The sequence below is a fragment of the Endothiovibrio diazotrophicus genome (assembly GCF_054657215.1).
On record NZ_BAAHXB010000022.1, the window covers coordinates 1 to 57,671 of the forward strand.

Below are 57,671 nucleotides of genomic sequence, written 5' to 3' on the forward strand. Positions count from 1 at the left end.
GTACGCTCAGGCGAAGGAAAGGAATCCAGCGCGCTGGTCAGGGCAGACGCGGAACTGGGCGCCCATCGACTCGGTCGCCCTGAATCCGGAGCGAGCCAACGACGAACGCGCCGATGCGGCGTGATCGAGAAAACGCGACAACTATCTTGAAAAACACCGCGTCTTCGGCGTTGCGGCAAGGGTTACATAGCCGGGCTATGCGCCCCTTGCCGCGCCTTGAAGACAATCCGCGATCCGGCGCGATTTTGGGATAATCTATTTTTTCCGCGTCCTTAACAGTCCAAATCACGCCATTCCAGTGAAATTTTACCGCTCCAGGAATATTCTCGCGGCCGTCACGCCTTGACTGTCTCCCTGCAAGGCGCGATCCTTCAGCGAACGCTCCTGAATCCCCTATCCAACTGAATTTCCGCCTTTTTTGAATCCGCCCACCGCCACCTTCCGCGAGCGCTCCACGGTGCAGGCCACGGCCCCGTGCCAGAAAGCCCGCCCGCCCGCGGCCTCCATGCCGTGCCGGGCTGGGGAGGCTGGAGGGCCGTGAGACCGCTGGAAGATCTCCTGGCCGACCTAGCGCGCCGCGACATCCGCCTCACGGCCAACGGCGCCAATCTGCGCTTCGACGCCCCGCCGGGCGCCATGGACGACGCCGTGCGCGAGGAGATCAAGGCGCGCAAGGGGGAGATCCTCGCCTTTCTGGCGGCCGGGGAGGGCGTCATCCCGCCGGCGCCGCCGGCGGCGCGCTACCCGCTCTCGTTCGCCCAGCGCCGCCTCTGGTATCTGTGGCGCCTCGCCCCCGCCAACCCCTTCTACAACGCCCCCACGGTGCTGGAGCTGCGCGGTGCGCTGGACGAGGCGGCGCTACGCGGGGCGCTCGATGCCCTGGTGGCGCGCCATGAGGTGTTGCGCAGCGTCTACGCCGATGGCGGCGAGGGGGAGCCGATGCAGGAGGTGCGCCCGGCGTTGCCGCTGGCGATGGCGCTCCACGACCTGCGTGAGCTGTCGCCGGAGGCGCGGGCGGAGCGTCTTACCGCGCTGGCCGAGGCGGAGGCGCGGGCGCCCTTCGATCTCGCCGCCGATCCGATGCTGCGCGCCCTGCTGGCGCGCACCGCCGCCGATACCTGGGTGCTGATGCTCACCCTGCATCACATCGTTTCCGATGGCTGGTCCATCGGCATCCTGGTGCGCGAGCTGCAGGCGCTCTACGGTGGGGAGGCGCTGGCGCCGCCGGCGATCCAGTACCGGGACTTCGCGGTGTGGCAGCGCGCCACCCTCAGCGGGCCGCGCCTGGAGGCGCTGGTGGAGCACTGGCGGCGGCGTCTGGAGGGGGCGCCCACCCGGCTCCCGCTGGTCGCCGACCGCGCCCCCGGTGAGGGGGCCGCGGCGGTCGGGGGTGCCGCGGCGTTCCGGCTTGCGGGCGGCGTTCAGGAGGCGTTGCACGCCCTCGCCCGGGGGGAGCGGGCGACGCTCTTCATGCTCCTCGCCACCGCCTACGCCGCGCTCCTCGGGCGCTACACCGGCAGCGAGGAGCTGCTGGTCGGGGCGGCCATCGCCAACCGCACGCGCCAGGAGCTGGAGGGGCTGATCGGGCTGTTCGTCAACACCGTGCCGCTGCGCGCCGATCTCTCCGGCGACCCCTCCTTCCGCACCCTGCTGCGGCGCCTGCGCGGGGTCGCCCTGGAGGCCTTCGAGCGGCAGGAGCTGCCCTTCGACGTGATGGTGAGCGAGTTGCAGCCGGAGCGGGAGGCGCTGCGCACGCCGCTGGTGCAGGCGGTGCTGGTGGTGCAGAACGCGCCGGCCGAGGCGTGGAGCCTGCCGGGGGTGACGGTGCGCCCGCTGCCGCTGGCGGTGCACACCGCGCGCAACGACCTGGAGCTGCATATGTGGGAGGACGCCGCCGGGCTCGCCGGGATCCTCTACTACGACGCGGGTCGTTTCGAGGAGGCCACCGTGCGGCACATGGCGGGGCATCTGGAACGGATCATCGAGGCGATGGCCGTGGCCCCAGACGGGCCGGCCCTGGGGACGCCTTTGATTTCCCCGGAGGAGCAGCGGCGGCTCCTCGCGGTCGATGCCCCGCCGCCGCCCGCCGAGCCGGTCACCGCGCTGATCGCCGCCGCGGTCGCCGCCCGGCCGCGGGCGGTGGCGCTGGAGCGGGGGGCGGAGCGGGTCACCTATGGCGAGTTGGCGTCCCGTTCCGCTCAAGTGGCGCGCGCCCTGGCTGCGCGTGGCCTCGCCCGCGGGGCGGTGGTGGGGTTGTGGATGGAGGCCTCACCTGAGGCGATCGTTGCCATCCTCGGCTGCTGGCGGGCGGGGGTGGCCTATCTGCCCCTCTCGCTCGGCGATCCGCTGGGGCGGATCGCCGAATTGGTGGAGGATGGCGGCGTGCGGCTGCTCGTCACCGGTGCCGAGGTGCCGGACGGGGCACCAAAGGGGGTACCCATGGCCACCCTCGCGGAGCTGCTTGCCGCCCCCGCGGATTCGTCGGCCGAGCCGGCGCCGCCGGCCGCCGAGACCCTCGCCTATCTGCTCTATACCTCCGGCTCCAGCGGGCGCCCCAAGGGGGTGGAGGTGACCCACCGCGGCCTCGCCAACCTGGCGCGGGAGCTGGCCTCGGCCTACCGCATCGGGCCGCGGAGCCGGGTGCTGCTGTTCGCCCCGCTCACCTTCGACGCCTCCGTCGGCGACATCGTCGCCGCCCTCGGCTGCGGCGCCACCCTCTGTGTGGAGCCGCGCGCGGCGATGGCGCCGGGCGAGCCGCTGGCGGCGCTGCTGCGCGATAAAGCGATCACGGTGGCTGTCTTGCCCCCATCGATTCTTGGCGTACTGCCGGAGACGGAGCTGCCGGCGCTGGCCACGCTGGTGACGGTGGGCGAGGCGTGCCCGCCGGCGTTGGCGCGCGCCTGGGGGCGCGGGCGTCACTTCGTCAACGGTTACGGCCCCACCGAGAACAGCGTCTGCTCCACCGTCCACGTCGGTGGCCACCGCGCCCCGCCCGACGCGCTGCGCATCCCCATCGGCCGTCCCATCGGCAACGTCGAGGCGTGGCTGCTCGACGCCCGCGGCCGTCCGGTGCCTCCCGGCATGCCGGGGGAGCTCCATCTCGGCGGGGTGGGGCTGGCGCGCGGTTACCTCGGGCGCCCCGAGGAGAGCGCCGCCCGCTTCCGTCCCCACCCCTTCGCCGCCGAACCCGGCGCCCGTCTCTACGCCAGCGGCGACCTTGCGCGCTACGACGAGGAGGGGGTGATCGAGTTCCTCGGGCGGGTCGATCAGCAGGTGAAGCTGCGCGGCATGCGGGTGGAGCTGGGGGAGATCGAGGGGCGTCTATGGGCCCTGCCCGAGGTGCGCGAGGCCGCGGTGGTGGTGGCCGGGGACACGCCTGAGCAGCGGCGCCTGGCCGCCTTCGTGGTGCCGGCGGCGGAGGTCGAGACGGGCGCCGCAGCGGCGCTGGTCAGGGAGTGGCACGACCTCTTCGAGGCACTCTTGGAGCGGGAGAACGAGGAGGGCGAGGGGGACGCTCTTTTCAACCACCAGGGGTGGATTCGCAGCGACGGCGGCGACCCCTTCAGCGAGGCGGAGATGCGCGCCTGGTGCCGCGACGTGAGCGAGGAGATCGTCGCGCGGCGCCCCGCGGCGGTGCTGGAGATCGGCTGCGGCACCGGCATGCTGCTGTTCGCCATCGCGCCCCACTGCGCCCGCTACCGCGGCATCGACCTCTCCGCGCGGGCGGTGGACTACGTGCGCCGCCAGGTGGCCGCCTGTGCGCCGCGTTTCGATCACGTGGAGTGCGCGGTGGGCAGCGCCCTCGATCCGCCGGGGGTGGAGGAGGGCGGGTTCGACGTGGTGCTGCTCCACTCGGTGATCCAGTACTTCCCGGATCCGGACTACCTGCGCGCGGTGATCGAGCGGGCGTTGCGTGCACTGCGTCCCGGCGGGGCGCTGGTGCTCGGTGATGTGCGTAACCTTGCCCTGCATCGGGTCCTGGAGAGCGCCCTGGTCCGCGCCGGCGGCGAGGGGGAGCCGGCGCTGCTGCGCGAGCGGGTGCGGGCGCGCATGGCGCGGGAGCAGGAGCTGCTGGTGGATCCGGGGTTCTTCCTCGCCCTGGCCGCCGACCACCCGCGCCTCGGTGGCTGCCGCTTCCGCTTGCAGGGCGGCGCCGTGGCCAACGAACTCAACCGCTACCGCTACACCGCCATCCTTGAGAGCGCGCCGCTTCCCCCGCCGGTGACCCCGCTCGACGGGCGCGGCCTGGGGATCGCGGAGTTGGCCGCGCACCTGCGCGCCGCGGCGCCGGAGACGGTGGCCTGGAGCGGGCTCGCCAACGCCCTGTTGGCCCCCGAGCTGGCGGCGGATGCCGCGCTCTTCGGCGAGGAGTGGGAGGGCGGGGCGGAGGGGGTCACCCCCGAGGCGCTCTACGCCCTCGCCGGCGAGCTGGGCTACCGGGCCGAGGTGAGCTGGGCGCGCGACCCCGGCGACGGTCGCCTGGATGTCCTCTTCCACCGCGGGCAGGGCGCGCCGCCGACGCTGCCGCTCTCCGCTCTCGGGAGGACGGGGGAGCCCGGCGCGCTGGTCAACGAACCGGTCGCCCCGCGCCGCGCCGTCGATCTGGCCAAGGCGTGCCGCCACCACCTCCGCGAGCATTTGCCGGCGCACATGGTGCCGCCGCTGATCGAGGTGCGCGACGCCCTGCCGCTCAACGCCCACGGCAAGGTGGACCGGCGGCGCCTGGCCGCGGAGGCGGCGCGCCGCGCCGCCCCGGCGCGCGCCGCGGGCGAGGGGTTGCAGGGGGCGGTGGCGGCGCTCTTCGCCGAGGTCCTGGGGCTGCCGGAGGTGGCGGCGGAGGAGGACTTCTTCCGCCTCGGCGGCCACTCGCTGCTGGCGGTCACCCTGGCCGAGCGCATCTCCCGACACTTCGGCACCTCGCTCTCCATCGCCGCGCTGATCGCCGCCCCGACCCCGGCGGCGGTGGCGGCGCGGCTGGTGGAGGCGGGGGTCGGGACGGGGGCGGCGCCGACGGGCGGAAGCGACCCCGCCTCGCCGTGGCTGCTCCACCTCGGCGGCGGCGGCGCGGGCGCGCCGCTGTTCCTGCTGCCGCCGGTGGCGGGCAGCCCGCTGTGCTATCTCGATTTCGCCACCGCGCTGGCATGGGCGGGGCCGGTGTGGGGGTTGCAGTGCCCCGGCCTGCGCGCCGGCGAGGTGCCGCTGGCGAGCGTCGAGGCGCTCGGCGAGCGGTTCGTCGCCGCCATGCGCTCGGTCCAGCCGCGCGGCCCCTACCGCGTCGCCGGCTGGTCCTACGGCGGGCTGCTGGCGGTGGAGGTGGCGACGCGGCTGGCGGGCGAGGGGGAGGCGGTCGCCTTCGTCGGGCTGCTCGACAGCGCCACCTGCATGCCGCCGACGCCGCCGGCGCGCGGCCTCGCGGCGCTGCGGCGGGTGGCGCGGCGGGCGTTCGAGCTGGTGGTGGGCTTTCCGCTGCTCATCGCCCAGGTGGGGCCGCTGCGCGGCTATCAGGATCTGCGCCGCCTGGCGCAGGCCGCCGGCATCGTGCTGCCCGGTTCGGCGAAGGCGATGCTGCGCGCGACGGCGTGGCGCGATACCCTGCGCCAGGGCGCGCGCGGTCTGGTGCTGTTCCGGCGCAATCTCGCGGCGGCGACCGCCTACGTGCCGCGCTCCTACGGTGGTCCGCTGACCCTGTTGCGGGCCGCGGTACCGCAGGCGGGGGACCCGATCGTCGATGACGTCAACGCGCGCAGCGGCGGGCGGGCGAGGGTTCGTTACGTCTCCGGCAGTCACATGTCGATGATGCTCGATCCGCGCGGTGCCGCGCGGATTGCGGCGATCGTTGCGGACGAGCTGGCGGAGTCGGGTCGGACGGTTGCGGCGGGTGGTGCCCGCGATTCCCTGTAGGAGCGGCCCCTAGGCCGCGATCATGACGGAGTGAGGCGCTTCGATTTGGCAGGTGGTGGGAACGGACGTGGCGCCATCGCGGCCTAGGGGCCGCTCCTACGTGAGGGGGATGTCGCAACCGCTTGCATCCCAAATTCTCCAACAATAGACGGGCTACCAGGAGCCTCCCGATGTCCAAACGCAAACCCTCGCCTCCGCCCGCGGAGGAGCCCCGCGCCGCCTCGCCCGGCATCCCGCAGCGGGTCCTGGCCATGGATGGCGGCGGCCTGCGCTCGCTGGCGACGCTGACCGTCCTGGGTCGCCTGGAGGAGGCGGCCCCCGGCTTCCTCAACGCGGTGGAGCTCTTCGCCGGTACCTCGGCGGGGGGGATCAACGCCCTGTTGCTGGCCGCCGGGGAGGCGCCGGCGGAGGCCCTGGATGCCTGTCTCGCGCTGTGGGACGGGCGGGTCGAGCTGTGGCACACCTCGCCCCTGCGCTCCCTGCGCGCCTTCCGCGGCGACCAGTGCATCTACGACAACGACCGCCTGCGCGAGGCGCTGGAGGAGCGCCTCGGTTCGCGCACCCTGGGCGAGCTGGCCCGCGGGGTGAGCGTGATGACCTTCGACCTGACCGGGCGGGAGGGCGGTAGTTGGTCGCCGGTGATCCTCAGCAACGTCGGCGTCGGCAAGATCCACGGCGAGATCCTGCGCGCGGTCGATGCGGGGCTGGCCACCGGCGCGCTGCCGATGACCCTGCCGATCGCGGGCGGTTACGTGGACGGCGGCCTCTACGCCGGCAACCCGAGCATGGCCGCCCTCAGTGAAATCCTCTGCGCCCTGCGCGGCGGAGAGCAGGAACAGCCGATGGGACACGCCCCCGCCCTGGGGCAGCGCTTCGCGGCGCTGGCCGAGAGCAGTGATCCCGGCTACCAGGGGCCGCTCTCCGGAGAGCAGCTCGCCGGGCTGCGCCTGCTCTCCGTCGGCTGCGGCACCTTCCCCGCCTACCTGGAGGTGCTGGACGCCCATTGGGGTTGGCAGCAGTGGCTGGCCGATGCGCAGGACCCCGCGCGCCTGGTCCAGGTCGCCCATGCCGGGGCGGAGCAGTCGGCGGATCTCTACTGTCAGTTGATCCTCGGCAGCCGCGGTTACCACCGTCTCCAGCCGCGGCTCTCCGAGGCGGTCCACCCCTCCCACGATTTCGGCGCCGCCGGCTATGCGCCGCTCATCGACAAGGTGCGCGAGATCGCGCTGGCGGCGGGTCGGGCGGTCGATCTGGAGCCGACCCTGCGCTGGCTCGACGCCGGGGGGTGGGGGTGAGTCTCCACCATCGGGCGCCGCGCGCCACGGCAGTGCGAGGCGGCGAGGATCCCTGGCTCTACCGTTTCGGCGCCGCCCCCGAGGCGGCGCGCTGCACCCTGGTGTGCCTGCCGTGCGCCGGTTGCAGCTCCGCCATGTACGCCTCGTGGGCGGCGGAGCTGCCCGCCGACGTGGGCATCGCCGCCGCCCGCCTCCCCGGCCGCGAGGCGCGCTTGGCGGAGCCCCCCTTCAAGCGCATGGAGGCCTTCGTCGAGGCCTTCCTGCCGACCCTGCGCCAACTCGCCCGCCGCCCCTATGCGCTGTTCGGCCACTCCATGGGGGCGTTGATGGCCTACGCGCTGGTCACCGCCCTGCCCGAGGCGGTGCCGCCGCCGCGTCACCTGTTCCTCTCCGCGCACCGCCCGCCGCAGCTCGACCTGGGGCGGGAGCCGATCGCGGAGAAGCCGCAGGAGGCCTTCCTCGCGGCGGTGCAGGCGATGGGCGGGCTGCCCGAGGAGGTGAGCCGCCACCCGGAGCTGCTGGAGCTGATCGTTCCGCCGATGCGCGCCGACTTCCGGCTCTGCGAGACCTATCCGCGCGGGCCCGACAGCGGACCGTCGCCGCTCCGTGTGCCGGTCACGGTGTTCGGCGGGCGGGAGGACGGCAACGCCACCCCGGCGGCGATGGAGCGCTGGGGCGAGCTGTGCGACGACCTGCGCGGGGTACACATCCTGCCGGGCGACCACTTCTATCTGCGTGACCACCGGCCGGCCCTGCTTGCGGCCATCGCCGCCGTGTTGCGCGAGGTTGCCGGTCCATGACCCGATCCGGCGACGACGGGCGGCGCGCCATCGACGGCTATTCGCGTATCGCCGAGCGCTATGAAGAGGAGGGGAACCTCCGCTCCGTGTGGGGCCTCCTCGCCGAGGAGCGGATCGCCGCCCTGGAACCGTCGCCCGCGTGGAAGGTGGTGGCCGACATCGGCTGCGGTACGGGCGCCAGCAGCCGCGCCCTGGCCGCCCGCCTGGCGCCGGATGCGCGCCTGATCGGGGTCGAGCCCGCCGACGGCATGCGCGCGGTGGCCGAGCGCGCCTGTGCCGGCGATCCGCGCATCGAGCTGCGTGCCGGCGCCTTCGAGGCGCTGCCGCTGGAGACGGCGTCGGTGGACGCCCTGTTCAGCATGTGGGCCTTCCACTGGAGCGTGGACCCCGCGGCGGCGGTGGCGGAGATGGCGCGGGTGCTCAGGCCCGACGGCGACATCGAACTCTTCTTTGTCGGGCGCCATACCGGCGGTCGTTTCTCGGAGGTGACCAGCGAGGTGCTCGGGCGCCACCTCGACTGGGAGGAGCGGCTCGGCTCGGCGCGGGTGATGCAGTCCTTCGACCGGGCCGCGGTGGAGGCGCTGTTCGCCCGCTTCGGTCCGGCGCTGACCGTCGAGGAGAGCTTCCCCGAGGTGGTCGCCCCGCTGGAGGCGCAGCTCGCCTGGCTGATCCGCATGGAGGGGCAGTTCGCCCTGCTGGAGGGGGAGCGGCGCGCCGCCTTCGACCGCGACCTGCGCGCGGCCCTCGCCGAGCTGGAGCGCGACGGCGGGGTGCCCTACACCGCCCATGTGCTGCATGTGCGGGTCGACGGGGCGCGGCGCGGCGGCCACGAGGAGGTTGCGCCAAGCCGCGAGAGTTGGGGTGAACTGCTTGCCGCCCTGCCGGCGGCGTCACGCCCGGCTCGGGCGCGCAGTCTGGTGCGCGAGCTGGTGGCCGAGGTGCTGGGGCGCCCGCTGGCGGAGGGGGAGGAGGGGCGCGGGCTGCGCGATCTCGGCCTCGACTCGCTGGACGCGGTGACCCTGGCGCGCCGCCTCGCCGAACAGCTCGGTCGTCCGGTGCCCAACACGGTGCTCTTCAGCCACCCCTCGGTGGCCGCCCTGGCGGAGCTGGTCCTCGCCCCGGCGGGCGACGGTCGTCCGGTGGCCGCGTCCGAGGCGCCCCGTCGCGCCGCCCCCGAGGCCTCGGCCGCCGCCCCCATCGCCATCATCGGCATGGCCTGCCGCTTCCCCGGCGGGGTCGCCGATCCCGACGCCTTCTGGGAGCTGCTCGCCGTCGGTCGCGACGCGATCACCCCGCTGCCCGTCGAGCGCTGGGACGGCGCGCGCCTGCCCGCGGGGGTGCCCCCCTTCGCCGGCCTGCTCGACGATCTCGAATCCTTTGACGCCCCGCTCTTCCACATCGCCCCCACCGAGGCGCGCAGCATGGACCCGCAGCAGCGGCTGCTGCTGGAGTGCGCCCGGGAGGCCTTCGAGGGGGCGGCCATCGCCCCCGACCGGGTGGCCGGCAGCCGCACCGGGGTGTGGGTCGGCATCTCCTCCCACGACCAGATGTTGCGCCTCCAGCGCCGCCCGCTGGAGCAGGGGGACCTCTACTCGGTGCTCGGCAGCATGCCGTCGGTGGCCGCCGGGCGGGTCGCCTACACGCTCGGGCTGGCCGGGCCGGCGGTGGCGGTGGATACCGCCTGCTCCTCGTCGCTGGTGGCGCTCCACCAGGCGTGCCAGGCGCTGCGCGCGGGGGAGGTGGCGATGGCCCTGGCGGGCGGCGTCAACTGTCTGCTCTCGCCCGAGTACAGCGTCGGCTTCAGCAACGGCCGGATGCTCTCTCACAGCGGGCGCTGCCGCAGCTTCGACGCCGCCGCCGACGGCTACGTGCGCGCCGAGGGGTGCGGGCTGCTGCTGCTCAAGCGCCTCGACCACGCCCTCGCCGACGGCGACCGGGTGGTGGCGGTGGTGCGCGGCTCGGCGGTGAACCAGGACGGCGCCTCTTCGGGCCTCACCGCCCCCCGCCAGCCGGCCCAGGAGGCGGTGATGCGCGACGCGCTGGCCGCCGCCGGGCTGGCCCCGGAGGCGGTGGACGCGGTGGAGGCCCACGGCACCGGCACGGTGCTCGGCGACGCGGTGGAGCTGCACGCCCTCGACGCGGTGTTCAGCGCCCGCGAGCGGCCGCTGATGCTCTCCTCGGTGAAGAGCGTGATCGGCCACGCCGAGGCGGCCGCGGGGGTGGCGGGGGTGATGCGGGTGATCCTGGAACTGCACCACCAGCGCTACACCCCGCACCTGCACCTCGATACCCTCAACCCCTCCCTCGACTGGCAGCGCTCCGCGCTCAACGTTCCCGTGGCGGGGGCGGCATGGCCGCGCGGCGAGCGGCCGCGGGTGGCGGGGGTGAGCAGCTTCGGGGTGGGCGGCACCAACGCCTTCGTGCTCCTCTCCGAACCCCCCGAAGAGCGGGGACGCGACGGCGTGGTGAGCACCGCCGCCGGGCGGCTGCTGATGCTCTCGGCGGCGGACGACCGCGCCCTGGCCGAGCTGGCGCGGCGCTGGCGGGATCGGCTGCGCGCCGAGCCGCAGCTCGCCGCCGCCGAGGTGTGCCACACCGCCGCGGTGGGCCGCGCCCGTCTGGCGGCGCGCCTGGCGGTGACCGGTGGCGACACTCCCGCCCTGGCCGCGGCCTTGGAACGCTGGCTCGCGGCACCGGCGGCAGTGCCCGGCGAGGGCGCGCCGCGCATCGTCTTCGCCTTCCCCGGCCAGGGGTGCCAGTACCCCGGGATGGGGCGTGAGCTCTATCAAAGTCAGCCCGCCTTCGCCCGCGCCCTGGAGGCCGCGGCCGAGGCGCTGCGCCCGCACATGGACCTCGATCCGCTGGCGCTGCTCTTTGATCCCGCCCACGCCGAACGGCTCGGCGACACCCGCTATATCCAGCCGGCGGTGTTCCTCATCGAGTACGCCCTGGCCGCCCTGTGGCGCGCCTGGGGGGTGGTGCCCGACGCGGTGATCGGCCACAGTTTCGGCGAGTACGCCGCCGCCTGCGTGGCCGGGGTGATGACGCTGGAGACGGCGGCGGAGCTGGTGGCGGTACGCGCGCGCCTCGCCGCGGAGATCCCCGCCGACGGCGGCATGGCGGCGGTGGCCCTCGGTATCGACGAATTGGCTGAGGAGCTGGCGGGCGGGGAGGTGGTGGTCGCCGCGGACAACGGTCCCGCCGCGGCGACCCTCGCCGGTCCCGCGGGGCCCCTCGACGCCCTGGTGGCGCGCCTCAAGGGGCGCAGCGTCAAGGCGACCCGCCTCGACATCTCGCACCCCTTCCACTCCCCGCGGATGGCGCCGATGACCGCCCCCTTCGGAGAAGCCGTGGGGCGCGCCGCGCTGCACCCCGCGCAGCTCCCCTACGCCTCCAGCGTCACCGGCGCGCTGGAGCGCGAGGCGCCGGCCGACCCCGACTACTGGGTGCGCCAGGTGGTGGAGCCGGTGCGCTTCCGCGCCGCCCTGGAGGCGCTGGCGCAGCAGCAAGACGAGACCCTGTTCATCGAGTGCGGCCCGCGCCCGGTGCTGATGGCGCTGGCGCGTCCGCAGCTCTCGCAGCCGTGGCTGCCGACCCTGGTGCCCGGCCCGGAGGGGGCGGAGGTGACCGCGCAGACCCTGGCGGCGCTGTTCACCGCCGGGGTGAGGCTGGACGCCGCGGCGCTGTTCGGTGCCCACCGCCCGCGCCGGTTGTCGATGCCCACCTACCCCTTCCAGCGCACCCGTCTGTGGACCGAGGTGCCCCCGCCGGGGACGGCGGCGCTGCCCAGCGGCGGGGAGGGGCTGCTGGCGCCGGCCCGGCGACTCGCCGACGGCACCCTGCTGGCCGAGGGGACGGTGCGCGCCGAGCGCCCCGGCTGGGTGGCGGACCATCAGGTGGAGGGGCGCATCCTGCTCCCCGCCACCGGACTGATCGATGCCCTGCTGGACGCCGCAGGGGCAGGCGGCCTCGACCACCTCTCGATCGCCCGTCCGGCGGTGGTCCCGGCGCAGGGGGCGCTGCATCTCCAGTTGTTGGGCGGGGCGGACGGCACCCTCCGGCTCCACGGTCGCGATGGCGATGAAGAGGAGTGGCAACTGCTCGCCACCGCGACCCTCGCCGCCGATGGCGTGCCGCCTCCCGCCGGTCCTTCCCTCGATGAAGCAAGGGCGGCCTGCACCGTGGAGCGCGACGGCGCGGCGGTGCGGACTCTCGCCGCGGCGCGCGGCATCGACTTCGGCCCCGCCTTCCGCACCGTGACCGCCCACTGGGCGGGCGACGATCTAGCCCTGGTGCGGCTGCACGACGGCGGCGCCCGTCGCGCCCTGCTGCTCGACGGCTGCCTACAGGCCCTGCTGCCGCTGATCGAGGAGCCGGGGAGCTGGCTGCCGTTCGCGCTCGACGCCGTGCGGCTGGCGGCGGAGCTGCCGGCCACCCTGTGGTGTGTGGCCCGTCGCCGCCCGCGCGCGGCGCAGGCGGTGGCGGCCGATCTGTGGCTGTACGACGAGGCGGGCGAGGCGCTCGGTACGCTCACCGGCCTGACCCTCCGCCGCCTCGCCGGTGAGTCGGGGGCGCACCTCACCGAACTCGCCTGGCGCCGCCGCGGGCGGGCGCGGATGCCGCCGCCCGCGGCTTTCCTGCCGCGCCCCGAGGCGGTGGCGGCGGCCGTCGTGCGGCGCCCGGCCGAGCCGGATGCGGTGGAACTCAACCGCGGGCTGGAGGCGGCTGCCGCCGCGGTCGCCTGGGAGGCGCTGGAGGCGGTGAGCGGGCCCTTGGAGGCGGGGCGGCTGGTGACCCGGCCCGCGGGCATCGCCGCCGGCCACTACGCGCTTTTTGCCCGCTGCCTGAGCACCCTGGTGGAGGCGGGCTTGGCGGAAGCGGGGGAGGGGGCGGCGGTGCGCATCGTCGCGCCGGAGCCGCCGCCGCCGGCCGCGGGGCAGTTGGCGGCGCTTGCCGCGCGCTTCCCCGAGGCCGGTACCGAGATCGACATCGTGCGCCGTTCCGCCGAGGGGCTGGCCGAGGTGCTGAGCGGGCGGCGCGGCGGGCTCGAGGTGCTCTTCCCCGGCGGCGACCTGAGCCTGCTCGCCGCCCTCTACGGCCCCTCGGTGAGCATGAGTGAGACCAACGCCACCGCCGCGGCGGTGGTCGAGCGGCTGGTCGCGGCCGCCCCGCCGGGACGCGCGCTGCGCATCCTGGAGATCGGCGGCGGCACCGGCGGCACCACCGCCGCGCTGTTGCCGGTGCTGGAGCTGGCGGAGGTGGTCTACACCTTCACCGACGTCGGGCCGCGCTTCGTGCAGCAGGCGGGCGATCGGCTCGGGCGCCTGTCGCGCAGCCGCCGCCAGGTGCTCGACGTGGAGCGTCCCGCCGCCGAGCAGGGGATCGCCGAGGGCAGCCAGGACCTCGTCATCGCGGTCAACGTGCTGCACGCCACCGCCGACGTGCGCGCCACCCTGGAGCGGGTGCGCGCCGTGCTCGCCCCGGGCGGCCTGCTGCTGGCGGTGGAGCTGACCGAGCGGCGCGCCTGGGTCGATCTCCACTTCGGTATGACCGACCAGTGGGCGCAGCACACCGACGGCGAGCTGCGCCCCGATCCCGACCACCCGCTGCTCGACGTCCCCCGCTGGCGCCGGGTGCTGCCTGCGGCGGGCTTCACCGAGGTGGCCGTGTTGGAGGCCGATCCGGCCGCGCCGACGCCGGCGAGCGTGATCCTCGCCCGAGCGCCCGAGGAGGCAGTGGCTGCCGCCGGGGAGGTGTTGGTGGTGGGCATGGCCGATGGTTTGGGCGGCCATCTGGCGCGACGCCTTGAGGGAATGGGCGCCCGTGTGCGACTCGCCCACGCCGCGGAGGCCGTTGCGGTGTGGGAGGCGTTGGCTCGGGAGGGGCGTGCCCCGCGGCGGATCGTTCATCTGCCGGCGGCCGAGCAGGGGGCGCTGCCCGAGGCGATCGGCCCCGCCTGCCGTAGCCTGCTGGAGCTGGTGCGAACGGCCGGCGAGGCGTGCCCCGAGGTGGTGACCGCCACCCGCGGCGCAGTGGCGGTGGACCCCGACGAGCCGCTGCCGGGGCCGGTGGGGGGCGCCCTGTGGGGGATGGCGCGGGCCCTCGACCTGGAGTCTCCTGAACTGGCGTTCCGGCGCATCGACCTGGATCCCGCCGTTACCGAACTGGAGGCCGCCCGCACGCTGGCCGACGAGGTCCTCGGCGCGGAGGGGAGCGACGAAGATCCGCCGGAGCGCGAGGTGGCGCTGCGCGGCGCGGGGCGCTATGTGTGCCGCATCGCGCCGCTGCCCGCGGCCCCGCCGGACGGGCAACTGGCCCTGGCGGTGGACGAAGCGCGGGTGCCGGCCTTCCGCCCGGCGCCGCGCCGCGCGCCCGGCGAGGGGGAGGTGGAGATCGCCGTGGAGGCGGCGGGGATCGCCTTCCCGGACGTGCTCCAGGCGGCGGGGCTGACCCCCCTGGAGCGCACCGCCTACGGCTACGACGTGGCCGGGGTGGTGAGCCGGGTCGGTCCCGGTGTCACCCGGCTGGCCCCCGGCGACGCGGTGCTCGGTCTGGCCGACGGCGCCCTGGCGCAGTACGTGGTCACCGACGCCCGGCTGGTGGTGGCGCGTCCGGCCGGGCTCGCCGCCGAGGCGGCGGCGGTGGCGCCCAGCGCCTGGCTCACCGCGCGCCTCACCCTCGACGCCCTGGCCAAGGTGCGCCCCGGCGAGCGGGTGCTGATCCACTCCGCGGCGGGGGCGGTGGGGACGATGGCGCTGCAACTGGCCCGCGCGCGGGGCTGCGAGGTGTTCGCCACCGCCCATCCGGGCAAGGCGGCGGTGCTGCGCGCGCGCGGGGTGGACCACCCCTTGAGTTCGCGCGACACCGGTTTCGGCCGCCGTCTGCTGGAACTCACCGGGGGGCGCGGCGTGGATGTCATTCTCAACGCCCTCACCAGCGACGAGGCGATGGAGGCCAATCTCACCGCCCTGGCCGTGGGGGGGCGCTTCGTCGAGATCGGCAAGCGCGGGGCGTGGAGCGCCGAGCGCATGGCCGGGCGCCGCCCGGACGTCGTCTTCCAGCCCTTCGATCTCTACGGCCTCGCGGCGCGCGAGCCCAAGCGGGTCACGCCGCTGCTGCGCGAGCTGGCCGCGGCCCTCGCCAAGGGGGCGTTGCAGGCGCCGCTCGGCCCGCGCTTCGAGGCGGCGCGGGTGGCCGAGGGCTTCGCCCTGATGCGGCGCGGCTTCAACGTCGGCAAGCCGGTGGTACGGCCACCGCCGACCGCGCCGCATCGTCTCGCGCTCCCCGCGGGGGCGGGGGTGCTGATCACCGGGGGGCTCGGCGGGCTCGGGCTCGCCATGGCCGCGCGGCTGGTGGAGCGGGGGGCACGGCGGTTGATCCTGGCGGCGCGCCGCGAGCCCGACGCCGGGCAGGCCGCGGCGCTGGAGGGGCTGCGCCGGGACGACGCCGAGGTCTCGGTGGTCCTCGCCGACCTCTCCTCTGCCGACGGTGTGCAGACGGCGCTGGCGACGGCCCGCACCGGCGGGCCGCTGGGCGGGATCGTCCACGCCGCCGGCATCCTGCGCGACGGTCACCACCGCCGGCTGCCGTGGGCGGATTTCGCCGCGGTGCTGGCGCCGAAGCTGGACGCAGCGTGGCAGCTGCACCGGCTGACCCGCGACGATCCCCTGTGCTTCTTCGTCGTCTTCGGCTCGCTGGCCGGCATCGCGGGCAACGCGGGGCAGACCGCCCACGCCGCGGCGAGCGCCGGCCTCGACGCCCTGATGCGCCACCGCCACGGGCTCGGCCTGCCGGGGCTGGCGCTGGACCTGGGCCGGGTGACCGGGGTGGGGGCGGCGGCGGACGAGGCGCTGGGGGCGCTGCTGGCCGCGCGCGGGATCGACGGCGTCGGCGTCGGGGAGGTGCTCGACGGCGTCGAGCGGCTGCTCGCCGAGGGGCGGCCCCAGGCGGCCCTGGCCGCGGTGCGTTGGCCGCTGCTGGCGGCCCAGCCGGGCCTCGACGGCCAGGGGCGGTTCGCCGAGGTGGTGGGAGACGCCGCGCCCGCCGCGGCGCGGCGGGCGCCGGTTGAGAGCACTGCCGCCGCGCCGACGGGGGACGGTGAACTGGAGGCGCTGCGGACGATGGTCGCCGCGGTCCTCGGCGGCGCCGCGGAGACGGTTCCCCTCGACACCCCGCTGATCCTGCTGGGCCTCGATTCGCTGATGGCCGTCGACCTGCGCGACCGCCTGCAGAAGGAGTTGGGTCGGACGGTGGCGATGACCCGCCTGATCGGCGGCGTCACCGTGCGCGGCCTGGCGGAGGCCGGCTCGTCGCAATGACTTTGCGTAACTACTAGCCCTATTAAAGAGAATCAACCGCAGATTAACGCAGATTTGCGCAGATGAAGGCTCGGTTCAATCTGCGGAAATCTGCGTTAATCTGCGGTTCATTCAGAAAGGCGTGTCGTTACGACTTTTCTTGTTTAACGCTAGGAGGCTACATGCCACGCATCATCATCATGTCGGGCAAGGGCGGGGTCGGCAAGACCACCGTCGCCGCCGCCACCGGGCTGTCGCTGGCGCGCCGCGGCCACCGCACCGTGGTGCTGTCGTTCGACCTGGCCCACAGCCTGTCGGACTCCTTCGACGTGGGCGAGGCGCTCTTCTCCTCGGCCAAGGGACAGCCGATCAACGTCGCCGAGAACCTGGACATCCAGGAGATCGACGTCCAGGAGGAGCTGGAGCGCCACTGGGGCGACGTCTACCGCTACATGGCGATGCTGCTCGCCGGCAACGGCATCGACGACGTGGTGGCCGAGGAGGCGGCGATCATGCCGGGGATGGAGGACGTCGTCGCGCTGCTCTACATCAACGAGTACTTCGCCGCCGGGCAGTACGATGTGATCGTGGTGGACAGCCCGCCGACCAGCGACAGCCTGCGCTTCGTCAGCATCACCGGCTCCATCGACTGGTATGTGCGCAAGCGGATCAAGATGGACCGCCGCTTCGCCAAGCTGGTGCGCCCGATCCTCAACAAGCTCACCTCCGCCGACGCCTTCATGCTCCCGGACGACAGCTACTTCGGCGCCCTGCAGAAGCTCTTCGAGCGCCTCAACGGGGTCGACGCGCTGATCCACGACCCGGAGATCACCACCGTGCGCCTGGTGACCACCCCCGACCGCATGGTGATCCGCGAGACCAAGCGCGCCTTCATGTACTTCTGCCTCTACGGCATGGCCATCGACCAGTTGGTGGTGAACCGCATGCTGCCGCTGGACAACGACTACTTCGGCGAGTGGGCGACCCTCCAGCAGAAGGCCATCGAGGACATGTCGGCGTGGTTCGACCCGGTGCCGATCGACCGCCTGCCGTTCATGGCCCACGAGGTGGTGGGGCGGGCGTCGCTGGAGCAACTGGCCGATCTGCTGCACCCCGACAGGGACCCGAAGGAGGTGTTCGTGAAGAACCGGCCCTACGCCTTCGAGAAGCTCGACGAGGCGGCCTATCGGCTGACCGTGAACCTGCCCTTCGCCTCAAAGGAGATGGTCGACATCTCGCGCAACGGCGAGGATTTCACGGTGCGCATCGGTTCCTTTAAACGTATGATTGTTCTGCCGCGGGCGGTGGTGCCGCTGCCCACCGCCGGCGCGAGAATCGACAACAATCGCCTGTTCGTCACATTCCAGAAGGAGGGTAGGGCATGACGTCGTTCAACGAGACTGCTCAGGAGCAGATCCGCGCCGCCCAAGGCATGGCCCGGGACGCCCTCAGCCACGGCCAGCGCATGGCCGCGATATTCCACTCCCACCTCCTCAAGGCGCAGATGGAGATGGTCGACGGGGTGCGCGAGGTGTTGGCGCACGAGATCGAGCGCGCCGACCGGGCGGTGGCGAGCCAAGCCCCGGCGGCGGACGCCTCCGCCGACGAGCCGCAGCGCTGAGGGGGGACGGATCGTGCAGAACCTACCTGGCGGGACGGGGATGGAGCTGGTCAACCTGCTGCTCGGGATGCTCAAGGGCAACGGCATGGGCGGGCTGCAGAGCCTGCTGATCGCCCAGCAGGAGGGCTCGCTGATCATGCGCCGCCACATGCTGCGCGCCGAGGCCGAGGTGCTGCAGGGGCTGCTGGCGGTGATCGACGAAGAGCTCAAGAAGGTCGAGCGGGAGATGGAGGAGAAGGCGGCCGAGGAGCCTCCGGTCGGGCGGGAGACGGTCACCGTCGACTGATTGAACCGCAGATTAACGCAGATTAACGCAGATGAATCCTCGGCCTGATCTGCGGTTCAATCGGAAGGGCGAGTAGACGTAGGGTGTGCCGAGGTACGAGGCGCACCGCTCTCCGACCGGTGCGCCTCCTATCGTCGGCACACCCTACCCAACTTTCATCATTCGGGGTGGCCAAACTGTCGCATGGTCATTAACAGCAGATCGGCGGAAATTCAGACGAGAAAAATCTGCGTACATCTGCGTTAATCTGCGGTTGGTTCTCTTGGTTGGGGCGAGTAGTTAGCGAATCACTTCCTATGAGCACAGCGCCCTCCACCCGTCTCGTCGCCTTCGCCAGCATCCTGATGCTGGTGTCGCAACTGGCCAACTACGTGTTGGCGCCGGCCTTTCCGCAACTGCCCGCCGAGTTCGGGGTGAGCACCGCGCAGGTGCAGCGCCTGATCGGCGTGTTCCTCGCCGGTTACGCCCTCGTCCAACTGGTGATGGGGCCGCTCTCCGACCGCTTTGGGCGCAAACCCGCGGTGCTCCTGGCACTGGTGCTGTTCCTCGTCGGCACCGGCGTATGCGCCGCCGCGCCGACCCTGGACGTCCTGGCGCTCGGACTGCTGATCCAGGCCATGGGGGCGGGCAGCCTGCCGACCCTGGCACAGGCGCTGTTGCGCGATACCCATGACTTCCGCCAGGTGATCGGCGTGATGTCGATCCTCTCGGCGGTGATGGCCGTCACCGTGGCGGCGACACCGCTGATCGCCAGTTACATCCTCTCCGGCATGAGCTGGCGGGTGATGTTCGTCGGCCTCGTCGTGCTCGGGCTGCCGCTGTTCGCGTTCATCGCCGTCGGCCTGCGCGAGACCCTCGACGAGGCCAAGCGGGCGCCGCTCAACCCCGCGGCGGTGGCCCACGCCTACGCCACCACCCTGCGCAACCGTCCGTTCATGGCCTTCGCCCTGTCGCTGGGGCTGATGACCGGCGCCATGGCGGCGTTCTTCGCCGGCTCGCCGTTCGTCTTCATGGACGAGTTCGGCTGGAGCTACCAGCAGTTCGGCTGGTGGTTCCTGCTCGCCTTCTCCGGCTTCGTCATCGGTTCCCTCTCCGGCGGCCGGCTGGTTGCCGGGCTGGCGTGGGGGATGCGCTTCACCGCGCTGCTCGGTGTCGGCCTGGCCACCGCGGGCTCGGCCCTCGGCTGGGTGCTGAGCCAGGCGATGCCCGACAGCGCCGCGGCGGTGCTGGCCGGCGCCTTCCTCTTCTCCCTCGGCCTGGGTATTGCGCTGGGCGTCGGGCGCGGCGCGGCGATGCTGCGGGTCGAGCGCAACGTCGGTGCCGCCAGCGCCACCATCAACTTCCTCATCGGCGCCATCGCCGCGGTGGTGGCCTCGCTGGCCCCCTCCTTCGAGACCCACAACCACGCCGGCCTGTTCGCGGTCACCGCGTTGGTGGCGGCGCTGGCCGTGATCGCCGTGGCGCTGGCCGGCCCCGATCCCCTGCCGCCGGCGGCCGCCGAGGGAACGACGCCGTAATGGATGCGGAAGGAGTCGATTGTCCCGATAGCCACCCCGGACGATGAGACTCGGGTAGGGTGTGCCGACGATAGGAGGCGCACCGGTCGGAGAGGGCAGTGCGCCTCGTACCTCGGCACACTCTACGGTCGCCTCCGCATCTTCGCGCAATTTCACGGTAACATCGGTGTTGACAACGATGGCGACGACTGTAGAATACGCGGCCTCAACGACAGGCGCGTAGCTCAGTTGGTTAGAGCACCACCTTGACATGGTGGGGGTCGTTGGTTCGAATCCAATCGCGCCTACCAAACCCAAGTCCCCGGCTGCCGGGGCAGAAAAGGCCCCTCTTCGGAGGGGCCTTTTTCGTTTTCAACGTTCCGAAATCGGATCGGGAGGGTGCCGTGTTGAATCTTGATCGGGCGGTCAAGCCGCTGCTTATCGTCGTCGTGTTCCTCTTCCTGGCGGGCGGCGGCGTGACCTTCTACCGGATGGTGGATCAAATGGCGCGCATGACCGAGTTGATGGCGCAGATGAGCGGCGACATCCAGGTGGTCAGCCGGGAGATGACGGCGATGCGCGTCTCCATGGAGCGCATGGAGGGGCACGTGGGCAAGATGGGCCAGGGGGTGAAGGAGATCGAGCGGGTCAATCCGATGCGGATGTTCCCGGGGAGTCCTTAGCGGCTACGCTGCCTTTCTGTCCGGTTACGACGCTCCGCGTCGTAACCGGCTTCCTTGGACACTCCGCGTTCTGCTTTAAGGCACGGTGGTATCGGTTGTGCGGCGGCCGACGCGGAGCGTCCAGGGGTGAACTCCTCTGCCGGCGTGGAGGCCTGGTTACCACGCAGAGCGTGGTAACCAGGGGTGGTTTCGATTGGGGTTTCCCCAACCTATGCCCGCTACTTGTCCTTCATTTCGGTAACGCGAAGACCAGTACCGCGCGCCGGTTGCGGGCGCGCTGTTCGTCCAGCGGCGTACCCTCCGGGTGGATCAGCGGGCGGGTGTCGGCGTAGCCGGAGGCGCTGAGACGGTCGGAGCCGATGCCGCGCTCGATCAGTTCGCGCACCACCCGCGCGGCGCGGGCGGCGGAGAGTTCCCAGTTGGAGGGGTAGCGCGCGGAGTGGATCGGCAGGTCGTCGGTATGCCCCTCGACGATCAGCGTCAGCGGGAAGCGTTCCATGGTCTTCACCGCCAGATCGATCAGCGGCTTCGCCCCGGGACTCAGTTGGGCGCTGGCCGAGGGGAAGAGCAGGGAGCCGGCGGCGGTCATCTCGACGCCGCGGGCGGTGGGGCGAACGGTGACCTGCGATTGCAGCCGTTGCCGGTCGATGCTGCGGTGCAGCAGATCGAGGATCAGCGCGTAGTCGTCCTCGCGGGAGCGGCCGTTGCCCATGCCGGTGGACGCGGGGTTCGCCATGGCGGTCTGCGGCAGCGGCGGGCGGATCGGGCTGGGGCGGCCGACGGCCGGCGGCGGGGGCTTCGGCCGGCCCGCGATCACCTTCTGCAGGGATTGGGTGATCGCCTCGAACTTCGCCTCGCTGATCGCCGAGGCGGCATACAGCACGACGAAGAAGCCGAGCAGCAGCGCCATCAGGTCGGATAGGGAGAGCAGCCAGTACTCCTCGCCCTCGTCCTGGCGACGCGGGTGGAGTCGCTCTAGGATGTGGCGGCGCTCTCTCATCCGCCCGCCTTGCGCACGGTGATGTCCTGCCAGCGTCCCGGCGGCAGGTAGGCCTTCAGTTCATCCATCACCAGGTCGGGCGGGGTCTTCTTGGAGACCAGCACCAGCCCCTCCATGATCACCGTCATCAGCACCACCCGCTCCTCGATCCGCCGTTCCAGCTTGACCGCGATGGGCAGGAACAGCAGGTAGGCGAGGAGCAGGCCGTAGAAGGTGGTCATCATCGCGGTGGCCATGCCGGGCCCCACCGCCTCCAGGCCGCCGGACATCCCCTTGAACATGACGATCAGGCCGATCAGGGTGCCGACCATGCCGAAGGCGGGGGAGAGCTTGGCCATGGTGCGCAGGATGTCGGCCTCGGCCTGCTCGCGGTTGCGCGCGTTGAGGATGGAGGTCTCCATGATCGAACGCAGCTTCTCCTCGGGATAGCGGTCCACCAGCATGCGCAGGCCGTCCTTGAGGAAGTAGTTCTCCACCCCCTGGAGCTCCTTCTCCAGCTTGATCGCGCCGCCGGCCACCGCCTGCTGGGCGAGGTAGTGGATCTCGCCGATGTAGCTGGCCACCGGCAGGTCCTCCCGGCCGAGCACCTTGGCGAAGGTGTTGAAGACGCCGAGTACTTGGCGCAGCGGGTAGCAGATGAAGGTGGCGGCGATGACGCCGCCGAGGACGATGGCGATGCCCTGGGGGTAGAGGAAGATGCCGGCCTCGCCGGTGGCGCTGAAGATCGCCCAGGCGAGGATGGCGACGCCGCTGATCATGCCGAGGAGGGTGGCGATGTTCATTGTGCTCTCTCGTTGGTGGCGGGGTGCGCGTGATGCCTCGAAGAGACGGTTCCCTCTCTCTATCGCCCGATCCGCATCGACCTCGTTCGCCATTCTTCGGCGATATGAAGTTTTAGTTTACGCGCTGAAAACGGCCGCTTTCCTCGAAGAATAACGTTGTTTTCGAGTGTCGCTACCAAAACTTCACATTGTCGGCTCGATATTATGCATTTTTGATCTGTTTGATTCGATCGATTAATTCCTGTTCGAGCTGGGCGACGCGCACCTCGTCGACCAGTTCGATCGCCTCCATGGTGTTGCGGATCACCTGGCCCATGCGTTGCGAGAGGGAGCCGAGGGCGCGGTCGAGGATCGTCGGCGGCTGGCCCTTGAGCAGCAGGGCGGTGTTGTAGGCCTCCATCGCGGTGAGCGCGGTGCCGAGGGTCTCCAGGTCGACGAATTCGAGGTCGGCCATCCCCTCCAGCTCGCTGATCTTCTTGATCCTGCGCTGCTCGAAGAAGGTGCGCCCTTTTTCGTGGAGCAGTTCCAGCGCCTCGGACTTCTTGAACAGGAAGAGCTCCTTGGGCAGTTCGCCGTCGGCCAGCTTGCGGTAGATCCGTTCCGCGTCCACCCCCACCAGCCGCGCCAGCTCCTCGATCTCCATCAGTTCGATGTCGGCGTGGAGCCGGTCGGTGATCAGAGTGTTCATGTTGAGCATGATGTTGGTGGCGTTGCCTACGATGGTGTCGGGGTCGTAGCGCACCCGGCTGTGTTCGTCGCTGCCTTCGACGATGATCAGGTTGAGGTCGTTCATCCGGCGCAGGATCGAGCGCACGCGGAAGATCGGCAGCGAGGTGGTGATGCTCAGGGTATCGACCATCTCCAGCAGCGACATCGAGATGGTGTCGGTGGCCTTGCTCTTACGCGGCGCGTTGGCGGCGCGGGCGGCCAGTTCGAGGATCTTGGCGAAGGAGACCAGCACGCCGCTGGGGGCGGCCTGGGGGGCGACCGTTTCGGTGAGCGACTTGACCCGGTTGATCAGGGCATAGGTGATGGTGCGCAGCAGTGGGTTGGAGTCGGCGACCAGCCGTTCGACCACCGCCTTGTCGAGCAGGTAGACCTCGGTGTAATCGCGGGCCACTGCGGTGGCGTGGCGCTTCTCGCCGAGGATCGGCGCCATCTCGCCGAAGCAGCGGCCGGCCCCGACCCGCTCCAGCACCAGCCGCTGGCCGTCGCGGATGGTGGAGATCTCCACCGAGCCCTTCTTGATGAAGTAGGCGTGGGTACTGGAACTGCCTTCCTTGAAGATCGTTTCGCCCTTGGCGAAGGTCGCGGTGTTCATTGCCATCGGGTGTGTCCGTCAGTGGCTCTCCGCCGGGGGGCGGGGCGGGAGCCGGTGTATCGATTGGCTACATGGTAACTGCACGGTGGCTTTCCCCACTACCCCTTAAGGTTCCGTTTTTACCGCCGTTATAAAGGATGCACCGGTGCACGTCCGCGCCGGAACGAGAGCGACGAGAGATGCCGCAGATCCTGGCCACCAATGTGTTGTCGATGACCGCCCGGCGCGATATCCGGGGGGCGGATTTTTCCGTCCAGCGTTCGGTGGCACGTCTCTCCTCGGGGTTGCGCATCAACGCGGCGAAGGACGACGCGGCAGGGCTGGCGGTCTCCACCCGCTTTACCGCACAGATCAAGGGGCTCAACCAGGCGGTGCGCAACGCCAACGACGGCATCTCCCTCACCCAGACCGGCGACAACGCCCTGGAGGAGGTCCACACCAACCTCAACCGGATCCGCGAACTGCTGGTGCAGTCGGCCAACGGTACCAACTCCGCCAGCGACCGCAGCGCCATCTCCTCCGAGGTGTCGGCGTTGCAGAGCGAGATCACCCGGATGGTCGACTCCGTCGAGGTCAACGGGGTGAAGGTGGTCAACTCGAGCGCGCGGGTGGACTTCTATGTCGCCGCCACCAACCTGGGCAGCGCCGCAGTGGTCTCCGTCAACACGGTCCAGGTCACCGCCTCGGCCACGGGTATCGGCAGCGCCCTGGGCGGGGCGATCGATGCCAACAGCGCCAACGGCGCCCGCAACTCGCTGGCGATCATCGACAAGGCGCTGGAGAAGATCAGCAGCATGCGCGGCGAGTTCGGCAACGCCATGGGGCGCTTCGAATCGGTGGTCAACAGCCTGGTCAACGTCTCCGACAACCTCAGCCAGTCGCGCAGCCGGGTGCTGGATACCGATTTCGCCCAGGAAACCGCGGACCTGACCCGCTCCACGATCCTCAAGCAGACCGGCATGGCGATGCTCTCCCAGGCCAATGCCTCGCCGGAAATCACCCTTCAGTTGCTGGCCTGATCCAGGCCCTCACCCCGGTCCGTGCGGCCGCGGCGTTGTTTCCTGTTCGATACCCTGCCAGAATTCACCTCAGGAAGTGCCCACAACTATCGATGGGAAAAGGCCGATCGCTCGATCGGCGAGACGTTGATCTGCGGTTGCGAACCCGGTAGCGACCCAAAGACGATTACGACAGACGGCGCCCGGAGCGCACTCCGGCACCCGCCAACGGACTGACGACATGGATCGATCTCCTTTCGCGGGATCCCCCTCTACACTGACTGCGGCGGCCGATCCGCGGCAACGCATCCTGGTGGTCGACGACCGTGCCGAGAACCGCGTCGCCCTCGGTGCGCTGCTCGCCGAGTTCGGCAGCGGGCTGGAGGTGGTCGAAGCCGCTTCCGGCCAGGAGGCGTTGCGCCTCGCCTTCGAGAACGACTTCTCGGTGATCCTCCTCGACGTGCAGATGCCGGAGATGGACGGCTTCGAGGTGGCCGAGTTGATGCGCGGCATCAAACGCTGCCGCAACGTGCCGATCCTCTTCGTCACCGCCATCAACAAGGAGCTCAATCACGTCTTCCGCGGCTATCAGGTGGGCGCCGTGGACTACCTGTTCAAGCCGCTGCAACCGGAGATCCTCCTCGCCAAGCTGCGCGTCTTCCTGGAGATGGATCGCCAGACCCGGGAGCTGCGCCGCCTCAACCGCGAACTCCAGGAGACGGTCAACGAACTGGCCGCGGCCAAGGCGGTCATCGAGAGCCAGAATGCCCTGTTGCGCGAGCAGGCGATCCACGACAGCCTCACCGGTGCCTACAACCGCGGTCACCTGGATAACGCCCTGCTGCTCGAACGGCGCATCGCCGACGAGAGCGGCCACCCGCTCAGCCTGCTGCTGATGGACCTCGACCACTTCAAACGGATTAACGACAACCACGGCCACCTGTTCGGCGACCGGGTGCTGGAGGGCTTCGCCGCCCTGGTGCGCCAGCTGATCCGCGGCAACGACATCTTCGCCCGCTATGGCGGCGAGGAGTTCCTGCTGGTGATGGGCGGGGCCGACCTCGACAGCGCCGCGGTGGTGGCCGAGCGGATCCGCGCCGGGGCCGAGGCGCTCCTGTTCGAACATGAGGGGGAGCGGGTGCCGCTCACCGTCAGCATCGGTGTCGCCACCTGCGCGGGTGACGATCCGGCGTGCCTCGAAGGGCAGCTGAGGCGCGCCGACGAGGCGCTCTACACCGCCAAGGGGGCGGGGCGCAACCGGATCGAGATCGCTTCGTAAGATACGCCCGGGTGCGCGGAATTCAGACAACATCGGAGCCGAACCCGCTGATGAACGCGCCTTCCATTAAGGATGATCCGGCCTGGCGGAAGTGGCGGGACGAGTGGCCGATCCGCACCGATACCATCTACTTGAACCACGGCTCCTTCGGTCCGCCGCCGCGGCGCGTGATCGCCGCCCAAGAGGAGTGGCAGCAGCGGCTCCGTAGCCAGCCAATGGACTTCTACGCCCGTCAGTTTGAACCGGCCTGGCTGGCCGCCCGTGACCGCCTCGCGCGCTTCGTCGATGCGGCGCCCGACTGCATCGCCTTCGTGGAGAACGCCACCGACGGGATGAACGTCGTGGCCAACTCGTTCCCGCTGCAAGCGAACGACGAGGTCCTGCTCACCGACCACGAGTACGGCGCGGTGGTGCGGATCTGGCAACGGGCGTGCGATGCGGCGGGGGCGATACTCAGGACGGCGGCGCTGCCCGAGAGGTTTCACGACGAGCAGGAGATCGTCGACGCCCTCTTCTCCGCCGCAACCGATCGCACCCGGCTGCTGGTGGTCAGTCACATTACCTCGCCGAGCGCGGTGATCCTCCCCGTCCGGCAGATCTGCGAGGAGGCCCGCCGCCGCGGCATCGCCGTTGTGGTCGACGGGCCCCACGCCCCCGCGCAGACCGCGCTGTCACTGCGTTCCCTGCCGTGCGACTTCTACTGCGTGAGCCTGCACAAGTGGGTCAGCGCACCGTTCGGCTCGGGGTTCCTGTGGGTCGATCCCCGCTGGCACGCGCAGATCAAGCCGACGCAGTTGTGCTGGGGGCGGCTCCTGCCGCGCAGGCCGGAGGCGTGGTGGGAGGAGTTCATCTGGCCCGGCACGCGCGATTCATCGCCGTACCTGGCGACGACCGCGGCACTGGACCTGCTGGAGAACGAAGTGGGCCTCGATGCCTTCCGCGCCCGGACACACGCACTGGCCCGCTACGCCCGTGAGCGGATCGTCGAGCTGACGGGTTTGGAGCCACCGACGGCCGAGGCGTGGTACGGCAGCATGGTCAGCTGCCCGCTGCCGCCCGGGGAGGCCCGGCCGCTGATGGAACGCTTGTGGCAGCGGTATCGGATCGAGGTGCCGGTCGTCGAACACCTCGGCAAGCGCTCGGTGCGGGTCTCTTGCCACCTCTATACCAATCGCGCCGATATTGATGCGCTCGTCGCGGCGCTGCGCGAGGAACTGCCGCGTAGTTGGGCGGAGTAAAGCAGCGTGAAGGTATGTGACACTTTTGCTCGCTATCGTGCGTGCCGCTTAGCGTGGCGCTTCCGCCAGGATCCGGAGGTGTTCGCTGACGTCTTCGCCCGCGCCTGGTTCAAGCTGATCCACCGTGACATGGGGCCGCGCAGCTGCTACCTCGGCCGGGAGGTACCGGACGAGGAGCTGATTGATGGGCCTGGATCGTTTCGATTTGGCCTGAAGTGATCCGCGGCCATCCCTCCACTTCAACGACTGATGGAGGCCGCGTTGCGGTCTCCATGGATGGCTCACTCACATCTGCCTGTCGATTCCGCAGACGGGTAAACCCTTGCCGCTGATCCGAAGCCGCCAGTAGGTCGGCGCTACCGCGCCGACGCAAACGGGGGCACCTCCGCAACCGCCGTTCCAATTCCTTCCGAACAAACGAAGCACTCGGCAAGGCCACTTGTCCCCGCGATCCCGCTGCCCCCGTTCGCGTCGGCGCGGTAGCGCCGACCTACGGGCAATTTCAGCCCAGGAGGTAAGACCGGGACGTTGCCGTAGGTCGGCGCTACCGCGCCGACGCGAACGGGGGCAGCGTTGTTGCCGCGACCCCTACACCTTCCGAACAAACGAAGCCCCCACAAGGCCCCGATCCCCACGCCCCGCTGCTCCCGCTCTGTCCTGTAGGAGCGGCCCCTAGGAGCCTGTCGGACTTTGGATGAATCGGCCGCGAAAGCGGGATGACGGCCCCATTTTTCCGAAAATCCTCGTCAAATAGCTCACTATTCTCCTCAGATTTTCGAAAAATTGGGGCCGCCCTCCCACTCCCGCGACTCGATCCCCCATAGCCCGACAGGCTCCTAGGCCGCGATGACGCCCTTCCCGTTTCCCACCACCGTCGAATCCGAAGCGCCGCACTCCGACCCCATCGCGGCCTCGGGGCCGCTCCTACAGGAGAGGCGGTGCCATCGGAAGAGCGCACTTCTCCGGAGGCACGGCGGAAATCTGGCGGAATCACGGCAATCGTCGCGAACGATAACTACAACACCAGAATCCGGAATCGATACCGACGTGGGTGTGTTGGTCGATGTTGGTAGGAATGGGACTGATGACGCTGTTGTATCGGAAGGCCTATGCCGTTGACGGTCGGAGGGGGTGGATTTATTGATCGTTCCCACGCACCAGTGTGGGAATGCAGCGGCTGCTCCGCTTTCTCCTCTTCGTGGTGATGACCGGCGACGTGCCGAGGTCGCCGGGATGGCGGGACCTCGCCGTAAGGGTGGTTGAATTCCCGAGAGCGGCGTATTACGTTTGTTGTAACGTCGTTCGGGAGACCCACCATGATCAAGCTGGAGATCAAGGCCATCGGCAACTCCGCCGGCGTCATCCTGCCCAAGGAGGCGTTGGCGTTGCTCCACGCCCGGAAGGGGGATGCGCTCTATCTCACCGAGACCCCCGAAGGGTTTCTGCTCAGCCCTTACGACCCCGAGGTGGCGCGGCAGCTCGAAGCTGCCGAGGCGATCATGCGGGAGGACCGCGACGTTCTGCGGGAACTGGCGAAATGAGCCCCGCGGCGCCGGTGTGGATCGACCGGCGCGCGGTGGTGCCGATCCACGCGGCGCAGTTGGCCGAGCACGGTGGTCCCTCCGGCATTCGGGATCCCGCCCTGCTGGAGTCCACCCTCTCTGCGCCGGAGCAGCTCCACCACTACGGCACGCCCGATCTGTTCGAACTGGCCGCCTGAGGGGTATAGGTCGCCTGCCAGCAGCCGCTGCGCCCGTCGTCGCCTTCCATCGCCCCGCTCAGGGTGACGCCATCCTCGCCTATGCTCCCGCGGTAGGTGACGGCGCCGTCGTCGACCATGTTCACCTGCGTGCCCTCCAGCCACCAGATGCCGGTGTCGCTCCAGTCGATGGCGCGGAAGGTGCCGTCGGCGAAGATGGTCCACTGCCGCTCCTGCGGCTGGCCGGCGCACGCCCAGTCGTCGTTCACGGTCAGCCCGCCGAGGGTCGCGGTGGTGAGGCGGCGTTGCAGTGCGTCGATCAGCGTGCCGAGGGCGTGGCGCTGGTAGAGGTCGGGGATCGAAAAGAGCAGGTCGTCCACCTCGACGTCGACGAGGTAGGTGGTGCCCCACAGGTCGCCGCTGAACCAGTCGGCGGCGATGTCGTAGCCGTCGTCGCCGTCGCGGGCGACCAGGTTGACGATCTCTTCACCGTCGCCCTGGAGCTGGGGCGCCTCGCGGCTGAAGTAGTCGTCGTACATCAGCGCGGCGGCGCTGACGTCGTCGGCGATCGGCAGGGTGTTGAAGGTGGTGGCGCGGCGGTGCAGCACGCGGCCGACGAACTGGGCCATGCCGCCGCCGAGGGAGTGGCCGGTGAGGGTCAGGCGGTAGCCGGCCTGCGCCGCATCCCCGCCCATCTCGACCAGGGTGTTGAGGGCGGTGACGCCGCCCTGGCGGTACTGGGCGGGGACGCTGCCGGCGAACAGCAGCTCGACGTCGGTGAGCCAGTCGTTGAGGTCGAGGGCGTCGGTGCCGGCGTAGGCGATGGCGATCTCACGCCGTCCGTCGTGGCGGTAGATGGAGGCGCGGTAGCCGGTGGAGCCGTCCTCGTCCACCCGGATCCGCTGCCAGCCGTTCCACGCTGCGAGGTCCTCACTCTCGTAGGTGCCGAGACTGAGTACCGCATAGGGGTAGTTGCGGGTGGCGCAGGCCAGATCGCAGGGGTAGGTGGTGTCGGGGATGGTGCGCGGCGCCGCGGTGCGGGGGACCGTCTCCTCTCCAGCGCGCAGCGTCGGCGGGAGGAGGAGGATGGCAAGGAGCGGCAGGGTCGTCCGCAGGCGGGGCGGAGGCGTCATGGGCGTTGGTGGTGGGTCAATGGGACCGGTAGTCTAACCCGATTGAACAATGGGGCGATTGAACAATGGGGCGATTGAACGATCGGGCCATCGGCCATGGGGGGAGGCGGTGATGGGCGGTGCGGCGCCCATCACATCCCATCCACCGAAGAATCCGACCGGCGATCGCCTCAGATCCCCCGCTCGTCGTCGCGCAGCAGCTCCAGCACCTCCTCCTTGAGGTCGTCGAACTCTTCCCGCTTGAGGTCGAAGAACTCCAGCACCGCCTCGCCGGTGCGCCGCCACTCGTGGAAATCGGTGCGCCCGCGGTAGGTGTAGCTGATGTGTTCGGCGAGCAGCAGCATGCTGATCGCGGCGCATAGCTCGCGGTCGTCGCCGCCGCCGTTGATCCCCATCCGCGAGGCGTTGAGCAGCTCGCCGATGCGGTGGTGGTTGAAGATCGCGTTGGCGATCAGCGGTGGCAGTTTCCAGGAGCGGGCGACCAGGTAGCCGACCACCGCGTGGTTGGTCCCCAGGTGCTTGTCCTCCACCTCGGTCAGGGTGTAGGTGGCGGTCTGGTTGGCCTCGATCAGCACCGTTTTGTAGTTGGGGAAGCGCAGGATCATCATCGGCATGCCGACGTCGTGGAACAGGCCCAGGGTGTAGGCGTCCTCGGGCTGCATGATGCGCAGCGTTTTGGCGAGGTAGGAGCAGACCAGGGCGCAGTCGTTGGCGGAGTCGAGGAAGCGGTCGAGGGCGGGGGAGCCGTGCTTGTTGATGCTCTCGCGCAGCGACATGCTGGCGACCACGCTCTGGATGTTGCGGATGCCGAGGAGGTTGACCGCGTGCTCGATGGAGCTGATGGTCTTGCGCATGCCGAACAGCGGCGAGTTGACCGCCTTGAGGATGCCGGCGGAGACCCCGACGTCGCGGCTGACGATGTGGGAGAGGGTGTGCAGGCTCGGCTCGCTCTTGCGGGTCTCGCGCTCCACTTCGAGCAGGGTGTTGGGCTGGGGCGGGATCTGGATGCCCTTGGCCAGTTCCTTGAACTGGTCGTCGGTGAGTTCGGGGAGGGCGGTGGTGGGGTCGATGGCGGCGAGCATGGAACGTTTCTCCTGTTTGAACGGGCTTTGGCGTTCCCGGGGGACAACGCCGTGGCGGTGCGTGGTCAGGAATCCGTTCCGCTGAACGGGTTTTGCGCCGCCCGTGGGCGGGGGGGGCGGATCGCTCAATCCTCCCTTATAAAAAGACGTCATTTTTCGGTTAATGTGTATCAGGAAATTGCTTGATCGATGTGGGAAAAAGGCGCTTCCTTTCCGTCCTTCCAACTGGACGGATGGTTTTGGAGAGGCGCGGAGATGTTCATCGCGCTTGGCTGAATACGTCGGTGCGTGGGGGGCTTGTAGCGCTTGCCTTCGTTCGACACGGCGCCCGCGGGGCGCCCTATAGGGCGCCCCGCGGGCGCCGTGTCGAACGAAACTGCCACCGTAATGGGGCCGGTGGGAGACTTCCGCACGCTATTGCGTGCGGAGATCCCTCGGCTTTTTGGACGAACCGCTACCAGCGGGTCTCGCGGATGCCGGCGTAGCCGCGGGCCTGGAGCAGGCGGTCGTCGGTCAGCACGCTGGCGGAGGCGGAGCAATCCTCCACGGTGGCCACTTCCACCACCTCGCTGCCGCTCAGGTCGAGGATCCGGCAGCTCGTCTCGACGGGGGGGGCGAAGAGGGAGGTGGTGGTGGTGACGCCCACCTCCAGCGTGGCGACGTCGGGCACCGGGGTGTAGGGGCCGTAGCGGTATTGATTGACCAGTACCCGGCTGGCGTTGGCGGCCATCAGGTAGGTGGCACCGTCCAGCTCCCAGCGCCCCTCCTCGTGGAAGCCGCCGTCGGCGCCGTAGCGGATCAGCGTGGTGGCGTTCCCCGAGAGGTCGACGGCGTCGTAGGCGTAGTAGTAGCTGCCGGCACAGGTGACGTAGAGCGCCGGCGGCTGCCAGCGGGCGGTGGGCCACGAGCAGGGCAGGGGGAAGCTCTCCACCAGTCGCGCCGCCTCCGCTTCCAGGGTGAGGCGGTGGAGTTGCGCGCCGCTGCCGTCGTAGTTGTACTCCAGGGTGAGCAGTTCGCCATCGTCGCTTACCGCCACCGCCTGGCCGGGGATGGTGCGTTCGCTCTCCTCGACCGCGCTGCCGTCGGCGGCGAGCTGCCAACTGCGCAGGGTGGATAGCCCCTCGTTTTCGACCTCGGGCAGCAACTGGTCGATGGTGACGGCGACCAGCGGGCGGATGGTAGCGCGGTGTTCGCTGAGGTAGAGGTGGTCGTCGGTCAGCAGCAGGCTGCGTTGCCACCAGCTGTTGCCGCTCTCCTCGCCCTCCTCCAGGGTGAGCAGCGGCCCCGGTTGGCCGTCATGGACCCGTTGGGCGGTCAGCGGGTTGACGTTGTAGAAGAGCAGGTCGCTGCCGTTGGCGGTGGCCGCCACGAAGGTGTCGGCCAGGGTCCACTGCTCGGCCGGCTCCTCCAACTGGTCGGGGGTGTGGCGATAGAGGCGCCGGTAGCCACCGTCGCCGTTGCCGCTGACCCACACCTGCCCGCCGTCGGCGGCGATCCAGGTGAGGTTGCGGGCCAGCTCCAGTTCGCCCAGCGGTTGCGGGGTGCCGTTGCCGCGGAGCAGGGTGACCAGGGTCTGGTCGCCGAGGGCGGCGAGGGTCTCGCCGTCCAGTTCGACGCTGCGTTGGATGGCGCTGGCGGTGGCGAGCTGGCCGCCGTCGATGAGGGTGTCGGGGCCGATGGAGACCAGTTGCAGTTGGTTGACGGTGGTGCTGTCCCAGCCGGTGATCGGCAGGGCGGCGTAGCCGTCGGTCCAGTCGAGGAGCAGGGCGCGCTCGTCGTCGAGGGCCGGCGAGTGGGTATAGGTGGCGGCGCCGATCTGCGGGGTGAGGCGCGAGAGCAGTTGCGGCCGGGTCGGGTCGGCCACGTCGAACAGACTCACCGCGACCCGCCGCGCCCAGCTCTCGTCGCCGCTCGGCTGGTCGTCGATGCCGACGGCGAACAGCCGCTGGTCATGGAAGAAGAGCTGCTCCGACCAGCCGGGCACCTCCAGTTCGCCGGCCAGCGCCGGGGCGGTGGGGTCGGTGAGGTCGATCACCCACAGCGGGTCGGTCCGCTCGTAGGTCACCACGTAGGCGGTGTCGCCGACGAAGCGGGTGGCGAAGAGCGCCTCGCCGGGGGCGATGGCGCCGACGCTGCCGGCGAGCGTCGGCGTCTCCTCGCCGAGGTCGTAGATCGCCAGCGTGCTGCCGCTGTCCCGCTCCGGCGGACCGTAGACCAGCCGTAGCAGGCCGTCGCTGACGTCGAGATGGAATTCCGAGGGGATCTGGCCGGGGACCTGGATCTGCGGGCGGGCGTGGAGCGGGGTGTCGGTGCGGTCCAGGTCGTAGAGCTGGACGTTGGTGGCGCGCCAGTCGGAGGTGTCGTGGCCGGTGACCACCAGGTGATCGGGGAAGATCGCCACGGTTGGGGAGTAGCCGTCGAACCGGGCGCTGGTACGCTCCTCGATGGAACCGTCGGACCCCATCGCCAGGGCGTGGACGGTGACCGCGGTGGTGCCGTCGCCGTTGCCGTACTGCTGGGTCACCGCGTAGATCACCCCGTCGCGGCGGCGCGATTCGACGAAGTGGTTGTCCAGCGTGTACTCCGCCACGTTCTCCAGGATTCCGTCGTCGGTCAGCCGCAGGGTGGTGATGCGGGTGCCCTCGTCGCTGCCCCACTGGTTGCCCTGCATCAGCAGGTAGTAGCCGTCGAGGGCGTAGATCTCCCGCGGCGTCCCCTGCAGGGTGAGCTGGGCGGCGAGGCGTGGCGCGGCGGGGTCGCTGAGGTCGATCACCTGGAAGCGTTCGGCGGAACCATTGGCGTAGAGCAGCCGGCTCCCCTCCAGGCGGAAGAGGTCGGGTTTCTCGGTGGTCGATTCGGTCACCGAGCCGTCGGCGGTGGGTGTGGGGGCGGCGGTATCCCCGGCGAGGGCGGTGGGGGCGTCATTGGTGATTTCGCGGCCGCTGCCGTCGCTGGAGAGGAAGAGCCGCTGGCCGGGCAGCCGCAGGCGGGCGGCGGCCGCGGTGAGGGGATGGATCGAGGCGGCCAGCCAGTTGCCGCTGTCGAGCGGGGCGTCGCCCGGGGCGACCGCCACCAGGGCGAGGATGCAGCGCCGCTCCTCGTCGCACGCCTCGGGGAGGTCGGCGACGGCGCGGTCGGCGAACGGCGCCAACGTCAGCGGCCGCGCGGCGGCCGGTTGGAGGCCCGGGCGCCAGCCGTCGTCGAGGCTCCAGGAGTGCCAGCGCGCGCTGGGCTGGTCGAGGTCGGCCTCCACCAGGTAGGTCTCCACCCCGGAGAGGGTGCGGTCGTTGGTGACGTGGATGCGGCTGTCGTCGGGGTCGAACGCCACCTGCCAAGCGGCGGCCGGGACGCTCAACAGCAGAAACAGCAAGGGGATGAGTCGGTACATCGTGAAGTCTCCGCGGCGCTGGATCGGGAACATCCTAGGTTTCTCACATCAAGAATAGTATTTTCGGCGGTCGGGCGGGATGGGCGTTCGGCTGAAGCGAGGGGGGGAAATTCCTTGGTCTTCATTTTCGCGCCGGGCGTTGACCAAACGGTTTATCCCGTCAGGTCATTTGGTGTATGTTGCGGGCAGAACATCCGATAAGGGATCACCCGGTTTCCGCATCCTGACTCATGAGCGAACCCCTCTTTTTCCTCGCCAAACGGATTTTGCTGATCGAAGACGCCAACTCCTCGGCGATGCTGGTGCGCTCGATTTTCGAGACGGGTGAGGCGGCCGAGGCGGCGGAGGTGATCCATCTCTCCACGCTGGCCGACGGCATCGCCTACGTTGCCGATCACGCCCACGCCCCGGTGGACGTGGTGTTGCTCGATCTCACCCTGCCCGATTCCGACGGCCTGGAGACCCTCTCGCGCTTCCGCAAGGTGGAGCAGGAGCTGCCGGTGGTGGTGCTCACCGGCACCAGCGACGAGGCGGTGGGTACCCTGGCGATGAAGATGGGCGCCCAGGATTTCCTGATCAAGGACGAGACCTACCCCCGCCTGTTGCGTCGCCAGACCAACTACGCGGTCCACCGCAAGCGCCAGGAACGCACCCTGGAGGAGGCGCTGACCACCGCCGAGGAGGCGACCCGGCTGAAGGACAAGTTCGTCTCCCTGGTGGCCCACGACCTGCGCGGACCGCTGGGTGGGATCGTCGGCCTCGCCGAGCTGCTGGCCAACGCCGAGGAGAACGGTCTGCAGGCGGAGGAGCTGAAGGAGCTCTCCACCGAGATCTGGATGTCCGGCAAGCGGCTGCTCAACGTGGTGGAGGACCTGCTCGACATCAGCCGCCTCCAGCAGGGCAAGATCACCCCCTACCCGGAGTTCCTCGACGCCCACTACGTGGTCTCCGCGTCGCTCCAGCCCCTGGCGCAGATGGCCAAGGGCAAGGAGGTGACGATCGTCAACCAGGTGGCCGAGGGGAGCCGCATCTACGCCGACGCGACGCTGTTCGGCCAGGTGATGCAGAACCTGATCTCCAATGCCATCAAGTTCAGCCAGCCGGGCGGACGGGTGCGGGTCTTCACCCCCGACTCCCACCCCACCACCGTGGCGGTGCAGGACCGTGGGGTGGGGATCCCGCCGGAGGTGCTGCCGAAGCTGTTCCGGCTGGAGGAGAAGGTCTCCACGCCGGGCACCGCCGGCGAGCGCGGCACCGGTTTCGGCATGCCCTTCAGCCACAACATCATGGAGGCCCACGGCGGCCTGCTGCGGGCGGAATCCAGGCCGGGGGCGGGCAGCACCTTCTTCGCCGAGCTGCCGGCGGTGCGGCCGCGGGTGATGGTGGTGGACGACCAGTCGATGGTGCGCAGCATCCTCACCATGCACCTGAGCACCCTCGGGGTGGACGTGATCGCCGCCGGGGATGGGCGCGAGGCGCTGGCGCTGCTGCGCGGACCGCAGAAACCGCACCTGATCCTGCTCGACATCGTGATGCCGGAGATGGATGGCTTCCAATTGCTGGAAGCGCTGCAGCGCGACCCCGCCACCCAGGCGATCCCGGTGATCATGGTCACCGGCGATGACAAGATCGAGACCCGCGAGAAGGCGCTGCGCATGGGCGCGGTGGACTTCACGGTGAAGCCGGTGGTGGTCCACGACCTGATTCCGCGCGTGCGGCGGGTGGTGGGCTGAGCGGGAGCGAAGCCCAACGCGCCGCCGCCGGACTCTCCGCGCCGCACTCGTAGGCAATTGGGGCCCGCGAATTGCCTCTTGCCCTGCCCGATGAGGGGGCTCGTCCCGGTAGGGCGGAGGGAAGGAGCTGGCGGCCGCGGGCCGCCCTATGGGGCGCGCCGTGCGCGCCGTGTTGAGCGGGGGCACCGCCCGGAAAGAGCGGAGGGAAGCGTATTGGCGGGGAGTTCCGTTCGGCCGGGTGAATATCGGTTCGCTCGGTGGAGTGGAGCGGGCCGACCGTCATCCTCACCGGTAGGAGCGGCCCAGCGGTCGCGATGGTGCCGCCTCCGATTCCGCCGCGATCAGCCGCCGGTATGCCTCCGGCGACAGCAGGAGGCTGCCGTCGTGCAGCTCGCGGCCCATCTCCCTATACTCGCGCAGGCGGACGATCTCGGGGTGATCGGGGGTGATCGCCGGCCACGGCGGAAAGCAGTCGGCGGGGACGCTGCCTACCATGTGGCTGCGGTCGGAGTGGAAGCGGTGCAGGTACGCGGTCGCCGGGATGCGGCGGATCGTCGCCCGTAGCGGCGGCGGGGTCAGCGCCTCCGGCGGGAAGGTCTCATCGAGGTAGCGGGCCGCCGGGCAGGGAAAGGGGAGGGTGGTGTCGAAGTCGTAGATCCGCTCCTCGTCGTCGATCCGCGCGTGGAGGACGACGTGGTAGTCCCACAGCGCGAGGTTGTGGTCGTCACCGGCCCGTTGGTGGAGCAACGCCACCTGGTGGGCGGGGCTGGAGATCAGCAGCACCCACATCCCGTCGGCAGCGACACCCTGTTCGCGCAGCGTGCGGGCGAGCAGCCAGATGTTCTCCTCGCAGAAGAGCGGGGTGTAGGGGAGCGTTTCCCGTGCGGCTGCGGTCACGACGGGCGGCGGGTGAAGACCCATTGGTTGCCGTCGGTGAGTTCCTCGTTGAAGGCGTAGCCGTCGACGCCGAAGCCCTTCATCTCCTCCGGATCGGTCAGCCGGTTTTCGATCACGTAGCGGCTCAGCTGGCCGCGGGCCTTCTTGGCGTAGACCCCCATCATCTTGTAGGCGCCGTTCTTCCAGTCCTTGAACTCGGGGGTGATGATCTCGCCGTCGAGGCTCTTCGGTTTGACCGACTTGAAGTACTCACCGGAGGCGAGGTTGATCAGGTAGGGCGTGTCGAGGGCCTTGAGCTGGCGATTCAATCCGTCGGTGATGATCTCGCCCCAGAAGGCGTAGAGGTTCCTGCCCCGCTCGGTGTCGATCCGGCGGCCCATCTCCATGCGGTAGGGCTGCATCAGGTCGAGCGGGCGGAGCAGGCCGTAGAGGCCGGAGAGGATGCGCAGGTGGTCCTGGGCGAAGGCGAGGTCGGCGGCGTCCAGGGTCGTGGCGTCGAGGCCGGTGTAGACGTCCCCCTTGAAGGCGAGCAGTGCCTGTTTGGCGTTCTCCGGGGTGAACGGGGTGTGCCACGCCTGGAAGCGCTCGAAGTTGAGCTCGGCGAGCTTCATGCTGATCTCCATCAGCTCGGCCAGATCGAGGGCGGAGTAGCGGCGCGCCCGCTCGATCAGCTGTTGCGAGTGCTCCAGATAGTCGGGGAGGGTGTGCTCGGCGGTGGTCGGTGGGGTGTCGTAGTCGAGGGTCTTGGCGGGGGAGATGACGATCAGCATGGTGGGGGGCGCCGCAAGGTTTCGGAAGGCGCCATGGTAGCAGCCGGCCGGGTGGCGAAAAACCGCACCGTGATTTCGCCTGATCGGAGCCTCGCCGCGAACGATCCCTGGTTACGACGCAGGCCCCTGGTTACGACGCTCTGCGTCGTAACCAGGGATCTCGGACGCTCTGCGTCCTGACGGCGGCACGACAAGGGGGGAGCCTCGTTTGACGCGACGCGGAGCGTCGGAGAAGACGTTCCCACGCAGAGCGTGGGAACGAGACTGGTCTGGTTCCCCTGGTTACGACGCTCTGCGTCGTAACCAGGGGCCTTGGACGCTCTGCGTCCTCGCGGTGGCGGCGCGCTGCAGGAGCGGTGCCTTCGCTGGACACGACGCGGAGCGTCGAAGAGGGCGTTCCCACGCAGAGCGTGGGAACGAGTGCGTGGGAACTCGTCCGACGAGGTTGGCTATAGGGCGTGCCGTGCGCGCCGTGTTGAACGGAACGACCGATCGGACGGTTCGCCCACCGTCCTCGCGCAGTGGCATGTCTGTTTGACACGGCGTGCGCGGCACGCCCTATGACGTTGCCGATGCGGCGCGGCGGCGTTGCACGAAGGCGACCAGCGCCAGCAGCAGCAGGGCGGGAAGGTAGATCCACTCCTTGGCGGGGCGGTCGTTCTCCACCCGCAGTTCGGTGATCTTCCAGTCGTAGTCGATGCCCAACTGCTCGGCGGGACTGCCGAAGAGGACATCGTCGACGATCACCTCGCCCCCCTCCCGGCGCAGCTCCAGGCCGGCCTCTTCGAGACGGGCGCGGCCGTCGGCGCCGCTCCCCAGGGGCAGGTGGATGCCCCGCTCGACGTGCTCCCCCTCCAGGGTTTCCCCCGCCACCGTGAAGTCGAGGGCACCGCCCGCGGGGGTCGCGGCGGCCTGCTGGAAGATCTCCTGCGGCGGGAGGTTCCGGAACGGGGGATAGATCTCGTCCCACCAGAAGCCGGGGCGGAACAGGGTGAAGGCGACCAGCAGCAGCGCGGCGCTCTCCCAGCGGCGGCTGCGGGTCAGCCACCACCCCTGGGTGGCGGCGGCGAACAGCAGCACGGCGGCGACCGCCGAGCCGACCACCACCGCCAGGTGCCACCAGCCGTCGATGCCGATCAGCAGCAGCTGGGTGTTGTAGACGAAGAGGAAGGGGAGGATGGCGGTGCGGATGTCGTAGGTGAAGCCCTGGATGCCGGTGCGGATCGGGTCGCTCTTGGCGATCGCCGCGGCGGCGAAGGCGGCGAGCCCCACCGGCGGGGTGTCGTCGGCGAGGATGCCGAAGTAGAAGACGAACATATGCACCGCGATCAGCGGGATTGCCAGGCCGTGGCTGGCCGCCAGCGAGACCAGCACCGGGGCCATCAGCGAGGAGACCACGATGTAGTTGGCGGTGGTCGGCAGGCCCATGCCCAGCACGATGCAGATGGCGGCGGTGAAGACGAGCGCCACCATCAGATTGCCGCCGGAGGCGGCCTCCACCAGATCGATCATCACCTGGCCGATACCGGTGAGGGTGATCGTCCCCACCACGATGCCGGCGGCGGCGGTGGCCACGCCGATGGGGATCATGTTGCGCGCGCCGTGGACCAGGCCGAGCAGGCACTCGTTGATCCCGCGGCGCCACTGGCCGGTGGCGGGGCGGCCGCGGAAGCGGGCGAGCAGCGGGCGCTGGGTGAGGACGATGAAGAGCATCAGCGCGGTGGCCCAGAAGGCGGAGAGGCCGGGCGAGAAGCGCTCGACGATCAGGCACCACATCAGCACCACGATGGGCAGCAGGAAGTAGAGGCCGACGCGGATGGTGGGGCCGCTCTCGGGGAGGTGGGTCAGCTCCTCCTCGGGATCGTCCAGCTTCAGCTCGGGGAAGCGGGCGCTGTATTTGAGCAGGCCGAGGTAAGTGGCGAGGATCAGCGCGCCGACGATGAAGATCGCCGCCGGACCGGCCGGCTCGCGCAACCAGCCGAGGCCGTGGTAGACCCCGAGGCCGATGGCGCAGATCACGGCGGTTCCTCCGGTGAGGGTCATGAGGGTCTGGGCGAGGGTGCGGCGGTGTGGCTTCGGCAGACCCTGCATGCCCGCCTTCACTGCCTCCAGGTGGACGATGTAGAGCAGCGCGATGTAGGAGATCGCCGCCGGCAGGATGGCGTGGCGGATCACCTCGAGGTAGGAGATGCCGACGTATTCGATCATCAGGAAGGCCGCCGCCCCCATCACCGGCGGGGTGAGCTGGCCGTTGGTCGAACCGGCCACCTCGATGGCGCCGGCCTTGTAGGCGGGGAAGCCGACCCGCTTCATCAGCGGGATGGTGAAGGTGCCGGTGGTGGCGACGTTGGCGATCGACGAGCCGGAGATCATGCCGGTGGCCGCCGAGGCGACCACCGCCGCCTTGGCGGGGCCGCCGCGCAGGTGGCCGAGCAGGGCGAACGCGGTCTGGATGAACCAGTTGCCGGCGCCGGCCTGCTCCAGCAGGGCGCCGAACAGCACGAAGAGGAAGACGAAGCTGGTGGAGACACCGAGCGCCACGCCGAACACCCCCTCGGTGGTGAGCCACTGGTGGGAGAGCACCTTGCTCAGGCTCTGTCCCTTGTGGGCGATCACCTCGGGCATCCACGGACCGGCGAAGGTGTAGAAGAGGAAGAGCCCCGCCACCACCATCAGCGGCGGACCGAGGGTGCGCCGCGCCGCCTCCAGCAGCAGCAGCATGCCGCACAGCCCGACGCCGAGGTCGAGGTGGCTGGGCAGGCCGGAGCGGGTCGCCAGCTGGTTGTAGAAGAGGTAGATGTAGGCGGCGCTGAAGGCGCCGAGCAGGGCGAACAGCCAGTCGAGGGGCGGGATGCGGTCGCGCGGCGAGCCCTTGCGCGCGGTGAAGGCAGTGAAGGCGAGAAACAGCGCGAAGGCGAGGTGGATCGCCCGCGCCTCGGTGTTGTTGAAGACGCCGACGCCGAGCTTGAAGGGGAGGGGGGAGGCGTACCAGAGCTGGAACAGCGACCACAGCAGTGGCACGCCGTAGAGGAGTTTTCCGGCGAGGCCGCGGGGGTGGCGGGCGCCGCTGTCGGCCTCCTCGACCAAGTCGTGGAGTTGCGGGTCGAAGCGCTCGGTGTTCGGGGTGGCGTTGGAAGTCATCGGTCTCTGCGGTCAGCGGGCGATTGGAGGGGCCCGTAGGTCGCCGCTACCGCGGCGACGCAAACGGGGGCAGCGGGGGTGGGGGGGCGAGGTCGTTACCGAGCGGGATGTCCCGGTCGGACGGGTTGGGCGGTGGGCTTGTCCGCGGTGCCTCCGTTTGCGTCGCCGCGGTAGCGACGACCTACGCCACGCCTTCACCCCTTCTCCACCTTGGCGGCAAACAGATAGCCCTCGCCGCGAATGGTCTTGATGAAGCGCGGTTCGGAGGCGTCGTCGCGCAGCCGGCGGCGCAGGCGGCTCACCTGGACGTCCACCGCGCGATCGTCGGGCAGCGCCTCCTTGCCCTGCAGCAGTTCGATCAGCAGATCCCGTTTGAGTACCCGGTTGGGGCGCTCCAGGAACAGCTCCAGCAGCCGGTAGTCGCCGCCGGAGAGGCTCACCACGACCCCCTGCGGGTCGATCAGGTGGCGGGCGGTCACCTCCAGCGTCCACCCCTCGAAGCGCACCTCGCGCAGCCCGGAGAGCGGGGTGGTCTCCCCCTGCACCCGCACCCGGCGCAGGATCACCTTGATCCGCGCCAGCAGCTCGCGCGGGTTGAACGGCTTCGCCAGGTAGTCGTCGGCGCCCATCTCCAGGCCGACGATGCGGTCGGTCTCCTCGCCGCGGGCGGTGAGCATGATGATCGGCACCTCGGAGCGGGCGCGCAGGTTGCGGCACAGCGTCAGGCCGTCTTCCCCCGGCAGCATCAGGTCGAGGATCACCAGGTCGACCCGCGTCGACTCCAGCGCGCGCCACATGGCGCGGCCGTCGCGCGCGCCGCTGACCCGGAAGCCGTTGCCGCTCAGGTACTCCTCGAGCAGTTGGCGCAGCTGCGGGTCGTCGTCCACCACCAGGATGTGCGTGTCGTCGTTCATGGCCCTTCGGGAAATTCGGGAGAGATTTGTAACCGAGTGTAACGGTTCCGGGATCGGTAACGGAGGGTTACAAAACGGCCGGTTTCGGCAACGGCGGGGTTACCGCCGGATGGTTTCATTATCACCAGAGAGAGACGAAACGTCTCCTCTTGATCCCCGACCCTCACAGGAGAGAAGCCATGAAAACCGCCACCAAGATCACCCTCGCCACCCTTGCCGCCCTCGGTATCGGCGTTGCCGCCAGCGTCCAGGCCTTCGGCCCCGGCTACGGCGGCGGTCCCGGCTACGGCCGCGGCGGCTGCCCGAACGCGGGTTCCGGGATGGGCCCCGGCGCCGGCTACGGCCGCTTCAACCAGGACCCGGCGGCCCGGGTCGATGCGCGGCTGGCCCGGGTGGAGCCGCTGCTCAACCTGACCGATGAGCAGAAGCCGGCCTGGGAGGCGTTCAAGACCGCGCTGAAGGGCCGTGCGGAACAGCGTCAGGCCCATCGCCAGCAGATGCAGGCGCTGCGCACCAGCAGCTCGCTGACCGATCGCACCGACCAGCATGTGGCGCTGATGACCGCCCGCCTGGAAGAGATGAAGGTCTTCGCCGCGGAGGCGAAGAAGTTGGACGCGGTGCTCACCGATGAGCAGCGCGCGGTGCTCGCCCAGTACGGGCCCGGCGCCGGTCGCGGCTTCGGCGGCGGCCCGCGCCAGGGGATGGGCCCCGGCGCCGGCTACGGCCGCGGCGGCGGTATGGGCCAAGGCCCCTACGGCTGGTAGCCCACATGCCCGATGAGGCCCGGAGGAGGGCCGGCCCGGCAACCGCCGGTCGGCCTTCCCACAGCGCCGCGATCGGACCGGCCCGTAGGGCGGATTAGCGATAGCGTAATCCGCCGTGAACGGGGGCACCGCCGATGGAGGCCGTTCCGCTCCAGCGGATTACGCCATCGTCAATCCGCCCCATGTGGTGCGCTTGGCTCGGATCGGTCGAGCCGTCGCCGAACAGCAGGGTGTGCCGAGGACAAGAGCCACACCCTCCCGATATCTTCGAGGCGCGCCACTCCGTAGAGAGTGGTGCGCCTCCTCTCGTCGGCACACCCTACCCGATTATTCAACGCAAATGATGGAAAACGGCGCCTGGAGCGAAGCACGGCGCCCCAAGCGCCGTGCTTCGCTCCAGGCGCCGTTTTCCATTAGTCGGGATGGAACCAGGTGCCGCTGATCGCCCCGTGGGCCTCGTTGAGGCAGCGCTGGACGTTGTCGATGAACTGGTGCAGCTCCTCGCCGCGCAACTGGCCCACGTCGGTGGCGGCGAGCTTGCGCTCGGTCTCGCGGATGAACTCCAACGGCTCCTCGTGGCGCGGCAGCCGCTCCATGCTGGTGGCGATCTCGCCGAGGGTGTGGAGCAGCGAGCGGGGGAACAGCGGGTTGCGCAGCAGGAACTCCAGCACGTCCTCCGGGCGCACCGTGTGGCGTACGTTGAGGCGGTAGGCCTGGTAGCCGCTCTGCGACTTGAGCACGCTGATCCACAGGGCGTTGCGGAACGGCCGGCGCTCCTCGTCGTCGCCCATCAGGTCGCTGCCGCCGACGTCGACGATGCGGCTGCCCATGTCGCCGCGCTCCAGGTTGCGGCCGATGCGGATGAACTGGTAGGCGGCGTCGTGGGTCATGCAGCCGGCGAGCATGCCGGTGAGCTGCTGGCAGCGCTGGATGACGTCGTTGAGCACCTTGTGGCGGGCGCTCCGCGGCAGCTCGCGGTTGGCGCGCTGGGCGACGCTCAGGTAGAGGCTGTTGACCCGCTCCCAGGTGTCGCTCGGCAACACCTCGCGGGAGGTGCGCACGTTCTCCCGCGCCGCCCCCAGCGAGCTGAGGATCGAGCTGTGGTTGTCGCGGTCGCCGAAGACGAAGCGGATGACGTTCTTCTCGGTCGGCCGCCCACCGTGCAGCTCGGCGTAGGCGGCCTCCGCGCCGAGCACCTTGACCAGCAGCTCCCAGCCGGGCTGCACGGTGGTCGGCAGGTCGAGGATCAGCTGGTGGCGCACCAGCATCAGGCGGGCGGTGTTCTCCACCCGCTCGACGTAGCGGGCGAACCAGTAGAGACGTTCTGCGACACGTGAAAGCATTGTATCTATCCAGCACCAGACAACAGGAGCAGACGAACCGCGGATTAACGCAGATGAACGCAGATTTTTCCCATTTGATCTGCGCCAATCTGCGTTAATCTGCGGTTAAATAATGATGTTGGCGAGAGCATCTCACTTCGCCTCCGTATCGACGACCCACGTGTCCTTGCTGCCGCCGCCCTGGGAGGAGTTGACCACCAGCGAGCCCTTGCGCAGGGCGACCCGGGTGAGTCCGCCGGCGGTGACGTAGTGCCCCTCGCCCTGCAGGATGAACGGGCGCAGGTCGAGGTGGCGCGGCTCGATGTGGTGCTCACACAGCGTCGGCGCGGTGGAGAGCGAGAGCGCCGGTTGCGCCATGTAGTTGCGCGGGCTCTTCTGGATCAGCTCGGCGAAGGCGGCGCGCTCGGCCTTGGTCGAGGCCGGGCCCACCAGCATGCCGTAGCCCCCCGACTCGTTGGCCGGCTTGACCACCATGGTCTCCAGGTTGGCCAGCACGTGCTCGCGCTGCTGCGGGTCGACGCAGAGGAAGGAGGGGACGTTGGGGATGATCGGATCCTGGTCGAGATAGTATTTGATGATTCTCGGCACGTAGGTGTAGACCACCTTGTCGTCGGCCACCCCCGCGCCGGGGGCGTTGGCCAGCGCCACGTTGCCCTTGCGCCAGGCGCGGAACAGCCCCGGGGTGCCGAGCCGCGAGTCGGCGCGGAAGGTCTCCGGGTCGAGGAAGTCGTCGTTGATCCTGCGGTAGATGACGTCGACCCGCTCCAGGCCGTTGATCGTCTTCATGTAGACGCAGTCGTCGTCGCCCACCACCAGGTCCGCCCCCTCGACCAGCTCGGCGCCCATCTTCTGGGCGAGATAGGCGTGCTCGAAGTAGGCGGAGTTGAAGATCCCCGGGGTCATCACCACCACCTCCGGGTTCTCCACCGCCCGCGGCGAGAGGGAGGAGAGCATGTCGTAGAGCTGTGAGGTGTAGTCGTCCACCGGCAGGATGCTGTGCTTGCGGAAGAGCTGGGGCAGCACCCGCTTGGTCACCGCCCGGTTCTCCAGCATGTAGGAGACCCCGGAGGGGACGCGCAGGTTGTCCTCCAGCACGTAGACGGTGCCGTCGCGGTCGCGCACCAGATCGGAGCCGCAGATGTTGGCCCATACCCCGTACTTCGGCTTGGCGCCGATACACGCCTCCAGGAAGTCCTTCGAGCCGAGCACGATCTCCTCGGGGAAGATGCCGTCCTTGATGATCTTCCGATCGTTGTAAAGGTCGTCGATGAAGAGGTTCAGCGCGGTGAGCCGCTGGATCAGCCCCTCCTCCAGCCGCTGCCACTCCTTCAGCGCGATCACCCGCGGGATGATGTCCATCGGCCAGGAGCGGTCGATGTTCTCCCCCTCGCTGTAGATGGTGAAGCTGACCCCCATCTCCTGGATCGCCGTCTCCGCCGCCCGCTGGCGCATCGCCAGGTGGCGGCCGGTGAACTTGCGCAGGTAGGAGACCACCCCGCGGGCCGCGGCGCGGGCGTTGCCGGGGGTGCTGATCAGTTCGTCGTGAAAGGCGCCGGGATCGTAGAGATTCCAGTCGATGTAGGCAGAGGCCCCGCCGGGGCGTTCCTGAGAGTTGCCGGCCAAAACAGTGGCTCCCGAAGAAGGTGTGGCAGAGAAGGGTGGGCGCGTGCCTTCGGTGGGGTCTGGCGCGGCCTGCTTCAGGCTACTCAAGGTCGACGGGGTTGTCTACGCCGCTAAGGGGTGGCGCAGGTCGCCGCTACCGCGGCGACGCGAACGGTGGCACCGTGGATAAACCCGCCGCCCACTCCGTCCGGACGGGACGCCCCGCTCGGAAACAACCTCGTATCCCTTCCCGCCGCTGCCCCCGTTTGCGTCGCCGCGGTAGCGACGACCTACCCCCTTGATCGCGGGGTGCGGCCACGGGTGGGGCTCTCAGTTTCTTTAGGATTGTGTCATTATCCGCGCACTTGTTGGGGGGGCGGATGGTGAGTGGAGTGGCACGAGGGACGGTGTGGGCAGCGGCGCGGCGGATCGGGGGGATCCGTTGATGGCGCGGAGGTCTCCCCGCTCGCTCGCCCGCCATGCGGTGCCCCTGGCGTTCGCGCTGGCGGTCGCCGCCTTCGTCGGTCTGACCCCGTTCGTCGAGGGGGTGGTGGCCAAGGCGCTGGATCGCCACCTGGGGTGGATCGCCGATTGGCAGGGATACCGGTCGAGCGACCGGGTGGTGCTGATCGAGGTCGATCAGGCGAGCCTCGACGCCTTCGAGGCGGCCGGGGTCGGCTTCCCGCTGCCCCGCGAACTCTACGGGATGATGGCGCAGTACGCGCGCGATGGCGGCGCGCGGGCGGTGCTCATCGACATCCTGTTCAACAACCGCACCCCCTACGGCGAGGAGCAGGACCGCCGTTTCGGCGAGGCGCTGCGCCACGCCGGCCGCTCGTGGGTCGCGGTCGGCGCGGGGCGGGACGCGGTGGCCGCGCCGCTGGCGGTGACCCCGCCGCCCGGCGCCTACACCCTCCCCGGCATCGACCGCCCGGTGGCGGCGCTGGTGGAGCGCGGCATCGGCGAGGGGGCGGTCACCGGCGTGCAGGACGTCGACCACCTGTTTCGCGCCACCCCGCCGCTGCTGCGCACGGCGGCGGGCGGGGTGATCCCGTCGCTGCCCTTCGCGCCGCTGGCCGCGGGGGCGGGGCCGGTCGAGTGGCGCGCCGATCGGGTCCGCTTCGGCGACCTGCAGATCCCCCTCGACGGGCGGGGGCTGGCCCGCCCCTGGTTCCCCGGCGACGGTGGCCACTTTCGCTGGTACTCCGCCTCGGCGGTGGTCGACTCCGCCGCCCGGCTGCTGCGCGGCGAGGCGCCGAGCGTGCCGCCGGAGGCGTTCGGCGACCGCTACGTGGTGATCGGCTACACCGCGCCGGGGCTCTACGACCTGAAGCCCTTTCCCTTTGCCGGCCAGGCGCCGGGCATGGTGTTCCACGCGGTGGTACTCGACGCCGCCCTGCAGGGGCGCTTCCTGCGCGCGGCGCCGTGGGTGGCGGGCGTGCTCCTGGCGCTGGCGGCCGTCGGCGGTTTCACCCTGGCGGCGCGTGCCGACACCCTGTGGCGGGCCGTGGGCTGGACCGCCGGCACCCTGTTGGCGCTCTATGCGGTGAGCCTCGGGCTGCTCTGGTGGGGATGGCTGCCCCCCTGGCAGCCGCTCGGCGCGCTGGTCGGCGGCGGGCTGATCTGGGGCGTGCTGCACCGCTTCACCACCAAGGAGGTGGAGCTGGGTACCACCCTGGGGATCTTCGAGCGGATGGTCTCGCCGGAGATCGCCCAGTCGCTGGTGCAGCAACGCGAACTGGTGTTCGAGCCCCACGAGCGGGAGCTGGTGGTGCTGTTCTGCGATCTGGCCGGCTTCACCACCCTCTCGGAGATCCTCGGCAAGGAGATCCAGCCGCTGCTCAACCGCTACTACGGGCTGGTCCACGAGGCGATCCGCGCCGAGGCGGGCACCCTCAACAAGTTCATCGGCGACGCCGCCATGGGCTTCTGGGGGGCGCCCCAGGGGTGCCCGGCGCCCGCCGCGCGGGCGGCACGGGCGGCCTGGGCGATCGACCGCGCCTTCGCGGCGTTCGCCGGGGAGATCCGCCGCGAGCTGGGCCACGAGGTGGCGCTGCGCATCGGCGTCGACCGCGGTCGCTGCGTCACCGGGGTGGTGGGCTCGGCGGAGCGCTTCGAGTACACCGCCATCGGCAACGCGGTCAATCAGGCGGCGCGGCTGGAGTCGTTGAACAAGCAGTACGGAAGCTTCATGCTCTTCGGCGCTGCCGCCTGGGAGGAGGCGTCGAGCGTGCTGGCGGGGCGCGAGGTCGACCGGGTGACGGTGAAGGGACGCTCCGAGCCGGTCTCCATATACCAGCCGCTGGCCCTGCGCGAGGAGGCCGGCGAGGCAGAGCGGCGGCTGATCGAGGGCTACGCGGCGGCGTTCGCCGACTACCTTGCCGGCCGCTTCGGCCCCGCCGCCGGGCGCTTCGCGGCGCTGGCCGATGAATTCGACGATCCGGTCTCGCGGGTGATGGCCCGGCGGGCGCGGAATTACGAGCGGAGCCCGCCCGCGGCGTGGGACGGGGTCTATCGACATACCACCAAATAGGGGAAGCCGATGATCGACCGGCGATGGGCGCGGTACGGCCGCGCATGGGGGATGGCGGCGGCGCTGCTGCCGCTGGGGGCGACGGCGGGCGAGCAGTGCCTGGCGATGCAGAAGACGGTGCTGCGCGAGGCGCCGCGCTACGTCGCCGCGGCGGTGGCGGAGGTCACCCGGCCGGCGCGGCTGAAGGTGGAGTCCACCGAAGCCGGCTGGGCGAAGGTGAGCGTCGGCGGCCACAGCGGCTGGATCCACGGCGGGGTGCTCGTCGACTGCGCGGCGGCCGGCGGCAGCGCCCCGCAACAGGCCTCCGGCGGGAGCCGGGCGGCCCCCGCCGCCAACCCGCTGGGCGGGCTGTTTGGTGGGCTGCCGGGGCTCGGCACCTCCGGCGGGACCTCGGGTGGTGACGGGGCGGGCTACTCCCGGGACGAGATCACCCTCGCCGGCAAGGGGTTCGACGAGGAGGGCGAGCGGGCGCTGGCGGCGGGCGGCAAGTACGACTTCGCCGCGGTCGACTGGCTGGAGAAGCGGGCGGTGAGCGACAAGGCGGTGCGCAAATTCGCCGACCAGGGAAAACTGGTCGCCCGCGCCTATCAGGCGCCGAAGGAGGCGGGTCTGGCGGACCAGACCAAGGACGCGGTGGGCGGGGTGCTCGATGACCTGGGAGGACTCTTCAAGTGAACGTGTTGTCCATTCGTCGCATCGCAATTGCGATGCTGCTGACCGCCGCGGCGGTGACGACCCTGCCAGCCCGCGCCTTCGATTTGGGCGGCCTGGACCTGAACACCGCGATGCGCGCAGGCTCGGCAGCGCTGAAGGGGTTGAAGGAGGTGACGCCGCAGCAGCAGTACCACCTGGGACGGGCGGTGGCGGCGCAGCTCTTCGAGGCCTATCCGCTGGTGCGCGACAAGAAGAAGAGCGTCTACCTCACCACCCTGGCCACCTACCTGGCCCGCTACTCCAGCCTGCCGGAGACCTACGCCGGCTACCGGGTGGGGATCATCAAGGGCAAGGCGCCCAACGCCTTCGCCGCCCCCGGCGGGATGATCCTGCTCACCGAGGGGCTGGTCGCCCTGGCGCAGAACGAGGAGCAGCTCGCCGCGGTGGTTGCCCACGAGATCGCCCACGTCGCCCTGGGCCACGGGGTGGCGGTGCTGAAGACCGCCAACTTCACCGAGGCGGGGGCGATCGTCGGCGAGGCGCAGCTGAGCCGGAAGATGGGCGGGGCGGGGGCGATGGGCCACCTCTTCTCCCAGTCGGTGAGCGCCGTCGTGCAGAAGCTGGTGGTCAACGGCTACTCCCAGGACCAGGAGTTCGACGCCGACCGCGAGGCGGTGCGCATCCTCTACCGCGCCGGCTACGACCCCACGGCGGCCACGGCGCTCCTCCAACGGCTGGCGGCGCGCAACCAGAAGGCGGGCGAACACCAGGGGTTCGCCGCCACCCACCCGGCGCCTACCGCGCGCCTCGACAAGGTGAAGAAGGTGCTCGCCGCCGAATCGCTGAGCGGCGAGGAGGGCAAGGCGCGCACCCAACGTTTCAAAAGGTCGATGTGACATCGTTGTCGGGACCGCTGAGATGCGGCCCGTCTGATTAGTGTTTACATACAGGTACGTAACCATGAACAAACCCCTGATCGGGGCGGCGACCGTCGCCGCACTCCTCTTCGTCGGCTATGCCGGCGCCTCCTATCACAAGAACTCGCTGGCCCGCGAGCAGGTCGATCGCGGGATCGCCAAGGCGATGGAGGGCGGCAAGATCACCGTCACCTACGGCGGCGTGGACGCCGCGCTGTTCGGCAACGAGGTGGTCATCGAGTCGATGAAGATCCTGCCCAGCGAAAAGAGCCTCGCCGAGATGACCCCGAAGGCGGGGATGACCATCGACGCCAAGCGCGGCATCACCATCGACCGGGTGACGTTCGATGTGGACGCCTACCAGGAGGAGGTCCCGCCGAAGCGCTTCAACCTCGAGATGGCCGGTTTCCACGTCCCGCTGGACCTCTCCAGGGCGAGCGAGGCGGAGCGCAAGACGGCCGCGAGGATGGGCTACGGCGACGAATTCGTGATGGACTTGAAGGCCGACTTCGACCACCAGCCGGAGCAGAAGAGTCTCCAGTTCACCGCCGCCAACACCCTGCGCGACCAGTTCACCTTCGGCTTCTCCGCCGACCTCGGCAACTTCGACGCGGCCGCCTTGCGCAATCCCGAGACCGCGCAGAACGCCGGTCTCGGCTTGACGCTGAAGCGCATCGAGCTGCACTACGATGATGACGGCATGGCGGAAAAGGCGATCGGCGAGGCCGCCGAACGGGAGGGGATCAGCGTCGACGAGGTGAAGGCGAAGTGGAAGGCCGAACTCGCCAGCGGCGCCAATCAGGCCGCCGCCGGCCGGCCCCACGAGTTCGCCCGGGCCGCCCTCGACGAGATCGGCCGCTTCATCGACGAGCCGAACCGCCTGACGATCGGCCTCCACCCCGCGGAGGCGGTACCGGTGATGGCGATCGTGATGGGCGGGGTGATGGATCCGGCGGGGACCTGGAAGAAGCTCAACGTCACCGTCAAGGCGAACTGAACTCCCGGAGCCGCGGCGGCCCCCGGAGCAGGCGGCATCGAAGATTCCCATCTCCACGCGGCGACCCGCGCAACGTAGGTCGCCGCTACCGCGGCGACATGAACGAAGGCAGCGGGGCCGGGGTTGCGGAACGCCTGCCGATCCCCCCTTACCCCACGAACCACCCCGCCGGCACGCCGAAGCGCTCGGCCAGCCCACGGATCTGTCGCAGGTTGAGCGGCCGCTTGCCGCGCAGGGTCTCGCTCACCACCCCCTGGCTGCCGATCTCAGGCAGATCCGATTGGCTGAGGCCATGCTCCCTCATCAGATGCCGAAGCATCTCGATGCCGCTGGCTGGCGGCGAATCCTCCAGATGCTCGTGTTCCCATTCCGCCACCCGGTCGCCGAGCAGCTCGGCCAGCGGTGCCAGGGGCGAGGTTTCGTCGGCGCCGCCGGCATCCAGCACCTCGTCCAACGCCTCCACCAGGCGCTCGTAGTCCGCCGACGACTCGGGACTGCGCGACAGCGGGGCCACGCGCTCCCGGCCGTCGATGGCTGGTTCGACTTCCGTCATCTCTGTCTCTCCAACAGCGCTATAGGGCGCCCCGCGGGCGCCGCGGAGGTTGGGGGCGGATGGGCGGTCGGCGGTTCCCGTGCGTTTGACGTGAGGTGCCTTCGTCCGGCTCATGGCTCCTCCCGGACGCCCCAAAAGCGAATCAACCGCAGATTAACGCAGATTTCCGCGGATTGACTGAGCACCTTTGGATAGGGTGCAAGGGCGTGGATTTTCTCCGTCTATCCGGATTTGCTCGCTCGAAACTGCTTGCCGGACCTCTAAATTCAGAAAATTCCTACATCAATTCGAGCAGCCGTTTGTTATCAATACCCCTCCGGAATACGGCGCAATACGGGCTTTGGTACGGGAAACCGGGAGGAACGATGGACGAGAAGCGGCTGGAGTTGGCGACGATGATCGGCGCCCTGCGGGCAGAGCTGAATCGGGCTCAGAAGGAGGGAGCGGGGGAGGCGATCCGCTTCACCGTGGAGGAGGTGGAGCTGGAGCTCGACATCCAGACGGTGCAACAGGGGGAGGGCAAGGTCGGCGCCAAGTTCTTCGTGGTCACCAGCGAGGTGAAGGGAAGTGTCAGCGACGCGCTCACCCAGAAGATCCGCTTGAAGCTCAAGCCGAAGTCCGCCGACGATCACGGAGGCGATCCCAACGCTCCGCTGGACGTGGACGCGGTCATCGACGAGTGAGGGGCTGAGCGATGGGTGGCCTGAACGCCGAATACAGCGTGCAGATCCGCATCCGTCGGGAAGACGGCAAATTCAAGTTCGGTTCGGGCTACGGCATCGGCCCGCATTGGGTGCTGACTGCGCGTCACGTGCTCTTTGGCGAGGGGGTTGACGCCTCCGCGTCCATTCGGGTGAGCTGCGGAGACGTCGTTGAAGAGGTCTCGCGAGAGCGGATCCGGTGGGACGATCGGGATCTCGACATCGCGCTGATTCGATGCGACACCCTGTTCGGTGACGCGCCGCACGCCGGTGAGGTGCTGGCGGGCAACCGCCCCACGCCGGAGGAGGCGTGGAGCGGCTACGGCTTTTCGGGGATCTTGCCGGGGGAGAGCGAAGGGCGCCGGGAACTCTCCCCCATGGGGCGGGTCGGCCACTACCGGGCGGAGAAGCGGCGGGCGAGCTTCTCCAGCACCACGGTAACCCTGAAGGAGGATGCGTCGTGGAAGGGGTTCAGCGGTTCGCCGATCTTCGTCGGCGGGCGGCTTTCGGCGGTGGCGATCAAGGTCAATACCGGTGAGTCCGGGGCGGGTCTGGTCGGCTCGTTCGTCAGTGATGCGCTCGACACGGCGGGCGGAGCGGAAGGGCGTTCACTCCGTGAACTGCTCGGCATGGCGAATCCCGATGCGAGAAATGCCGTGTGGAACGAACGCCGGGCAGCGGTGATCAACGATCTTCGCGCCCTCCCAAGGCTCTATGAGCAGCTTGTTGCGGCCTTTCTGGACGCATTCGGCGGTCACCAACAGGTTGGCGATGCGGTCCTGCTCGCCGACGCCATGTTCAACGCCTCCAGCGATGAGGTCGTGGACTGCCTGGGGGATTGCCTGAACCGCCTGTTGAAGCGGCGGACTCCGGCGGAGATGGAGGCGATCGAGCGGATCGCCAACGTCTGGCTCTGCCTGATCGCCGCCGACCGGGACTCCATCCCGGTTCCCGGCGTCTACGCACAGGACCGTGCTGCCCCTCCCATCAAGATGGTCGCCGCAGCTCCTGAAGAGGTGGACGTGGAGGCGCAAGCGGCGCGGGCCGAGGAGCGGGACGTGCGCCTCCGCTCGCGCGGGAAGCGTCTGTATTCTCCGTTGGACATCACCCCGGAACACGGCAACGGTTTGGACGAACGCGGCGAGGGGGCGAAGCGGGATGCCGCGGAGGCGGCGGTGGCCAAGCTGAAACCGGGGCGTGCCGCCTTTCCCGGATTGATCCGGATGCAGGTGGCGCGGCATGTCGCCGACTCGGAGACGGGGCTGGCCCTCTCCGATGTACTGACCGATTCCGACGATCCGCTGGAGCATGAAGCCCAAGGCAGGATGATCGCCCGCCATCTGCGCAACGCGAAGGGCGAACTGGGCGGGAGTCTCTACGTCCGTCTGCCGGGGAACGGCGAACCGGGCGGTGATGCCGCGATGGTGGACCTCCACCGCTGGTGTCCCCCTCTCCTCCTTTTCGATGTCGCCGAGGACACCGACTGGAGACGCAAGGGGACCATCTCGATGCTTCATAAAATCATCTACAACGCGCAACGTGCCCGGATCGCCCGTTCCGACAGCGAGGACTCTGCCGAATGACCACTCCCTCCACGCGATTCATCCCCGTTCAACCCGATCTTGCGGTCCGACTCAGTGGAGGCGGAGCGGACCGGCAGTTCCACCACCTGTTCGAAAAAGGGCACATCCACGCGCTCAATACGGCGATCGCCTGCGGCCGGCCGCTGCTGCTCACCGGCGAACCGGGGGTGGGCAAGACCCAGCTGGCGCGGGCGGCGGCCAAGGCGTTGGGTAGGGCCTTCGTCCGCTTCACCGTCGATTCGCGCAGCGAGTCCCGCGATCTGTTGTGGCGGTTCGATCCGGTGGCGCGGTTGGCGGAGGCGCAGGTGGCGGGGAGTCGCGAGTGGAGTGAAGGGGGGCTGGAGGAGCATCTGGAGCCCCGCCGCTACCTGCGCCCCGGCCCCCTCTGGTGGGGCTTCGACTGGGACTCCGCGGCGGGGCTGCCGTTGGCCGAGAAGCCCCGTCAGCGCGACGAGGGGAACCCGGAGAACGGGGTGGTGGTGTTGATCGACGAGATCGACAAGGCCGAGGTCGATGTGCCCAACGGCTTGTTGGAGGCGTTGGGCGAGGGGAGTTTCCAGCCCGAGGGGTGGGGCGGCCGGGTGCGGGTCGGGGCGGTGGCGCCGTTGGTGGTGATCACCTCCAACCGGGAGCGGAGTCTGCCCGACGCCTTCGTCCGCCGCTGCGTGGTGCTGCGGCTTACCCTGCCGGAGGAGGCCGACGAACTGAAGGGGCTGCTCAGGGCGCGGGGCAAGGCCCATACCGATTTGGACGACGGGGTGCTGGAGACGGCGGCGGGGTTTTTGGTGAAGGATCGCAGCGCCGCCCGTGCGGCGGGTCACCACCCGTTGCCGGGGCAGGCGGAGTATCTGGACCTGCTGCGCGCGGTGGAGGAGCTGAGTGCCGCGGCGGGGGAGGCGCCGGACGAGCTGCTGGAGAGGGTTCGTCCCTTCATCCTGCGCAAGGGCGAAGCGGTCTGATGAAGCGCGGCGGGATTGGTCGCGCCGACCTGTTGCGGGCGCTGGTTCTTCATGGCGGAGATCTGCCCGACGGGGTGGCGCAAGATCTTGGTTTCCGGAGACCGAAACCGCAGACTCTGCACCTCGAAGGCGGAGTTGCGTCCACGGTTGCGGTTGGCGGTGAGCTTTCCGGAGATATCACCTCCGAGGCCCCGCCTGCCGATCTCCCGCGGCCTCCGGTCCCCTTCTGGATGCCGGTGCGTTACCGGCAACGGACCATCGAGACTCCCGGCGCCGATCGCGAGAACCCGCTGGTTGAATGCCCGACCCGGCCATTGCGGCCTGCACCCGCCTACCCCTATCTCGCCCCTTTTTCGACGATCGTCCCCCGGCTGCGCGCCGCCCTGGCCGAGGGGCGCCCCGGCGGCGCCTACGACCTGGAGCGGATCGTCGAGCGGGTCGGGCGGGGCGAGCCGTTGGGGCGGCTGCCGCGGCGCGACCGTCCCGGCTGGGGCGCGAGTCTCTACGTCATCGAGGACCGTAACGACCGCCTCGCCCCCTATCTGCGGGACCAGGCGATGGTCCACGATGCGTTGCGCGCCCTCTACCCTGCGCGGGGCTTTTTCAGTGTCCTCCATAGCGACCTCTACGACCGGCCTTTGGTCCACCACCCCGACGGTACCCTCTCACCCCTGACCCCTCTACCGGGGGATCAGGTGCTGGTGTTGGGCGATCTGGGGGCGTTGGCCATCGACGGCGGGCGGGCCGTCGGCTTTTGGGCTGACTACGGTGCCGGCTTGCGCGATGCGGGGGCCGCGTGTTTCGCCCTGCTCCCCTGCGCCCCGGCGGAGTGTCCGCCCGCGGTGGCCACCCACTTCCGTCTCCTCTCCTGGGAACATCCGGCCCCGCCGCCGCTCGACGCCGAGGCGCTGGAGCGCCTTGGCGAGCGGCTGTTGAACCACCTGAGCGTCGCCGGGCGGATCGAACCGGGGCTGCTGCGGGCGGTGCGTCTCGCCCTCGGCGGCGGCCCGGCGCGGCTGGAGGCGTGGGTGTGGCAGCACCCGGCGATGGCGGCGCCCGATGTAGTGGCCACCTCGTTGGAGCACGACGAGGCGCGGGAGCGCACGGTCGCCTTCGAGGGCGAGGAGGAGGGCGCGCGGCTGCGTACCCTGAAGGCGGTGCGCGAGTGGCTCGCCCACCGCCCCTACGAGATCTGGCTGGAGCGGCTGGTCAACCTGGGGCCGTGGGTCGACGAGGCCGACTTTTCCGCCATCGTCCCGGTCGATGAGGCCGAGGTCCTCAATACGATGTTCCGCGAGGATCGAGGGGAGGGGCGGCGGCTGCTCACCTATCTGGCGGAGCGGGTCGGTTCCGGCCGTGGCGCGCCGCTCGGACCCCGCGCCCGCGCCTGGGTGGAAGGGGTGGTGGAGCGGATGGGCGAGACCGTAAGGGACGCGGAGGAAACGGCGGCGGCCTGTCGCGCCCTGGAGCGGTGGCACGACGGGATGGCACCGGTCGGGGAGGAGGTCGAGCTCCTGCGTTGGCGGGTCGAACAACGCAGTGGACAGCTCTTCTTCGTATCCGGGGAGAAGGCGGTCGAAAGGGGCAGCCCGGTGGCTTCCCTGCTCTCTGCCGACGGGTGGATCGAGGTGCTGCGCGGGGACCCGTTTTGGTTGTCCGGTGAGGCGCCGGAGTGGGCGGATGCGTGGGGCGAGGACGCGTACGGGCCGTGGGTGGAGTTCGTCGTCGAGCGGGTGCGTCAGCGGATGCGCTGGTGCCCGCCGGGGGCGTTCCTGATGGGTTCCCCCGAGGGGGAGGCGGGGCGTTGGGAGGACGAGGGGCCTCAACATCCGGTGGCGATCGAGAGCGGTTTCTGGCTCTTCGATACGCCGGTGACCCAGGCGCTGTGGGAGACGGTGACGGGGAGCAATCCCAGCCGGTTTACAGGTCAGAATCGACCGGTGGAGAAGGTCAGTTGGGAGGAGGCGAAGGGGTTTGTCGAGGGGATCAATCGGCAGGTGAACGATCTGGCATTGGAACTGCCGAGCGAGGCGCGTTGGGAGTATGCCTGTCGCGCAGGAACAGAAACCGCGCGTTACAGCGATACCGCCGGTTCCAGCGAGGAGACGGGGTTGGACTTCGTCGCGTGGTATGGGGAAAACAGCGGAAGGGAAACTCATCCGGTTGGAGAAAAGCATCCCAACCCGTGGGGTTTCCACGACATGCTCGGCAATGTCAGGGAGTGGACCGAGGACGGTTGGCACGAGGATTACCGCGACGCTCCGGCGGATGGCTCCGCCCGGCCGGCGGCGGGGGCCGGCGCGGAGCGGGTGATTCGCGGCGGGTCGTGGTTCAGCCTCGCGCGCGACGTGCGCGCCGCGTGCCGTGACCGCCTCGCCCCTGGCTACCGTGTCTACGACCTTGGCTTCCGCTGCGCCCGAGTTCAGGCAGGAGCGGAGCCCGGACGGCCGGCCGAGGACGCGCAGGCGGAGCGCGCGGACCGGCGGGGCGGACGCGGCGCAGCGGTGGCGCTGCACGGCGCCGGCGAGGAGGCCGCCCTCGCCCTACCGGCGGCACCGATGATCCGCCTGCGCAGCGATCGCGAGGAGATCACCCTGCGGCTGATCGACCGGCCCGAGTGGGCCGCCGCCATGGGCCGCGACCGCTTCGGCCTGTGGAGCGAGATCGAGGTGGCGGCGGAGAGCGGTCCGCCGGTGGTGCAGCGGCTGCGCTGGTGTCCGCCGGGACGCTTCCGGATGGGGTCGCCGGAGGATGAGCAGGGGCGCTACGATTTCGAAGGCCCGCTCCATACGGTCACGCTGGAGGAGGGGTTCTGGCTGTTCGATACCCCGGTGACCCAGGCGTTGTGGGTGGCGGTGATGGGGGAGAACCCGAGCGACTTCCAGAGCCCGGAGCGTCCGGTGGAAAAGGTGAGCTGGGAGGATGCGCAGGCGTTCATCGAGCGGATCAATCAGCGTGACAAGAATCCGGGACTCTCCCTGCCCAGCGAGGCCCAATGGGAGTACGCCTGCCGGGCGGGGACGGAGACGGCGGTCTATACCGGGGCGCTGGAGATCAAAGGGAAGAACAATGCCCCTGCACTTGATCCCATCGCCTGGTACGGCGGCAACAGTGGTTACAACTTCGATTTGACGAAGGGCCGGGATAGCTCCGGTTGGCCGCAGAAGCAGTACGATCACGCCAAGGCGGGCACCCGGCAGGTCAAAGGGAGACGCCCCAATGCCTGGGGACTCCACGACATGCTGGGAAATGTCTGGGAGTGGACCGAGGATCATTGGCAAGAGAATTACGACGGGGCGCCGGAGGACGGC

The 57,671-nt window shown here is 70.0% G+C and carries 38 protein-coding genes and 1 tRNA gene (1 of these 39 running past the window's edge); 26 read left to right on the forward strand and 13 right to left on the reverse strand.

All coding sequences use genetic code 11. The features are described 5' to 3' along the window. Window positions 1-537: 537 nt before the first annotated feature. From ACYQ2W_RS08075 to ACYQ2W_RS08120, 10 genes are all read left to right on the forward strand, one after another. Window positions 538-5,901, forward strand: coding sequence for a non-ribosomal peptide synthetase (locus ACYQ2W_RS08075; RefSeq protein WP_459865087.1), 5,364 nt, complete (start codon window positions 538-540; stop codon window positions 5,899-5,901). A gap of 170 nt (window positions 5,902-6,071) precedes the next feature. After that, a complete protein-coding gene (locus ACYQ2W_RS08080; protein WP_459865089.1) occupies window positions 6,072-7,196 on the forward strand; it encodes a patatin-like phospholipase family protein in 1,125 nt (374 codons plus the stop codon). Further along, complete coding sequence (locus ACYQ2W_RS08085; protein WP_459865092.1) at window positions 7,193-7,996, forward strand: thioesterase II family protein; 804 nt, start codon at window positions 7,193-7,195, stop codon at window positions 7,994-7,996. Before ACYQ2W_RS08080 ends, ACYQ2W_RS08085 begins: the two co-directional genes overlap by 4 nt. Next, complete coding sequence (locus ACYQ2W_RS08090; RefSeq protein WP_459865094.1) at window positions 7,993-16,314, forward strand: SDR family NAD(P)-dependent oxidoreductase; 8,322 nt, start codon at window positions 7,993-7,995, stop codon at window positions 16,312-16,314. The genes ACYQ2W_RS08085 and ACYQ2W_RS08090 overlap by 4 nt, the downstream gene beginning before the upstream one ends. Before the next feature lie 161 nt (window positions 16,315-16,475). Continuing rightward, the gene (locus ACYQ2W_RS08095) at window positions 16,476-17,678 is read left to right on the forward strand and encodes an ArsA family ATPase (protein WP_459865096.1); all 1,203 of its coding nucleotides are present in this window, start codon (window positions 16,476-16,478) and stop codon (window positions 17,676-17,678) included. Continuing rightward, the gene (locus ACYQ2W_RS08100) at window positions 17,675-17,914 is read left to right on the forward strand and encodes a hypothetical protein (protein WP_459865098.1); all 240 of its coding nucleotides are present in this window, start codon (window positions 17,675-17,677) and stop codon (window positions 17,912-17,914) included. Before ACYQ2W_RS08095 ends, ACYQ2W_RS08100 begins: the two co-directional genes overlap by 4 nt. A 13-nt stretch (window positions 17,915-17,927) precedes the next feature. Continuing rightward, entirely contained in the window at window positions 17,928-18,200 is a 273-nt protein-coding gene (locus ACYQ2W_RS08105) for a hypothetical protein (RefSeq protein WP_459865100.1), read from the forward strand. 296 nt (window positions 18,201-18,496) lie between these two features. Beyond that, window positions 18,497-19,717 carry an MFS transporter gene (locus ACYQ2W_RS08110; RefSeq protein ID WP_459865102.1) on the forward strand — a complete coding sequence of 407 codons (1,221 nt, stop codon included), beginning with the start codon at window positions 18,497-18,499 and terminating at the stop codon, window positions 19,715-19,717. Between the two features lie 213 nt (window positions 19,718-19,930). Continuing rightward, window positions 19,931-20,007: transfer RNA gene (locus tag ACYQ2W_RS08115), tRNA-Val, on the forward strand. A gap of 93 nt (window positions 20,008-20,100) precedes the next feature. Next, window positions 20,101-20,379, forward strand: a complete 279-nt coding sequence (locus ACYQ2W_RS08120) for a hypothetical protein (protein ID WP_459865104.1) — start codon at window positions 20,101-20,103, stop codon at window positions 20,377-20,379. A 229-nt stretch (window positions 20,380-20,608) separates the two neighbouring features. On the opposite strand, the gene ACYQ2W_RS08125 is transcribed toward ACYQ2W_RS08120, so the two are convergent. The 3 genes from ACYQ2W_RS08125 to ACYQ2W_RS08135 all read right to left on the reverse strand — a co-directional run bounded on the left by ACYQ2W_RS08125 (window position 20,609) and on the right by ACYQ2W_RS08135 (window position 23,488). Beyond that, window positions 20,609-21,379, reverse strand: coding sequence for a flagellar motor protein MotB (locus tag ACYQ2W_RS08125; RefSeq protein ID WP_459865106.1), 771 nt, complete (start codon window positions 21,377-21,379; stop codon window positions 20,609-20,611). Continuing rightward, window positions 21,376-22,161 (reverse strand): motility protein A, encoded by a 786-nt coding sequence (locus ACYQ2W_RS08130; protein WP_459865109.1) that lies wholly within the window; start codon window positions 22,159-22,161, stop codon window positions 21,376-21,378. The genes ACYQ2W_RS08125 and ACYQ2W_RS08130 overlap by 4 nt, the downstream gene beginning before the upstream one ends. 202 nt (window positions 22,162-22,363) lie before the next feature. Then, complete coding sequence (locus tag ACYQ2W_RS08135; RefSeq protein WP_459865111.1) at window positions 22,364-23,488, reverse strand: cyclic nucleotide-binding domain-containing protein; 1,125 nt, start codon at window positions 23,486-23,488, stop codon at window positions 22,364-22,366. Between the two features lie 173 nt (window positions 23,489-23,661). On the opposite strand from ACYQ2W_RS08135, the gene ACYQ2W_RS08140 reads away from it, so the two are divergent. From ACYQ2W_RS08140 to ACYQ2W_RS08165, 6 genes are all read left to right on the forward strand, one after another. Further along, on the forward strand, window positions 23,662-24,501 hold the full coding sequence (locus ACYQ2W_RS08140) for a flagellin N-terminal helical domain-containing protein (protein ID WP_459865114.1): 840 nt from the start codon (window positions 23,662-23,664) through the stop codon (window positions 24,499-24,501). Window positions 24,502-24,721: 220 nt separating this feature from the next. Continuing rightward, on the forward strand, window positions 24,722-25,759 hold the full coding sequence (locus ACYQ2W_RS08145; protein WP_459865116.1) for a diguanylate cyclase: 1,038 nt from the start codon (window positions 24,722-24,724) through the stop codon (window positions 25,757-25,759). A gap of 50 nt (window positions 25,760-25,809) precedes the next feature. Continuing rightward, window positions 25,810-26,997 (forward strand): aminotransferase class V-fold PLP-dependent enzyme, encoded by a 1,188-nt coding sequence (locus ACYQ2W_RS08150; RefSeq protein WP_459865119.1) that lies wholly within the window; start codon window positions 25,810-25,812, stop codon window positions 26,995-26,997. A gap of 78 nt (window positions 26,998-27,075) precedes the next feature. Continuing rightward, window positions 27,076-27,216: a hypothetical protein gene (locus ACYQ2W_RS08155; protein WP_459865175.1), complete on the forward strand. Its 141-nt coding sequence runs from the start codon at window positions 27,076-27,078 to the stop codon at window positions 27,214-27,216. A 1,097-nt stretch (window positions 27,217-28,313) separates the two neighbouring features. Further along, window positions 28,314-28,538 carry an AbrB/MazE/SpoVT family DNA-binding domain-containing protein gene (locus ACYQ2W_RS08160; RefSeq protein ID WP_459865122.1) on the forward strand — a complete coding sequence of 75 codons (225 nt, stop codon included), beginning with the start codon at window positions 28,314-28,316 and terminating at the stop codon, window positions 28,536-28,538. Beyond that, window positions 28,535-28,717, forward strand: coding sequence for a hypothetical protein (locus ACYQ2W_RS08165; RefSeq protein WP_459865125.1), 183 nt, complete (start codon window positions 28,535-28,537; stop codon window positions 28,715-28,717). The genes ACYQ2W_RS08160 and ACYQ2W_RS08165 overlap by 4 nt, the downstream gene beginning before the upstream one ends. Here the strand turns inward: ACYQ2W_RS08165 and ACYQ2W_RS08170 are convergent. The 3 genes from ACYQ2W_RS08170 to ACYQ2W_RS08180 all read right to left on the reverse strand — a co-directional run bounded on the left by ACYQ2W_RS08170 (window position 28,681) and on the right by ACYQ2W_RS08180 (window position 34,299). After that, window positions 28,681-29,829 (reverse strand): Tle-like phospholipase domain-containing protein, encoded by a 1,149-nt coding sequence (locus tag ACYQ2W_RS08170; protein WP_459865127.1) that lies wholly within the window; start codon window positions 29,827-29,829, stop codon window positions 28,681-28,683. The two genes, ACYQ2W_RS08165 and ACYQ2W_RS08170, sit on opposite strands and share 37 nt — an antisense overlap. Window positions 29,830-29,999: 170 nt before the next feature. After that, complete coding sequence (locus ACYQ2W_RS08175) at window positions 30,000-30,911, reverse strand: HDOD domain-containing protein (protein WP_459865130.1); 912 nt, start codon at window positions 30,909-30,911, stop codon at window positions 30,000-30,002. 454 nt (window positions 30,912-31,365) lie between these two features. Next, window positions 31,366-34,299 carry a beta-propeller domain-containing protein gene (locus ACYQ2W_RS08180; RefSeq protein ID WP_459865132.1) on the reverse strand — a complete coding sequence of 978 codons (2,934 nt, stop codon included), beginning with the start codon at window positions 34,297-34,299 and terminating at the stop codon, window positions 31,366-31,368. 230 nt (window positions 34,300-34,529) lie between these two features. On the opposite strand from ACYQ2W_RS08180, the gene ACYQ2W_RS08185 reads away from it, so the two are divergent. Beyond that, window positions 34,530-36,032: a response regulator gene (locus ACYQ2W_RS08185; protein WP_459865134.1), complete on the forward strand. Its 1,503-nt coding sequence runs from the start codon at window positions 34,530-34,532 to the stop codon at window positions 36,030-36,032. Between the two features lie 285 nt (window positions 36,033-36,317). Here ACYQ2W_RS08185 and ACYQ2W_RS08190 read toward each other — a convergent pair whose 3' ends face one another. The 4 genes from ACYQ2W_RS08190 to ACYQ2W_RS08205 form a co-directional block, all read right to left on the reverse strand. Further along, the gene (locus ACYQ2W_RS08190; RefSeq protein WP_459865136.1) at window positions 36,318-36,929 is read right to left on the reverse strand and encodes a protein N-terminal glutamine amidohydrolase; all 612 of its coding nucleotides are present in this window, start codon (window positions 36,927-36,929) and stop codon (window positions 36,318-36,320) included. Then, window positions 36,926-37,699, reverse strand: coding sequence for a peroxide stress protein YaaA (gene yaaA, locus ACYQ2W_RS08195; protein ID WP_459865138.1), 774 nt, complete (start codon window positions 37,697-37,699; stop codon window positions 36,926-36,928). The genes ACYQ2W_RS08190 and yaaA overlap by 4 nt, the downstream gene beginning before the upstream one ends. A 558-nt stretch (window positions 37,700-38,257) precedes the next feature. Continuing rightward, window positions 38,258-40,840 carry a TRAP transporter permease gene (locus ACYQ2W_RS08200; protein ID WP_459865140.1) on the reverse strand — a complete coding sequence of 861 codons (2,583 nt, stop codon included), beginning with the start codon at window positions 40,838-40,840 and terminating at the stop codon, window positions 38,258-38,260. Window positions 40,841-41,034: 194 nt separating this feature from the next. Further along, complete coding sequence (locus tag ACYQ2W_RS08205) at window positions 41,035-41,754, reverse strand: response regulator (protein ID WP_459865142.1); 720 nt, start codon at window positions 41,752-41,754, stop codon at window positions 41,035-41,037. 179 nt (window positions 41,755-41,933) lie between these two features. On the opposite strand from ACYQ2W_RS08205, the gene ACYQ2W_RS08210 reads away from it, so the two are divergent. Further along, window positions 41,934-42,518: a Spy/CpxP family protein refolding chaperone gene (locus ACYQ2W_RS08210; protein ID WP_459865144.1), complete on the forward strand. Its 585-nt coding sequence runs from the start codon at window positions 41,934-41,936 to the stop codon at window positions 42,516-42,518. A gap of 413 nt (window positions 42,519-42,931) precedes the next feature. On the opposite strand, the gene ACYQ2W_RS08215 is transcribed toward ACYQ2W_RS08210, so the two are convergent. Together ACYQ2W_RS08215 and ACYQ2W_RS08220 are read right to left on the reverse strand one after the other, a co-directional pair. Further along, entirely contained in the window at window positions 42,932-43,861 is a 930-nt protein-coding gene (locus ACYQ2W_RS08215) for an alpha-E domain-containing protein (protein ID WP_459865146.1), read from the reverse strand. Between the two features lie 132 nt (window positions 43,862-43,993). Continuing rightward, window positions 43,994-45,439, reverse strand: coding sequence for a circularly permuted type 2 ATP-grasp protein (locus ACYQ2W_RS08220; protein WP_459865174.1), 1,446 nt, complete (start codon window positions 45,437-45,439; stop codon window positions 43,994-43,996). Window positions 45,440-45,908: 469 nt separating this feature from the next. On the opposite strand from ACYQ2W_RS08220, the gene ACYQ2W_RS08225 reads away from it, so the two are divergent. From ACYQ2W_RS08225 to ACYQ2W_RS08240, 4 genes are all read left to right on the forward strand, one after another. Next, window positions 45,909-47,996 (forward strand): CHASE2 domain-containing protein, encoded by a 2,088-nt coding sequence (locus tag ACYQ2W_RS08225; protein WP_459865148.1) that lies wholly within the window; start codon window positions 45,909-45,911, stop codon window positions 47,994-47,996. 9 nt (window positions 47,997-48,005) lie between these two features. Continuing rightward, a complete protein-coding gene (locus tag ACYQ2W_RS08230; protein ID WP_459865150.1) occupies window positions 48,006-48,671 on the forward strand; it encodes an SH3 domain-containing protein in 666 nt (221 codons plus the stop codon). Continuing rightward, window positions 48,668-49,546, forward strand: coding sequence for a M48 family metallopeptidase (locus tag ACYQ2W_RS08235; RefSeq protein ID WP_459865153.1), 879 nt, complete (start codon window positions 48,668-48,670; stop codon window positions 49,544-49,546). Before ACYQ2W_RS08230 ends, ACYQ2W_RS08235 begins: the two co-directional genes overlap by 4 nt. A 64-nt stretch (window positions 49,547-49,610) precedes the next feature. Continuing rightward, on the forward strand, window positions 49,611-50,564 hold the full coding sequence (locus ACYQ2W_RS08240; protein WP_459865155.1) for a hypothetical protein: 954 nt from the start codon (window positions 49,611-49,613) through the stop codon (window positions 50,562-50,564). A gap of 148 nt (window positions 50,565-50,712) precedes the next feature. Here the strand turns inward: ACYQ2W_RS08240 and ACYQ2W_RS08245 are convergent, their stop codons facing one another. Further along, window positions 50,713-51,117 (reverse strand): helix-turn-helix domain-containing protein, encoded by a 405-nt coding sequence (locus ACYQ2W_RS08245; protein WP_459865157.1) that lies wholly within the window; start codon window positions 51,115-51,117, stop codon window positions 50,713-50,715. Window positions 51,118-51,482: 365 nt separating this feature from the next. Between ACYQ2W_RS08245 and ACYQ2W_RS08250 the strand changes: the two genes are divergently transcribed. The 4 genes from ACYQ2W_RS08250 to ACYQ2W_RS08265 form a co-directional block, all read left to right on the forward strand. Then, entirely contained in the window at window positions 51,483-51,800 is a 318-nt protein-coding gene (locus tag ACYQ2W_RS08250) for a trypco2 family protein (protein WP_459865159.1), read from the forward strand. Window positions 51,801-51,811: 11 nt separating this feature from the next. Then, window positions 51,812-53,401 (forward strand): trypsin-like serine protease, encoded by a 1,590-nt coding sequence (locus ACYQ2W_RS08255; protein ID WP_459865161.1) that lies wholly within the window; start codon window positions 51,812-51,814, stop codon window positions 53,399-53,401. Further along, window positions 53,398-54,360, forward strand: coding sequence for an AAA family ATPase (locus ACYQ2W_RS08260; RefSeq protein ID WP_459865163.1), 963 nt, complete (start codon window positions 53,398-53,400; stop codon window positions 54,358-54,360). The genes ACYQ2W_RS08255 and ACYQ2W_RS08260 overlap by 4 nt, the downstream gene beginning before the upstream one ends. Window positions 54,361-54,590: 230 nt before the next feature. Next, on the forward strand, window positions 54,591-57,671 hold the 5' portion of the coding sequence (locus ACYQ2W_RS08265; protein ID WP_459865165.1) for a formylglycine-generating enzyme family protein. It continues 159 nt past the right edge of the window; the window shows 3,081 of its 3,240 coding nt (coding positions 1-3,081); the start codon lies at window positions 54,591-54,593; its stop codon lies off the right edge, out of view.

Excerpts from the sequence above, each read along its gene's own strand:
- ACYQ2W_RS08125 (WP_459865106.1), bottom strand. The coding sequence starts at position 21,379 with ATGAGAGAGCGCCGCCACATCCTAGAGCGACTCCACCCGCGTCGCCAG.
- ACYQ2W_RS08250 (WP_459865159.1), top strand. The coding sequence starts at position 51,483 with ATGGACGAGAAGCGGCTGGAGTTGGCGACGATGATCGGCGCCCTGCGG.
- ACYQ2W_RS08245 (WP_459865157.1), bottom strand. The coding sequence starts at position 51,117 with ATGACGGAAGTCGAACCAGCCATCGACGGCCGGGAGCGCGTGGCCCCG.
- ACYQ2W_RS08140 (WP_459865114.1), top strand. The coding sequence starts at position 23,662 with ATGCCGCAGATCCTGGCCACCAATGTGTTGTCGATGACCGCCCGGCGC.
- ACYQ2W_RS08205 (WP_459865142.1), bottom strand. The coding sequence starts at position 41,754 with ATGAACGACGACACGCACATCCTGGTGGTGGACGACGACCCGCAGCTG.
- ACYQ2W_RS08180 (WP_459865132.1), bottom strand. The coding sequence starts at position 34,299 with ATGTACCGACTCATCCCCTTGCTGTTTCTGCTGTTGAGCGTCCCGGCC.
- ACYQ2W_RS08200 (WP_459865140.1), bottom strand. The coding sequence starts at position 40,840 with ATGACTTCCAACGCCACCCCGAACACCGAGCGCTTCGACCCGCAACTC.
- ACYQ2W_RS08165 (WP_459865125.1), top strand. The coding sequence starts at position 28,535 with ATGAGCCCCGCGGCGCCGGTGTGGATCGACCGGCGCGCGGTGGTGCCG.
- ACYQ2W_RS08130 (WP_459865109.1), bottom strand. The coding sequence starts at position 22,161 with ATGAACATCGCCACCCTCCTCGGCATGATCAGCGGCGTCGCCATCCTC.
- ACYQ2W_RS08230 (WP_459865150.1), top strand. The coding sequence starts at position 48,006 with ATGATCGACCGGCGATGGGCGCGGTACGGCCGCGCATGGGGGATGGCG.
- ACYQ2W_RS08100 (WP_459865098.1), top strand. The coding sequence starts at position 17,675 with ATGACGTCGTTCAACGAGACTGCTCAGGAGCAGATCCGCGCCGCCCAA.
- ACYQ2W_RS08175 (WP_459865130.1), bottom strand. The coding sequence starts at position 30,911 with ATGCTCGCCGCCATCGACCCCACCACCGCCCTCCCCGAACTCACCGAC.
- ACYQ2W_RS08185 (WP_459865134.1), top strand. The coding sequence starts at position 34,530 with ATGAGCGAACCCCTCTTTTTCCTCGCCAAACGGATTTTGCTGATCGAA.
- ACYQ2W_RS08110 (WP_459865102.1), top strand. The coding sequence starts at position 18,497 with ATGAGCACAGCGCCCTCCACCCGTCTCGTCGCCTTCGCCAGCATCCTG.
- ACYQ2W_RS08090 (WP_459865094.1), top strand. The coding sequence starts at position 7,993 with ATGACCCGATCCGGCGACGACGGGCGGCGCGCCATCGACGGCTATTCG.
- ACYQ2W_RS08170 (WP_459865127.1), bottom strand. The coding sequence starts at position 29,829 with ATGACGCCTCCGCCCCGCCTGCGGACGACCCTGCCGCTCCTTGCCATC.
- ACYQ2W_RS08145 (WP_459865116.1), top strand. The coding sequence starts at position 24,722 with ATGGATCGATCTCCTTTCGCGGGATCCCCCTCTACACTGACTGCGGCG.
- ACYQ2W_RS08095 (WP_459865096.1), top strand. The coding sequence starts at position 16,476 with ATGCCACGCATCATCATCATGTCGGGCAAGGGCGGGGTCGGCAAGACC.
- ACYQ2W_RS08150 (WP_459865119.1), top strand. The coding sequence starts at position 25,810 with ATGAACGCGCCTTCCATTAAGGATGATCCGGCCTGGCGGAAGTGGCGG.
- ACYQ2W_RS08080 (WP_459865089.1), top strand. The coding sequence starts at position 6,072 with ATGTCCAAACGCAAACCCTCGCCTCCGCCCGCGGAGGAGCCCCGCGCC.
- ACYQ2W_RS08160 (WP_459865122.1), top strand. The coding sequence starts at position 28,314 with ATGATCAAGCTGGAGATCAAGGCCATCGGCAACTCCGCCGGCGTCATC.
- ACYQ2W_RS08260 (WP_459865163.1), top strand. The coding sequence starts at position 53,398 with ATGACCACTCCCTCCACGCGATTCATCCCCGTTCAACCCGATCTTGCG.
- ACYQ2W_RS08215 (WP_459865146.1), bottom strand. The coding sequence starts at position 43,861 with ATGCTTTCACGTGTCGCAGAACGTCTCTACTGGTTCGCCCGCTACGTC.
- yaaA (WP_459865138.1), bottom strand. The coding sequence starts at position 37,699 with ATGCTGATCGTCATCTCCCCCGCCAAGACCCTCGACTACGACACCCCA.
- ACYQ2W_RS08240 (WP_459865155.1), top strand. The coding sequence starts at position 49,611 with ATGAACAAACCCCTGATCGGGGCGGCGACCGTCGCCGCACTCCTCTTC.
- ACYQ2W_RS08135 (WP_459865111.1), bottom strand. The coding sequence starts at position 23,488 with ATGGCAATGAACACCGCGACCTTCGCCAAGGGCGAAACGATCTTCAAG.
- ACYQ2W_RS08210 (WP_459865144.1), top strand. The coding sequence starts at position 41,934 with ATGAAAACCGCCACCAAGATCACCCTCGCCACCCTTGCCGCCCTCGGT.
- ACYQ2W_RS08255 (WP_459865161.1), top strand. The coding sequence starts at position 51,812 with ATGGGTGGCCTGAACGCCGAATACAGCGTGCAGATCCGCATCCGTCGG.
- ACYQ2W_RS08225 (WP_459865148.1), top strand. The coding sequence starts at position 45,909 with ATGGCGCGGAGGTCTCCCCGCTCGCTCGCCCGCCATGCGGTGCCCCTG.